This is a genomic window from Marinimicrobium sp. UBA4509 (assembly GCF_002388575.1).
Taxonomy (GTDB): domain Bacteria; phylum Pseudomonadota; class Gammaproteobacteria; order Pseudomonadales; family Cellvibrionaceae; genus Marinimicrobium; species Marinimicrobium koreense.
In genome coordinates, this window is sequence record NZ_DGMV01000027.1 from 1 (window position 1) to 45,927 (window position 45,927).

43 protein-coding genes and 1 pseudogene are annotated in these 45,927 nt (G+C 59.8%); 26 read left to right on the top strand and 18 right to left on the bottom strand.

Annotation, left to right across the window (positions count from 1 at the left end; translation table 11 throughout):
* Positions 1-131: 131 nt before the first annotated feature.
* The 9 genes from B3520_RS03000 (at position 132) to B3520_RS03040 (ending at position 9,788) form a co-directional block, all read left to right on the top strand.
* A complete protein-coding gene (locus tag B3520_RS03000) occupies positions 132-539 on the top strand; it encodes a VOC family protein (RefSeq protein ID WP_286806437.1) in 408 nt (135 codons plus the stop codon).
* An 80-nt stretch (positions 540-619) separates the two neighbouring features.
* Positions 620-1,048, top strand: a complete 429-nt coding sequence (locus B3520_RS03005; RefSeq protein ID WP_286806434.1) for an SRPBCC family protein — start codon at positions 620-622, stop codon at positions 1,046-1,048.
* Positions 1,049-1,187: 139 nt separating this feature from the next.
* Positions 1,188-2,054: a DMT family transporter gene (locus tag B3520_RS03010; protein WP_286806438.1), complete on the top strand. Its 867-nt coding sequence runs from the start codon at positions 1,188-1,190 to the stop codon at positions 2,052-2,054.
* Between the two features lie 184 nt (positions 2,055-2,238).
* Positions 2,239-3,273, top strand: a complete 1,035-nt coding sequence (locus tag B3520_RS03015) for a TRAP transporter substrate-binding protein (RefSeq protein WP_123637020.1) — start codon at positions 2,239-2,241, stop codon at positions 3,271-3,273.
* Positions 3,274-3,276: 3 nt separating this feature from the next.
* Complete coding sequence (locus tag B3520_RS03020; protein ID WP_123637021.1) at positions 3,277-3,786, top strand: TRAP transporter small permease; 510 nt, start codon at positions 3,277-3,279, stop codon at positions 3,784-3,786.
* Positions 3,779-5,074, top strand: a complete 1,296-nt coding sequence (locus B3520_RS03025) for a TRAP transporter large permease (RefSeq protein WP_286806433.1) — start codon at positions 3,779-3,781, stop codon at positions 5,072-5,074. Before B3520_RS03020 ends, B3520_RS03025 begins: the two co-directional genes overlap by 8 nt.
* Before the next feature lie 59 nt (positions 5,075-5,133).
* Positions 5,134-5,433 (top strand): Dabb family protein, encoded by a 300-nt coding sequence (locus B3520_RS03030; RefSeq protein WP_286806432.1) that lies wholly within the window; start codon positions 5,134-5,136, stop codon positions 5,431-5,433.
* A gap of 26 nt (positions 5,434-5,459) precedes the next feature.
* A complete protein-coding gene (locus tag B3520_RS03035) occupies positions 5,460-6,281 on the top strand; it encodes a 3-keto-disaccharide hydrolase (RefSeq protein ID WP_286806431.1) in 822 nt (273 codons plus the stop codon).
* Positions 6,282-6,731: 450 nt separating this feature from the next.
* Positions 6,732-9,788, top strand: a complete 3,057-nt coding sequence (locus B3520_RS03040) for a TonB-dependent receptor (RefSeq protein ID WP_286806430.1) — start codon at positions 6,732-6,734, stop codon at positions 9,786-9,788.
* Positions 9,789-9,866: 78 nt separating this feature from the next.
* Here the strand turns inward: B3520_RS03040 and B3520_RS03045 are convergent, their stop codons facing one another.
* Positions 9,867-11,870, bottom strand: a complete 2,004-nt coding sequence (locus B3520_RS03045; RefSeq protein ID WP_286806429.1) for a VacB/RNase II family 3'-5' exoribonuclease — start codon at positions 11,868-11,870, stop codon at positions 9,867-9,869.
* A 134-nt stretch (positions 11,871-12,004) separates the two neighbouring features.
* Here B3520_RS03045 and B3520_RS03050 point away from each other — a divergent pair, with 134 nt between their 5' ends.
* The 3 genes from B3520_RS03050 to B3520_RS03060 all read left to right on the top strand — a co-directional run bounded on the left by B3520_RS03050 (position 12,005) and on the right by B3520_RS03060 (position 16,151).
* Positions 12,005-13,720 carry a potassium/proton antiporter gene (locus B3520_RS03050; protein WP_265367654.1) on the top strand — a complete coding sequence of 572 codons (1,716 nt, stop codon included), beginning with the start codon at positions 12,005-12,007 and terminating at the stop codon, positions 13,718-13,720.
* A 239-nt stretch (positions 13,721-13,959) separates the two neighbouring features.
* Entirely contained in the window at positions 13,960-15,564 is a 1,605-nt protein-coding gene (locus B3520_RS03055; protein WP_339619688.1) for a methyl-accepting chemotaxis protein, read from the top strand.
* A gap of 92 nt (positions 15,565-15,656) precedes the next feature.
* Entirely contained in the window at positions 15,657-16,151 is a 495-nt protein-coding gene (locus B3520_RS03060) for a shikimate kinase (protein WP_051174294.1), read from the top strand.
* A 27-nt stretch (positions 16,152-16,178) separates the two neighbouring features.
* On the opposite strand, the gene B3520_RS03065 is transcribed toward B3520_RS03060, so the two are convergent.
* From B3520_RS03065 to B3520_RS03075, 3 genes are all read right to left on the bottom strand, one after another.
* Complete coding sequence (locus B3520_RS03065) at positions 16,179-16,664, bottom strand: Lrp/AsnC family transcriptional regulator (protein WP_123637028.1); 486 nt, start codon at positions 16,662-16,664, stop codon at positions 16,179-16,181.
* A gap of 181 nt (positions 16,665-16,845) precedes the next feature.
* Positions 16,846-17,397 carry a hypothetical protein gene (locus tag B3520_RS03070; RefSeq protein WP_265367659.1) on the bottom strand — a complete coding sequence of 184 codons (552 nt, stop codon included), beginning with the start codon at positions 17,395-17,397 and terminating at the stop codon, positions 16,846-16,848.
* An 84-nt stretch (positions 17,398-17,481) separates the two neighbouring features.
* Entirely contained in the window at positions 17,482-17,796 is a 315-nt protein-coding gene (locus tag B3520_RS03075; protein WP_349678473.1) for a type 1 pili tip component, read from the bottom strand.
* A 371-nt stretch (positions 17,797-18,167) separates the two neighbouring features.
* Between B3520_RS03075 and adk the strand changes: the two genes are divergently transcribed.
* The 9 genes from adk to B3520_RS03120 all read left to right on the top strand — a co-directional run bounded on the left by adk (position 18,168) and on the right by B3520_RS03120 (position 26,990).
* Complete coding sequence (gene adk, locus B3520_RS03080) at positions 18,168-18,821, top strand: adenylate kinase (protein ID WP_123637031.1); 654 nt, start codon at positions 18,168-18,170, stop codon at positions 18,819-18,821.
* 302 nt (positions 18,822-19,123) lie between these two features.
* Positions 19,124-19,840 (top strand): hypothetical protein, encoded by a 717-nt coding sequence (locus B3520_RS03085; protein ID WP_286806423.1) that lies wholly within the window; start codon positions 19,124-19,126, stop codon positions 19,838-19,840.
* Positions 19,841-20,064: 224 nt separating this feature from the next.
* Positions 20,065-20,781 (top strand): tRNA (adenosine(37)-N6)-threonylcarbamoyltransferase complex dimerization subunit type 1 TsaB, encoded by a 717-nt coding sequence (gene tsaB / locus B3520_RS03090; protein ID WP_286806422.1) that lies wholly within the window; start codon positions 20,065-20,067, stop codon positions 20,779-20,781.
* Between the two features lie 26 nt (positions 20,782-20,807).
* Entirely contained in the window at positions 20,808-21,608 is an 801-nt protein-coding gene (locus B3520_RS03095; protein ID WP_123637034.1) for an undecaprenyl-diphosphate phosphatase, read from the top strand.
* A gap of 65 nt (positions 21,609-21,673) precedes the next feature.
* On the top strand, positions 21,674-22,993 hold the full coding sequence (locus B3520_RS03100; protein ID WP_286806421.1) for a M18 family aminopeptidase: 1,320 nt from the start codon (positions 21,674-21,676) through the stop codon (positions 22,991-22,993).
* Positions 22,994-23,010: 17 nt separating this feature from the next.
* Positions 23,011-23,715: a hypothetical protein gene (locus tag B3520_RS03105; RefSeq protein ID WP_286875390.1), complete on the top strand. Its 705-nt coding sequence runs from the start codon at positions 23,011-23,013 to the stop codon at positions 23,713-23,715.
* Positions 23,716-23,735: 20 nt separating this feature from the next.
* Positions 23,736-24,764, top strand: coding sequence for a cyclic nucleotide-binding domain-containing protein (locus B3520_RS03110; protein ID WP_123637037.1), 1,029 nt, complete (start codon positions 23,736-23,738; stop codon positions 24,762-24,764).
* Entirely contained in the window at positions 24,764-25,900 is a 1,137-nt protein-coding gene (locus B3520_RS03115; RefSeq protein WP_286806416.1) for a tRNA-queuosine alpha-mannosyltransferase domain-containing protein, read from the top strand. The genes B3520_RS03110 and B3520_RS03115 overlap by 1 nt, the downstream gene beginning before the upstream one ends.
* An 82-nt stretch (positions 25,901-25,982) precedes the next feature.
* Positions 25,983-26,990 (top strand): tryptophan--tRNA ligase, encoded by a 1,008-nt coding sequence (locus tag B3520_RS03120; RefSeq protein ID WP_123637039.1) that lies wholly within the window; start codon positions 25,983-25,985, stop codon positions 26,988-26,990.
* A gap of 126 nt (positions 26,991-27,116) precedes the next feature.
* Here the strand turns inward: B3520_RS03120 and ftsX are convergent, their stop codons facing one another.
* From ftsX to ftsY, 3 genes are read right to left on the bottom strand one after another with little or no spacing between them, the layout of a single operon-like run.
* Positions 27,117-28,124, bottom strand: coding sequence for a permease-like cell division protein FtsX (ftsX, locus tag B3520_RS03125; protein ID WP_286875392.1), 1,008 nt, complete (start codon positions 28,122-28,124; stop codon positions 27,117-27,119).
* Positions 28,121-28,789 (bottom strand): cell division ATP-binding protein FtsE, encoded by a 669-nt coding sequence (gene ftsE / locus B3520_RS03130; RefSeq protein ID WP_024461579.1) that lies wholly within the window; start codon positions 28,787-28,789, stop codon positions 28,121-28,123. Before ftsE ends, ftsX begins: the two co-directional genes overlap by 4 nt.
* A gap of 17 nt (positions 28,790-28,806) precedes the next feature.
* Positions 28,807-29,985: a signal recognition particle-docking protein FtsY gene (ftsY, locus tag B3520_RS03135; RefSeq protein ID WP_286804659.1), complete on the bottom strand. Its 1,179-nt coding sequence runs from the start codon at positions 29,983-29,985 to the stop codon at positions 28,807-28,809.
* Positions 29,986-30,064: 79 nt separating this feature from the next.
* Here ftsY and rsmD point away from each other — a divergent pair, with 79 nt between their 5' ends.
* The 3 genes from rsmD to B3520_RS03150 all read left to right on the top strand — a co-directional run bounded on the left by rsmD (position 30,065) and on the right by B3520_RS03150 (position 32,194).
* On the top strand, positions 30,065-30,679 hold the full coding sequence (gene rsmD / locus B3520_RS03140; RefSeq protein WP_349678195.1) for a 16S rRNA (guanine(966)-N(2))-methyltransferase RsmD: 615 nt from the start codon (positions 30,065-30,067) through the stop codon (positions 30,677-30,679).
* 82 nt (positions 30,680-30,761) lie between these two features.
* Positions 30,762-31,253: a pantetheine-phosphate adenylyltransferase gene (coaD, locus tag B3520_RS03145; RefSeq protein ID WP_024461582.1), complete on the top strand. Its 492-nt coding sequence runs from the start codon at positions 30,762-30,764 to the stop codon at positions 31,251-31,253.
* Positions 31,254-31,255: 2 nt separating this feature from the next.
* Positions 31,256-32,194: a DMT family transporter gene (locus B3520_RS03150; protein ID WP_286804660.1), complete on the top strand. Its 939-nt coding sequence runs from the start codon at positions 31,256-31,258 to the stop codon at positions 32,192-32,194.
* Here B3520_RS03150 and mutM read toward each other — a convergent pair.
* The 5 genes from mutM to B3520_RS03175 form a co-directional block, all read right to left on the bottom strand.
* Positions 32,185-32,997: a bifunctional DNA-formamidopyrimidine glycosylase/DNA-(apurinic or apyrimidinic site) lyase gene (mutM, locus tag B3520_RS03155; protein WP_286804661.1), complete on the bottom strand. Its 813-nt coding sequence runs from the start codon at positions 32,995-32,997 to the stop codon at positions 32,185-32,187. The genes B3520_RS03150 and mutM overlap by 10 nt on opposite strands.
* Before the next feature lie 175 nt (positions 32,998-33,172).
* The gene (gene phoR, locus B3520_RS03160) at positions 33,173-34,462 is read right to left on the bottom strand and encodes a phosphate regulon sensor histidine kinase PhoR (protein ID WP_286804662.1); all 1,290 of its coding nucleotides are present in this window, start codon (positions 34,460-34,462) and stop codon (positions 33,173-33,175) included.
* 61 nt (positions 34,463-34,523) lie between these two features.
* Positions 34,524-35,219: a phosphate regulon transcriptional regulator PhoB gene (phoB, locus tag B3520_RS03165; protein ID WP_286875395.1), complete on the bottom strand. Its 696-nt coding sequence runs from the start codon at positions 35,217-35,219 to the stop codon at positions 34,524-34,526.
* 136 nt (positions 35,220-35,355) lie between these two features.
* Positions 35,356-36,279 carry a 4-hydroxybenzoate octaprenyltransferase gene (gene ubiA / locus B3520_RS03170; RefSeq protein WP_286875397.1) on the bottom strand — a complete coding sequence of 308 codons (924 nt, stop codon included), beginning with the start codon at positions 36,277-36,279 and terminating at the stop codon, positions 35,356-35,358.
* Positions 36,276-36,878: a chorismate--pyruvate lyase family protein gene (locus B3520_RS03175; RefSeq protein ID WP_286805958.1), complete on the bottom strand. Its 603-nt coding sequence runs from the start codon at positions 36,876-36,878 to the stop codon at positions 36,276-36,278. The genes ubiA and B3520_RS03175 overlap by 4 nt, the downstream gene beginning before the upstream one ends.
* Positions 36,879-37,045: 167 nt before the next feature.
* On the opposite strand from B3520_RS03175, the gene B3520_RS03180 reads away from it, so the two are divergent.
* A complete protein-coding gene (locus B3520_RS03180; protein WP_286805960.1) occupies positions 37,046-38,308 on the top strand; it encodes a dicarboxylate/amino acid:cation symporter in 1,263 nt (420 codons plus the stop codon).
* A 14-nt stretch (positions 38,309-38,322) separates the two neighbouring features.
* On the opposite strand, the gene B3520_RS03185 is transcribed toward B3520_RS03180, so the two are convergent.
* The 5 genes from B3520_RS03185 to B3520_RS03205 all read right to left on the bottom strand — a co-directional run bounded on the left by B3520_RS03185 (position 38,323) and on the right by B3520_RS03205 (position 44,258).
* On the bottom strand, positions 38,323-38,736 hold the full coding sequence (locus tag B3520_RS03185; protein WP_286805962.1) for an acyl-CoA thioesterase: 414 nt from the start codon (positions 38,734-38,736) through the stop codon (positions 38,323-38,325).
* 22 nt (positions 38,737-38,758) lie between these two features.
* The gene (locus B3520_RS03190) at positions 38,759-39,535 is read right to left on the bottom strand and encodes a fumarylacetoacetate hydrolase family protein (RefSeq protein WP_286805964.1); all 777 of its coding nucleotides are present in this window, start codon (positions 39,533-39,535) and stop codon (positions 38,759-38,761) included.
* Positions 39,536-39,604: 69 nt separating this feature from the next.
* Positions 39,605-41,005 carry an HDOD domain-containing protein gene (locus tag B3520_RS03195; protein WP_286805966.1) on the bottom strand — a complete coding sequence of 467 codons (1,401 nt, stop codon included), beginning with the start codon at positions 41,003-41,005 and terminating at the stop codon, positions 39,605-39,607.
* Positions 41,006-41,234: 229 nt separating this feature from the next.
* Positions 41,235-43,325 carry an ATP-dependent DNA helicase RecG gene (recG, locus tag B3520_RS03200; protein ID WP_286875399.1) on the bottom strand — a complete coding sequence of 697 codons (2,091 nt, stop codon included), beginning with the start codon at positions 43,323-43,325 and terminating at the stop codon, positions 41,235-41,237.
* Positions 43,326-43,337: 12 nt separating this feature from the next.
* A complete protein-coding gene (locus B3520_RS03205; protein ID WP_024461613.1) occupies positions 43,338-44,258 on the bottom strand; it encodes a hydrogen peroxide-inducible genes activator in 921 nt (306 codons plus the stop codon).
* A 76-nt stretch (positions 44,259-44,334) separates the two neighbouring features.
* Between B3520_RS03205 and B3520_RS03210 the strand changes: the two genes are divergently transcribed.
* Positions 44,335-45,192, top strand: a complete 858-nt coding sequence (locus B3520_RS03210; protein WP_286807513.1) for an SDR family oxidoreductase — start codon at positions 44,335-44,337, stop codon at positions 45,190-45,192.
* 9 nt (positions 45,193-45,201) lie between these two features.
* On the opposite strand, the pseudogene B3520_RS03215 reads toward B3520_RS03210, so the two are convergent.
* A pseudogene (locus B3520_RS03215) lies at positions 45,202-45,927 on the bottom strand (hypothetical protein); the annotation flags it as partial.

Here is a 45,927-nt window from a genome sequence, read left to right on the forward strand (position 1 = left end):
CCTAAAACACTTGACCACTACAAATAGCGCCAAATATGGAAGTACAATTTCTTACAGTTCCGACCTTGTTTCGCAACTTCCATCTGTGCTCTAATCGGCCGATCAGTGTGTTTTTTTGGTGCGGAGGAGATATGAAGTCTATTGCAACATCCCTTATGTTTGTTGGCGATCAGGCTGGAAAAGCCGAAGAGGCAATCAGGCTTTATACAACTGTTTTTTCCAATTCTAAAATCGTTGGTGTTGAGTACTACAAAGCAGGTGAGCATGAGCCGGAAGGCTCTGTAAAGTTGGCTCGGTTTATGCTGAACGGCACGGAGTTCTTGGCACTCGATAGCCACCTCGGTCATAAGTTTACCTTTACACCCTCCATATCACTGTATGTGGAGTGCGAATCGGAAGCGGAGATCGAAGAGGCCTTTCAAACCCTGGTTGACGGAGGCGTTGAACTGATGCCTTTGGGTGATTATGGGTTCAGTGAAAAGTTTGGCTGGCTGAATGATAGATATGGCGTATCCTGGCAGCTTAGCTTGGCGAATTAGAGGTCTGATAATGTCAGTCAGCTTAGAGGAATTTCATTTCCTGCTGGAAGGCGGTAACCCGTTGTTTGAGAGTAGTATTTATGGAAAGTATTGAACATGTTCAGTACGTGAATGCCTCTCTATCCAAGGTCTACGAAGCGTTGACCACTGAGGCTGGATTGACTGAGGTGTGGACCCGAGATCTAAAATTCATAGCCCAAGTTGATGCGACCAATGAATTCCGCTTTGGAGACGAGCACCCAACAAAAATGAAGGTTTTAGAATTGGTGCCCAAAAACAAGATGGTTTGGCTCTGTACTGATTCGGATCCCGAATGGATTGGCACGAAAGTCATTTTTGAGTTAGATCAGCGAGAAAGCAAAACAGCGATCACTCTTAAACACACGGATTGGCGAGAGGTGACCGAGTTTTACCGTTTCTGTAATTACAACTGGGCGATATTTCTGTTGAGTCTCAAACAATACTGCGAAGAGGGGGCGGGAATCTATTATCAGTTGCGTAAGTTTTAGCTGAGTAATTGTCTCCGTTGTACACACCACGGAAACGGGCTGCGCTGACCTGGACCACGGAGGGGGAGCCAAAGAGGATTATGAGGCAATGAAAAAAATTCAGGCTGACAAAACTCTCTAGAGCCCGGTCTTTGTCGCTCTGGCAGCGCTCTGTTGGGGGCTGGCCGGCGGTATTGGCGGTGTGCTTACCAGCGAGGGCTGGGCGCCGCTGGTGGTGTCGTTTTACCGCGGCGCGATCGGGCTGCTGTTTGTGGCCGCCTGGCTGGCTCTTCGGCCGCGCGGCAGTGGGTTGGCCTGCCGCCAACTGTGGTTCTGGTCGGTCATTGCCGGTCTGGGAGTGGCGGGCAATTTCGCATTCTATTTTATCAGCATCGCAGAGGGCAGCGTGGCAGTCGCCGCGACCTTGATGTATTGCGCGCCGGTGTTTGTTTACCTCGTTTCTTTCACGCTGAAGCTCGAGCAACCGACCTTGCCCAAGTGGCTGGCCATTGCCATGGTGGTTGTCGGTATTGTGTTGCTCACCGGTATTTATGAAGTGGGCGCCAGCGAGGTGACGCCGGTTGCGGTCGGGGCGGGGTTGCTCTCCGGGTTGTCCTACGCGGTGTTCATTTTTGGTTTCAAATACGCGGCTCCGCACGGGAGCCCACAGGCGGTGTTACTGGTCGCTTTCGGGGTGCTCAGTGTCATTCTCCTGGTACTCAGCGGCACGGAGCAGGCGCTGGCGGTGCTGAGTGCGCCAATCTGGCTCCTGTTTGTGATTCTGGGCGTACTCGGGGCGGGCCTGTCGTTTGTGATCTACATTCGGGGTCTTAACTATACGGCACCGGCCGTAGCCTCCATTGTGGCCATGGTAGAGCCGGTCACCGCCTCCCTGTTCGGCGTGGTGCTGTTGAATGAACGCCTGGGACTCTTCCAGGTGCTGGGGCTGCTGCTGATTCTGGTGACGGTCACCGCGCTGAGCGTCTACTCGAACGTTCGCCCCGGTTACCGGCATCGCGCTGCATGATGCTCAGGGTGCGCTGCGCTTCCTTCCGATAATTTAGCCTTCACTATATTTCAATCACGCACTTTCTGGGTTACAATTGCCTAAATTTGATCGAAAATGATTTATAATGAAATCAAGTTGGCGCCCGTTTCGTCTGTGAAGGCTCGTATTCTGCCGATGTATTCTTGATGGTAGGAGAATAATAATGACAGCTCGCCCCCCGTTGTCCCGGGCGCTGAAAGCGCTTTGCGTGGGCATTATCGCGCTCTTGGCGGTTGCCGTGATTGCGGCCTCCGGCATTTTCTCCGGCGCAACCCGTGGTACCACCCTGTTTATCGCCTATGCCCAGAACAGCCAGCCGGTGATTGATGCCCTGCACCTGCTCGGTCGGCGGATTGAGGAAAAAACCGGAGGCGAGGTGAAGGTCCGCTTTTTCCCGGACAGCCAGCTCGGCGGTGAGCGTGAGCTGGTGGAATTGCTGCAAGTGGGCGCGGTGGATATCACCAAGGTGTCCGCCGGGCTGATGGAGAGTTTTTCACCCATCTACGGTGTGTTTTCCATGCCTTTCCTGTTCGAGGATACCGGGCACTTTTACCGGGTCATGGACAATCCCGACATCATGCAGCCCATCTATGCCTCCACCCGGCAGAACGGGTTTGTCGGTATGGGTTATTACGACTCCGGCTCACGCAATTTTTACGTGAAAGATGACCCGATTCGTTCCGTGGAGGACCTTGAAGGACGGAAGATACGGGTCATGCAGAGCGAGGCGGCCATCGAGATGATGCGCCTGTTGGGGGCGGTTCCGGTGGCCATGGGTCAGGCCGAGGTGTACACCGCCATGCAGCAGGGCATTCTGGACGGGGCGGAGAATAACGAGTTTGCCCTCACCATTGCCCGACACGCCGAAATCGCCAAGCACTACACCTACACCATGCATACACGGATTCCCGATGTGGTGGTCATCAGCAATATGACGCTGAACAAGCTGAACGATGAGCAGACGGCGGCGGTGTATGAGGCCATGGCGGAATCGATTGCGTTTCAGAAACAGGCCTGGAACGAGGCCGTGGCGGAAACCCGGGAGTTGGCGATTGATGAGTTCGGGGTGAACTTTATTGACGTCAAGCTCGCGCCGTTCCGCGAGGCGGTTGAGCCCATGTATGAGGCCCTGAAACAGTATCCCGAGCAGTATTCGCTTTACCGCGAAATCAGGTCCACAGCAGATGAGACGGAGTAGGGTATGCGCTTGATCAACGGGATTCGAACGGTGATGGACCGTGTGGTTGAGGTGGTGTGCAGTGTCTGGTTGTTGGTGATGGTCGCCATGACCTGTTGGCAGATTATCAGTCGCTATCTGTTGGGGGCTCCCAGCACCTATTCGGAGGAGTTTCTGCGTTTTTCACTGGTCTGGGTGTCCATGCTCTCAATGGCCTATGTGGCCGGTCTGCGCAAGCATGTTGCTTTTACCCTGTTTTCGGACAAGGTATCCATTCACTGGCAACACTACTGGCAGATACTGATCGAGCTGGCCTTTCTGGCGTTCGCCATTTTCATTCTCGTCCAGGGCGGATACAACGCCACCAGCATCACCATGAATCAGGTGTCGCCATCGCTGGGGCTGGCCATGGGGTATGTTTACTCGGCCTTACCGCTGGCCGGGGGAATTCTGGCGGTGTACAGCGTGCTGAATTGCATCGAGCTGTTGGAAAAAGAGTTGCGCTCGGACGAGGAGGCACCACAGGATGTTTGATGCGGCGCTGTTACTGATCGGGTCTTTTGCGTTTTTATTGGTCCTGGGTATTCCCATTGGTATCTGTATTGCGGTGTCCTCCGTGATCACCATCGCCTCGGTGTTGCCCATGGATGTTGCGCTGTTCACCACAGCGCAGAAGATATTTTCCAGCCTGGACAGCTTCTCCCTGCTGGCGGTGCCCTTCTTCATTCTCTCCGGGGTGATCATGAATTCCGGGGGCATCGCGATGCGGTTGGTGAATTTTGCCAAACTGTTCAGTGGGCATATCCCCGGCTCTCTGTCCCACACCAATATTGCCGGCAATATGATGTTCGGGGCCATTTCGGGGTCCGCCATTGCGGCGTCCACCTCGATTGGTGGCGTCATGGTGCCCATGAGCAAGAAAGAGGGCTACAGCAACCCGTTTGCCGCGGCGGTCAATATCGCCTCGGCGCCCACGGGAATGCTCATTCCCCCGACGACGGCGTTCATTCTGTATGCCCTGGCCAGTGGCGGCACCTCGATTGCGGCGCTGTTTGCGGGCGGCCTGGTGGCCGGAGTGCTCTGGGGTGCAGGGTGCATGCTGGTGACCTATGTGATTGCCCGTCGCCGGGGCTATCGCTCCGTGGTACTGGTGGAGAAGGGCGTGGCGTGGCGTGTCACGATGGAGGCGCTGCCCAGCCTGTTGCTGATCATCGTGGTGGTGGTCGGTATCGTCGGCGGTGTGTTTACCGCGATTGAAGCCTCGGCGGTTGCGGTAGCCTACACGGCCTTTCTGACCATGGTGGTTTATCGCACGGTGTCCTTTGGGGACCTGCGCAATATTCTGGTGCAGTCACTGGTGATGACCGGCATCATCATGTTCCTGTTGGGAACCTCATCGGCAATGTCCTTTGCCATGGCGATTACCGGGCTTCCGGATCTGATCAGCAGTGTAATTCTCGGGCTCTCGGAAAACCCGGTGATGGTGTTGTTGATCATTACGCTGTTTCTGTTGATCATTGGCACCTTTATGGATATTGGTCCGGCGATTCTGATTTTTACCCCCATACTGTTGCCCATCGCCCTGAAGATTGGTGTGGACCCGGTGCATTTCGGTATCCTCATGGTCTATAACCTGAGTATCGGTACCATCACGCCTCCGGTGGGGAGCGGTCTGTATGTGGGCGCCAGTGTCGCCAATGAGAAAGTTGAGCGTATATTGCCGTCGCTCATGCCCTTCTATGGAATCATTGTTCTGGTGTTGATCCTGATTGCACTGGTTCCGGAGGTCACCTTGTTCTTGCCACGGCTGATGGACTTATAGAGGTCGCCTGCACTTGAGGTGCAGCGTCTGTCATTGACTTTATTTACACGGGAAAACACATGATCCGACATATTCTTCTGGTCAAATTCAAGCCGGAGGCAACCGCTTCGGAGATCGAGAAAGTCCGCACGCTGTTCGAATCCATGACCAGCCGCGTGGAGGGAGTCGAAGCGGTGGAGTGGGGGCTCAATGACAGCCCCGAAGGGTTGAATCAGGGTTTCACCCACGCTGTTTTGATGACCTTTGCCGATGAGCAGGCGCGGCAGCGCTATCTGCCTCATCCGGAGCATGACGCGCTCAAGGCGGAGTTTGTGCCGCTGGTGGCAGACATTGTTGTGTTTGACTACTCGGTCGCGTAATTGCCACGTAACTTAAGGAGCGTGCCATGGAGTTTTTAAATAACCGCATCAACCTGACTCGTGTACCCGGCCGAGCCGCCGGTGCATTGTTTTTTATCGGGCTGACGGCCTGCAGTGCCACTGAGCAGAACCGGGACTCCGGAGAGTGGCAATCGCTGTTCAACGGAAAGGACCTGGATGGTTGGGTGGTCAAAATCCATCACCATGAAGTCGGGGATAATTACGCCGATACCTTCCGGGTGGCGGATGGCGTGATTCAGGTCAATTATGATGGTTACCAGGACGGTTTTGGCGAGCGCTTTGGTCACCTGTTTTACGAGCAGCCGTTCTCGTCCTATCACCTGAAGTTCGAGTACCGGTTTACGGATCAGTGGCTCGACGATGCACCGGGCTACGCCTACCGGAACAGCGGCATCATGTTCCATGCTCAGGACCCGAACACCATTCTGAAAGAGCAGGATTGGCCCATTTCCGTGGAGTACCAGATGCTGGCGGATCGGGACGATGGCAACCCGCGCCCGACCGGCAATATGTGCTCTCCGGGCACGGATGTGGTGTATGACGGGGAGATTGATGAGCGCCACTGCATCAACTCCACCTCGGCGACCTATCAGCCCGGCGAGTGGGTTGAGGGTGAGCTGATTGTTTACGGCGACTCGCGGGTGGTTCACCGGGTCAATGGTGAGACCGTACTTGAGTACACCCAGCCGCAGATCGGTGGCGGTGTGGTCAGTGGTTTTGACCCGGAACTCAAAGTAGACGGGCAGCCATTGACCCGGGGTTACATTGCCCTGCAATCCGAAGGGCAGGGCGTTGAGTTCAGAAACATAACGATCAAACCCCTGTAATAAAGTTCGGCCTCTGTCTCGCAATTAGCAACGACTTCACTTCTCAGGGCACCCGGCCAAGCACAGTGGCCGGGTGCCGTCTGGCGCTCTCCCCGGGAGCGCCTCTCTCCTTCGCTTCTCACGTCCCACGCCGTTTTGGCGGCTCCAAATACAAAAAAGTGTAAAGCGGTTGCACTCGGGTTTTATTAGTAATATGCTCACTTTCGCCTGTAATCGGTTACAAAAATGGTATTCAGGTAGATTGATAGGGGTCCGAAACACGGCCTATTTCGACCCAAAATGGTTAAAAATCCATCGATTTAAGCCTATAAGATGAATTTTGTGCCATATTTTGGCGCGATTCTAATGAGTATCGATGATCATTTTAGCGTCACCTCTGGGGGTCAGCCCCGACGCTGGCCGGGTATTCGGACCGATATAAAAACCCAAAGCAATTGATAGGAGAGTTCCATGTCATCCAGAACAAAGTCTTTTCAGAAGCGATTCCTGCCGGCGGTTATGGCCGCCTGCGCGGCGGGCAGCCTGACCGCGCCGACGCTGGCGCAGGACGATATGCAGATGCTGGAGGAGGTGATCGTCACCGGTGTCCGCAGCGCCCAGGAAACGGCGGTCAACGTCAAGCGCGATTCCGATTCCATTGTCGATGCCATTTCAGCGGAAGATATTGGCAAGCTGCCGGATGTAACCATCACCGACTCCCTGCAGCGCATCAGCGGTGTTCAGGTTCGCCGCAACGCCGGGGAAGGGGGATCGTTGAACATTCGAGGCCTGGGGCAGGTTTCCACCACCTTGAATGGCGAATCCTATCTGGGTGCCAATTCCATCACCACGGTCCAGCCGGATTATTCGGACATTCCCTCACAGTTGTTTTCCGGCACCCAGGTGATCAAATCCCAGACGGCCGCCAACCATCCGGGCGGCATCAGCGGTGTGGTCAATCTGGAAACCTATCGCCCGCTCGACAGCGGGTTTGATGATGGCTGGACACTCTCCGGTGCGGCGCAAGTCGGGCGGGGCAAGGAAACCGGTGAAACCGACCCTTCCGTGAACTTCCTGGCGAACTGGCGTACCGACACGGTGGGTTTTCTGGTGTCGTTCGCTCATCAGACCTCCAACCTGGCCAATACCTACTCGGGCATGAATGGCGATGCCGGCTGGACCGGTTTTGCGTCGGAGCGCGATGGAGCGGAATACAGTTGGGTCAGCGCCGACACGCAGCTTGGCGGCATGGGTGATCGGGTGACCGCTGATGGTGTGGATGTGAACGATAACGGCGTGGTTGGCGATACGTTCTGGGCCTATCAGGGTCACTCGGCGTTCAACCGAGCCTCCGAGCGTGAGCGCGATGGTTTGAATGCGGCGTTCCAGGCGGATCTGGGGAATGGTTTTGAGCTGGTCGCCGAAGCCTTCTACACCAAAATGGAAGACTACGATCGCCAGATGGGCGTCGCCTTTTCTGATAAGTGGAACCGGTGGGGCTGGGCCTACCCGAGCATCAGTACACCCAAAGGGGTTGAGATGAGCGGCGGGGAGCTGCACACCGTTCAGGAGTTTACCGGCAATGGCATGCGCCTGAAGTCCTACTCGGATGTGGGGGTGACCGAAGCGGAATCCCAGAACTTCAATCTGGAGCTGAATTACGACAACGGTGGCGCCTTTACCGGCAGCGCGCGGTTGGTCAGTGGCAGTGCCGAGCAGGAGCAACTGAACAGCTACATGGATATCGACCTGGCCAATGGCAGCCAGTGGGGTGTGGACTGCCAGCTTTACCCAGCGGGTACCGCCGGGGAGCAGGGTGACTGCGCGGAAGGGCGCCTGCAGACCAATCCGGATGGCTATCAGGGCTGGCCGGTGCTCACCGTGAACTACCAGGGGGATAACCCACACTGGAGCGGTTGGGACAACAACGCCAACCTGAATCGCGATGGTCAACCTCAGGCCGGTATCGCCAGCCGCAGTCTGCAGAGCTATGTGGACGATGTGAACAGCTATTCGCTGGGTGCTTTCGCCTCGGAGAACAACTTCCTGCGCGAAGGGGATGTGGATGTGGTCCGCTTTGACGGAAGCTACGAAATCGCTCGTGGCATGCTCGATAGCGTGGACTTTGGCGTGCGTTACAGCCAGCGCAGCGTGGACAACTTCGAGTTTGATCTGCTCTCGCCGGTGGGTGGTTGCGATGTGAAGTGGAAGGCCACCGACGTGGTGTTGAATGGCGGCGGTATTGAGGGTGCCTGCACCTACGGTGAGGGCGGCGACTATTACACCGCCGGTGTGCCGACCCCCATCTCCGGCCTCGATCCCATTCAGGTCAGCGACTTTGGCAGTGCCACGGGCATACCGCCGGTCTGGACGGTCAATCCGGAGTACATGGACGACGTGGAAGGTGTACACAACCAACTGTATCCGGGCACCCGCCGGGCGATCAATCCGGGGCGTTCCTATGGGGTCGACCTGGATGAGATGAGCACTTACATCAAAGCCAATTTCTCCCGCGGCATCATGAGCGGTAATGTTGGCGTGCGGGTGGTGGAAACCGACCTCACCGTGGATCAGAACCAGGTGGGCAGCCCACAACCCTATGGTGCCGCCAACGAGTTCCTGGGCCAGGTCAGTACCGAGCGTTCTTACAGCGATGTGTTGCCCTCGTTGAACCTGCGCTTTGATCTGACCGACGAGTGGGTATTGCGTGCCGCGGCCACCAAGACCATGGCGCCGCTGGATCTGGCTCAGTGGGGTGCGGGTCTGGCCCCCAACTACGCCATCGACGGTGAGGCGAGTAGCGATACGTACCAGCAGTTTATCGTGATCGGTGGCAACTCCGACGGTAACCCGGAGCTGGATCCCTGGCGCGCGGACAACTACGATCTGTCGCTGGAATACTACCTGGGGCCCGCCAGTGCCTTGAGTGCCGGCCTGTTCTACATCGATGTCGAAAGTTTCATCGAGAGCGGTTCGGTGCAGATGGCATTGCCGGACCAGGACGGTGTGGTGCGTCGGGAAGTGGAAGTGTCCACCAGTGTTCAGGGTAGCGGCGGTGAGCTGAAAGGGCTCGAGTTGAGTGCCAAGCTCGCCTTCGGTGACTTCCTGTATGACAGTGTGCTGGAGGATTTTGGTGCGGACGTAAACTACACCTACTCACCCAGCGAGTCCGGCAATCAGGATCTCAACGGCGGTGACCTGCCGTTCCAGGATAACTCCGAGCATGTGTTCAACCTGGTGGGTTGGTACGAGTCCGGTCCCTTCCAGGCTCGGGTGGCGTACAACTACCGCAGCGAGCGTGTAGCGGGTTACAACCAGACCTGGGGCAATGGCGCCCTGTGGCAGGAGGCGACCGGCTATGTGGACCTGTCAGCCAGTTACGATATCAATGACGCGGTCAATGTGTTCTTCAACGCGTCCAACATCACCGACGAAAAAGAGCAGTACTACCTCGAATTTCAAGATCAGTTCGCCTGGCAGTACGAGTACGAAGCCCGGTACTCCCTGGGCGTGCGCGCGACCTTTTAATCGTCAATAAAAAAACCGGCCGTCAACGCTGTTGGCGGCCGGTTTTTTTGTGTCTAATGCTTCTTGAGGCGGCGTGATTTACTCGTCGGAAGCGGGGGCGTCTGTCCAGGCTTTCAACCGCTCGGCGGTGGCTTCATCGACCACTTCCAATATCACCCGCTGGCGCTCATCGTCCACGCCCTGAATGATCACGTGTACCTGCTGATCCAGTTGGTACTGTTGAGCCTCATGGGTGATTTTCAGGCGCCTTGAATCAAATGCCGGCTTGACGTCATCTTTGGCCAACCGCACAAAACCTTCAATACCCCAGTCGTCCAGACGCACCCCGAAGCCCATGGAGTTCACCAGGGCGATGGTGCCCGTGTGTACGCTGCCAATTTTGTCGCGCACAAAATCACAGGCCAGCCACTGCTCCAACTGACGACAGGCCTGACGGCCTTTCTGAAGCTGACTCTGCAGGCTTTCAAGCAGCGCAGGTTCCGGTGGCTGGGCGGGTTGCTCGCGCAGTATCCGCTTGATGGCCCGGTGATTGTAAAAGTCGTGGTAGCGCCGGATCGGCGAGGTGACTGTGGCGTAATGGGGAAAGCCCAAACCAAAGTGCTCGCTGGCATCGGCGGACAGGGAGGCGGCCTGCAGCATCCGTTGGACAAGAGGCAGCAGGGACTCGAATTCCGGAGTATTGTCCGGGTTGACCCGCAGATCGCGCAGCAGCTTCTGGAAGTGACGCAGCGCGGTCAGGTCGCCGACCTCGTAGTCCGGAACGTCTTCGTTCAGCAGGCTGACGGCATCGTCCAGTCGTTCCGGGCGAAAGCCGACGTGGTTGGAAAAAATGCCGTGCCCGGGGTGCCGGGTGAACAGTTCCCCCGCACAGATGTTGGTGGCAAGCATGGACTCTTCTACAATCCGGTGCGCCTTGGTGCGCTCGCGTTTCTCGATGCGTTCGATTTTCTTCTGATCGTTCAGGACGAAGTAATAGTCCGGACGGTCTTCCATCATCAACGCGTGCTGATGACGGTAGTCGCTGCGTGCGGTGGCGCAGGCGTGCAGGGCTTTGAGCATCTCGACCCGCTCGGCGGGCAGGTCAACGGGGGCATCCCCACCGTCGAGCAACTCGGTGACGCCGGTGTAGCTCAGCTTGTGGTGGGAGCGGATCAGGGCCTCGGAAAACCGGTAGTCGGTAATGGTACCGTCCGGTTGGATGTGCATCTGGCACACCAGGGCCGGGCGGCGCTGATCCGGCACCAGTGAAAAGGTGTCGTGGGACAGCTCCGCCGGCAGCATGGTCACACTCTGGCCCAGCAGGTAGACGGTGCTGGCCCGGCTCGCGGCGGCCTGGTCCAGCGGGGTGCCCGGTTCGATGTAGCGGCTCGGATCGGCGATGGCGACCCAGAGGTCCCAGCCGTCCTCGCGCGCCTCCAGGTAAACCGCATCGTCCATATCCCGCGTGGTTTCGGCGTCGATGGTCACAAAGGGGCGATCGGTCAGGTCTTCCTGGTGATCATCTGCGGTGATGGGCGTCAGGTTGATGGCCTGGGCCTGATCCCGCGCCTTATCGGACCAGTCCGTCGGCAGTTCGAATTTCGCGGTGATGTAGCGGCTTTCCACTCCAGGCTCGCCGGGCTTGCCAATGGCGCTGAGAATGGTGACCTGCGCCTTGCCTTCGTGATGAAATGGATGGCGGCTGAGTTTGCAGTGAATCAGGTCGCCATCGTCGAAGCCTTTGCGCTGATTTGGAGGAATAAACAGCCAGCGGGTAAACTGGGCGACGTCAGGCTCCACAAAATGGGCCTTGCCCTTGACGCGATAGCGACCCACAAAGGTGGTGAATTCGCTGCTCAGCAGTCGCTCCAGTTGCGCTTCCAGTTGATCTTTGCGGTTGGTGGTCAGTTGGACTTCTACCCGATCGCCGGGCATGACCTTCATGGTTTCATCGGGCGGAAGAAAGGCATCCCGCCCATCATCGAGGTGGACGAACGCAAAGCGACGGGTGGTGGTGCGCACGGTTCCTTGAGCCAGGTCCTTCTCCGAGCGAAGGTTGGATTTGAGCTGAGACAGCTGTTGCAGTGCGTTCTGATCAAACATGAGAGACAACTTCAGATTGGCAGGTTCGGTTTCGGGGTCAGGCGCGATCATAACAGGAAACCCGCCCTGACGTTACCGGGGCTGGCACAATTGGCCGGCTCCATTCTCTGGATATGTAGTAGTATTGGCGCCCTATGGATACCTTGAACCAGCTCATTCTGTTTGGCGGAATGCTGTTTGTGATCAGCATTCTCGCCAGCACCCTCTCCCCGCGCATGGGCATGCCTCTGCTGCTGGTGTTCCTTATTATCGGTATGTTGGCGGGGGAAGACGGCCTCGGTGGCATTCGTTATAACGATGTTCAATCGGCGTACTTCCTGGCCACGCTGGCGCTGGCGGTGATCCTGTTCGATGGCGGCTTGCGCACTGATCGGCACAACTTTCGGGTCGGGCTGCGCCCAGCCTTGCTCCTGGCCACCGTCGGGGTGGTGGGCACAGCGGCCCTGACCGGCGCTTTTGCCGCCTGGATTCTGGGAATTGGTTGGGTTGAGGGCTTGCTGATCGGGGCGATTGTGGGCTCCACCGATGCGGCGGCGGTATTCTCGGTATTGAACATGCAGGGGCTGGCGCTCAAGACCCGGGTGGGCGCGACGCTGGAAATCGAATCCGGTCTGAACGACCCGATGGCGATCTTTCTGACCATTATTCTGGTGGAGTTCATGGTCAGCCAGCAGAGCGGTTTTGACGCCCTGATGCTGGGGCAGTTTGTCTGGCAGATGGGGCTGGGGGCTGGCATTGGTCTGCTGGGCGGAAGGATTCTCGCCTATGGTGTCGCCCGTCTGGCCCTGAGCCCGGGGTTGTACCCTCTGTTGGCCCTGTTTGGTGGCATCTCTATTTTTGGCCTGGCAGCGGTCCTGCAGGCCAGTGGGTTCCTCGCGGTGTACCTGGCCGGCCTGGTGGTCGGTAACCGACTCTCCCGAGGGCTTTACAACATCCAGCGCTTCCATGACGGTATCGCCTGGTTGGCCCAGATCAGTCTGTTCCTGATGTTGGGCCTGCTGGTATCGCCCCGCGAACTGATGCTCTATGCACCCAGCGCCGTGCTGGTGGGGCTGTTTCTGATTCTGGTCGGGCGCCCCGTGGCGGTCTGGCTGTGTCTCATGCCGTTTCAGTTCGCCTGGCGGGAAAAGCTGTTCATCAGTTGGGTGGGGCTGCGCGGCGCGGTGCCGATTGTGCTGGCCATGTTTCCCTGGTTGGCAGGCTTTGAGAACTGGCCGTTCTTTTTCAATATCGCCTTCTTTATTGTGCTGGTGTCTCTGGTTATGCAGGGCTGGACCGTGGCGCCCCTGGCCCGCTGGTTGAAGCTCGATGTCCCCACCACTTCCTCACGGGTCCAGCGGGTCGAGTTGGGGGTGCCGGGGCAGGTGGGCTACGAGTTTGTCGGCTACAAGCTGGCCGAAGGCAGCCCGGCGCTGCGCTCGCCCACCGATAAACTGCCCTTGCCGGCGGGCGCCAGCCTGTTGTGCGTCTTGCGGGAGGATCAGCCCCTGTCGCTAAAGGAAAGTCATACCCTGGAGCCGGGAGATCACGTCTACTTGCTGGCCTCCGCCACGGACTTGCCCGCCCTCGACAAGTTGCTGGTGGGGGTGGACGAGCCGGACCGGCTGTCGGCTCAGGCGTTCTTCGGGGAATTTGTGGTCACGCCCCGGGCCAAGCTGGCGGACCTCGGCATGCTCTATGGCTTTGAGGTGCCGGAGGAGATGGCCAACTGGAGTATCGCTCGGTACATCTACAGCCAGTACCGCCAGCCGGTGGTGGGCGACCGGGTTCGCCTGGGTGATGTGGAATTTGTGGTGCTGGATATGCGCGACTCGAAGCTGACTCAGGTCAGTCTGAAACTCCACCGGTAAAATCCCGTCCGATTTTTTCTTCAGAAATGTTGCGCCCGGCCGATGATTATTGGCCAGGCGTGATTTTGTCTTTTCTCGGCTACACTTTAATAACCAATCCCGATGAGGCTCAGCGTTGTACGGTGGGTGGATAGGTATTTCGATACGGTCTGTTAAACGCTGGATGTTCTTATATAGGTCTTGTTGAAGGGTTCGTTATGTTGAGTTGGTACAACAATATAAGCTTTCGATGGAAGCTGATGCTGCCTTTATCGCTTCTGGTTATTATCTTTATTGCGGTGAGCATCTACGCGGTGCGGGCAGCGAACCAGATGGGGAGCTACTCGAACACCATCGGTACCGTGAACCTTCCGGAAATCCAGCTTTTGATGCAGGCCGATCGCGACCTTTATCAGGCGCTGACCGCCGAGCGGGCCATGCTGTTAGCCGACCCGGGTAGCAGCGAAATGGATGCGCTGTATCGCGACCATCAGGATAATGCCCAGCAGACTTACGATCGCGCGATTCAGTCCTTGGACCTCTCCGAGATCGCCACCCGCGAAGAGCGGGAAACCTTCCAACAACTCTACGATCGTTGGTTTAGCCTGAGCGAGTCCATTGTTGAGGATGCTCGCAGTGCCGATCGGATGACACTCGCCTTCCTGGAGGATCGCTCCTTCGGCGAGGTGGCGGAGGCTTTCGACGCGCTTCGAACTCACCTGGACGTAGTATCCGAACGCCGCCTGGAGCAGGTTGACCGGCTCAATCAGCGGGTTGACGCGGAAGAGGCGCAGATGACCTCGATCCTTACTCTGTCGGGTGTGACGGGCACTCTGATTGCCGTGTTGGCCGCCTTGTTATTGCCCCTGGTGGTGACACGCCCTCTGAACGAAATCAGCGGCCGGATTCACGACATCGCCGAGGGCGATGGAGACCTGACGCTGCGCATCAACCTCGATCGGCGCGATGAATTGGGGCAACTGGCCGGGCATGTGAACCGCTTTATGGACCGGTTGCAGCAACTGATTGGGGATATTCGTCACACCACCGAAGACGTTTCCGTTTCCAGCGAGCAGGTGCTGCAGGCCTCCACCAGCAGCCAGAAGGCGGCGGACGATCAGGGTCAGGCCATCAATATGGTGGTGGCGGCCGTCAATGAGCTGACCGCCGCCATTCAGGAAGTGGCGCAGAATACCAACGAGACCGCCGACAGTGCCAAAAACGCATCGGGCACCACCGATGTGGGGCGCGAGCGCATTGAGCGGGCCGTGGCCAGGGTGAACAGCCTCTCGGCCCACATTGGCGAAACGGCGGAGCGCATGCGCCGTCTGGAAGAAGAAGCCAAGAACGTCACCTCCGTCATTGATGTGATTCGCGGCGTTGCGGAGCAGACCAACCTGCTTGCGCTGAATGCTGCCATCGAGGCGGCGAGGGCGGGCGAGCAGGGGCGTGGCTTTGCCGTGGTGGCGGATGAAGTTCGCACCCTGGCCAGCCGCACCCAGCAGTCCACCGAGGATATCCGCACCATGCTGACCCGGCTTCAGTCCGGCGTGCAGGAAGCGGTTGAGGCCATGACCTCCAGCAGCGAAATGACCGAAGAGGCGGTAACCGCCGCCGGGGAGGCCGGGCAATCCCTGGAGGATATCGCCGAGGCGGTACAGCGGATTACCAATATGGCGATTCAGATTGCCAGCGCCGCCGAAGAGCAGAGTACCGTCACCGCCGATATTGACAAAAATATGGTGGAGATCAACGAGCTAGCAGCACGGACACAGGATGATGCCGCGACCACGGCGAGCGCCAGTGGGCGCCTGACCGACCTGGCTTCCAGCCTGAGAGAACTGGTGGTAAGGTTCAAGGTCTGACGTTAACGAGCCGGCCCGAGTTTTCGGGCCAGGCGTGATACGAGGAGACTTCCGTGAGCGAGCCGATTGGCAACAGTCTGATACTGGTCGGTATGCCCGGCGCGGGTAAAAGCACCGTGGGGCTGCTGCTGGCGAAGGAGTTGGTCAAGGCCTTTGTGGATACCGACATTCTCATCCAGACCCAAGAGGGTAAGGCGCTTCAGGACATCATTTACGATCACGGCTACGAGTACCTGCGCAAGGTGGAAGAGCAGGTGTTATTGGAGTCGCAGTATCTCAACCATGTGATCGCCACCGGCGGCAGCGTGGTTTACAGCGACCCCGGTATGCAGCACCTGAAAAAGGCGGGCCGGATTGTGTTCCTGGACGTTCCCTTGGAGGAGCTCGAACGGCGGGTGCACAACTTTTCCACCCGGGGCATCGCCTGTGCGCCGGGACAGACCCTGGCCGACCTGTTTGAGGAGCGCCGGGCCCTGTACCAGCGTTATGCCGATATCACGGTGGACTGTGCGACCAAGCACCAGGATGAAGTGGTGTCGGAAATCATTTACCAGGAAGCGGAGCAGTTCGCTGAAATGGATGCCTGAGGCGTCCCTGCCTCTTTTCCGGCCTGACTACAGTGGCAGCTCGGTGGTGTATTTCACCTGCTTGAGCGCGAAGTTCGAGCGAATCGAGGCAACATGGGGCAGGGGGCGCAGCTTTTCATTCAGCAACTGCTCGTAATGCTCGATGCTGTTGACCACCACCTTCAATAAATAGTCGCTGTCTCCGGTGCTGGCATAGCATTCCAGTACCTCGGGGACGGCCTGTATCCCCGCTTCAAACTCCTCCAGGGCTTCACTCTGATGGCTGGTCAGGCGCACGGCGCTGTGCACCACCACATGCATTCCCACCTTTTTCGGGTCCAGCAGAGTCACTTTCCCCCGGATGATGCCTTCGGCTTCCAGCCGTTTGAGGCGGCGCCAGCAGGGCGTATGCGACAAACCAATCAGGTTGCCCAGATCGGCCATGGAGTAGTCGGCGCTGCCCTGGAGGGCGCGCAGAATTTTTCGGTCGTAGTCATCCAGATCAATGGAATCGGAGGAGGTTGATACTGACATAGTTTTTATCCTGATTATGAATTTCTCTCACTACCTATTGTAGGGGGCGCGGGCGCGGCAATCAATTAGGGCGAGTATGATCAATCAGGGGGCGGACGGCGGGCAGTTGGCGCTTGAGATCAGGCCTCTGCCCGAGGTGAGCAAAAGCCTGATTTGACGAAGGTTTTGGGGCGTTTCCGGATCAGGAAGAGAGGCTGCCACGCCCCCGGCGCCCGGCCGCAATGGGCGTGGCCGGCTCGGTCGTTTCCAGGCTGTCGCTCAAGGGTTCGGAATCCGTCAGGGGCGCTGCTGCTGGTGCGGGCGGCGCCTGTGTCTGAGGGGCCCGGACCTGCTCAAAACGTGCCTTTATACGGGTCAGCTCCTCCAGTGAGGTGCTGAGCTCCGCCAGTTGCACCTGCTTATCATCAATCTGCTTCTGGAGGGCCGCAATATCCTGCTCGATTCCCTGATGCTCACGGCGAATACGCTGCTCTTTCTGATTAGCATCCTGGAGCACATCGTCGGTGCGGATACGCGCCGATTCCAGGGTTTTACAGATGACCTCCATCAGCCGTTCATCCGGATCGTCGGGCAATTGGCGCATCAGCGCCATGGCGTCGTCAATGCTGTATCGGGTTGCGTTGCGGGCTTTGGGCTCATCCACCAGAGGCGCGTGGAAGTCGTCTCGGGTGGGTAGGTCCAGGTCTTCGTCTTCCGGTGCATTGTCCTGCTCGTGTCGGTTGAACAGTCCCATAGTCTTATCCTCTGCTGTTGGCAGGTGTCACAAGACCTAAGCATAGTCTACCGCGGACGATTTTTCCGGTGTCGCCAGCCTGTTTCAGGCTGGCTCTCCCTTGAGTTTCTGGAGGTGCTTCTGGCTCAAAGACAGAAACCGGGGCGTTGGGCCGGAGTCGTTGTAGATCGGATCGCCCAGTTCATCCTCCGCCACAACGGTCCCACCTTTTATATAGGGCATGCCGGATTCCAGCTCGCTCAAGGCGGCGGAGAGCAGGTCAGTGATCAGGCTCTCCGGGGTTTTTTTCGGGTACATCTCGCACAGTGCTTGGATGCGTGCCGCATCTTCCACCGGCAGGTGCACGGCGTAGGCCTGCTTGGTCAGTTCGCCGCGGGCATTTTTTTCCCAATGACTCATGAGTTCGCTGACTTTCATCGATAAAACCTCATTGCTGGTCAGTGTGGGCGGTCGACCGGACCCCCTCAAATTCAGTATAGAGCAGCTTTTTGCGGCCAGCTAACTCCCGATAGGGAAAAGTGGCCACCCGATGTCGGTTCCGCTACGGAACCTGCCGGTAACGGCTCCTCTATATAAGGAATGTGGGTGAAAGTCGACAAATCAAGGGTTTCCGGGGGCTGATTGTCGCCAAACGGGGCTTGTGTGACGGCTGAAAGTTACAGAATTAGCCGCATGGACCAATATTGTGCTCCCGGGGCCGTGCGTGTATCGTATGCGGTTTTTCATTGGCCATCAGTCCGCCAATCCGTACTGCTTTAGAGGAGCAACCCATGAAAGTAATCCTGCTCGGTGCCCCGGGAGCCGGTAAAGGTACCCAGGCTCAGTTGATCATGGATAAGTTCGGTATTCCCCAGATCTCCACCGGTGATATGTTGCGAGCGGCCGTCAAGGCAGGCACACCGTTGGGTTTGCAGGCAAAAGACATCATGTCGGCGGGCGGTCTGGTGCCGGACGACCTGATCATCGCACTGGTAAAAGAACGCATCAAGGCCCCGGATTGCGCCAAGGGCTTTCTGTTCGATGGTTTCCCCCGCACCATCCCCCAGGCGCAAGCGCTGCTGGATGAAGGGATCAAAATCGACCACGTGATTGAAATCGATGTGGATGATGAAGAAATTGTTTCCCGTCTGGCCGGTCGTCGTGTGCATGAGCCCTCTGGTCGGGTCTATCACATCAACCATCAACCGCCCAAAGAAGAAGGGGTGGATGATATTACCGGCGAGCCCCTGATTCAGCGCGAAGACGATCGGGAAGATACCGTGCGTAAGCGTCTGTCGGTGTATCATGAGCAAACCAAACCGCTGGTCAACTTTTACCGCGATCTGGAAAAATCCGGAAACCCGGACGCGCCTCAGTACACTCGCATTGAAGGTGTCGGCAGCATTGCGGATATTCGCGCGCAGCTGGAATCGGTGCTGCAATAAGCGAAGAATCACGTCTCCGTTTTTGCGATTGCATCAGGGCCCGCTTGCGGGCCCTGATGCGTTTTAGAGCAATGAAGAATTACCCGCGTTGCATTCCGGCAACACCTGAAACGGTTCAGTTTTACCAAAAACGTGATAAAAATTAAAAAAAAGCCGAAAAATCATCAAATAATTTGCTAAAAACTCGCAATGTGGCTAATTTTTACATAGTATTTGTGTGCAGACTGGACGCACATAGACTGTGCTCGGTTTATGATTCAACTGATGTGCAAACAACGATACGAAGTTGAGGAGAAACGTTTATGGCCAGAGTAGCAAAAAAGCGTAAGGCAACTGCCAAACGCGCCACCGCAAAACGCACCACTTCAACCACCAAAACCGTTGACGCGGCCGTGGCAAAAGTGGAAGCGAAAATCGAAAAGCTGCAGAAAGATGTTGCTGATCACGCGAAGAAAGTAGAGGCCGCTCGCAAGAAAGCGACGGCGGCAAAGTCGAAAGCCGCTACTTCCAAGCGCGCGGTTGACAAGCGTTCGGCAAAATCTGCCACCGCAGCGGTCAGCAAGGCCAATGAAAAGGCCAAGGCCGCTCGAGCCAAGGTCGCGGAAGCGCGCGTAGAGCTTGCCAAAGCCAAGGCGATGGCAACCGCAAAAGCCGCAGCCGAAGCGGCTGAAGCCAAGATTACCGAGCTGCGCGAAAATCTGGCCAAGCGTGCCGAAACCGATCTCGAAAAAGCCAAGGCTTCCTTCGAGCAGCGCTGGAGAAAGTCCCGCGAGAAGGCGGATGAGCGCAAGGTGAAGGCCGCACGCAAAAAAGCCGCTGCCAAAGCCAAAGCCGCCGAGAAGAAGGCCAAGGTGAAAATGGCGCAGGTCGAGCGTAAAGCCGCCGCCAAAGCCAAGACGAAAACCAAGAAGAAGGCCACCAAAAAGCGGGCTACCGCCAAGCGGACCGCCACCGCACCGGCGAAAACCCGGGCTCGCAAGGCGACCGCCAAGCGTGCCGGTCGTCCGCGTAAGAAGTAAGACGCGAGTCGGCGCCGCTCACTCGTCCAGTACGGGCCGGGCGGTCGCTTAGGCCAGGCGAAGCCCTGTACGGGGTCGCCTTTGGTAAAAACCCGGAACTCCCGGCCGAAATGGGCCGGGAGCCGGGTTTTTTTCGTTGTGGAGGCTTACGTGAGGTAGATCGATGCACGGCGGGGTGAAATCTGGCAGAATGCGGCGTCTTCTCTCTGGACCCACGTGACACTATGACCCGACTTCTTGCCCTCGATACCTCAACCGATGCTTGCTCCGTCGCGCTGCAGGACGGAGAGCGGATCATTTCCCGATTTGAGCTGGCCGCCAAGAGCCACACCCAGCGTTTGCTGCCCATGGTGGACGAGGTGCTCTCGGAGGCTGGGTTGGCATTGGCCGACCTGGATGCGCTGGTGTTCGGTCGCGGTCCGGGTTCATTTACCGGCCTCCGAATCTGTTTGGGGGTGGTTCAAGGGTTGGCGTTTTCACGGAGTTTGCCCGTCGTGGGCGTGTCCACGCTCGAAGCCATGGCGGTCGGTTATTATCGGCGGCATCCTGACCTGGCCAGCGCCTCCACGCCGTTGCTGGTTGCGCTGGATGCGAGAATGCAGGAAGTGTATTGGACTTTGGTCAAACCCCAATCCGGTGCCGGCGGTGTTGAAACCCTGACCGATGAAGCCGTCTCCCCCCCGGAGCAGGTCGTCGAGCTTGCCGCCGGGCACACCGGGGAGGCGGGTTTTTATGGCGTGGGGCCGGGCTGGCACTACCCGGCACTGGAAAAGCTGGCGCCATCGGCGGTGGATATGGACGTGCATCCGGACGCCCGCGATATGCTGCCGTTGGGTGCATTTGCGCTGGCGCAGGGGCAGGCGGTGTCGGCCGAGCAGGCCCGGCCCGTTTACCTGCGCGATGAAATCAGTTGGAAGAAACGCGAGCGGATTCGTTCCTGAGCCTCATCATTGTCACGGAAAGCGCTATGGACCTGTTGCAGATTGTTTTTCTGGCCCTGATCCAGGGCATTACCGAATTTCTGCCGATATCCAGTTCGGGGCACCTGCTGCTGCCGTCGGAGTTGCTGGGTTGGCCGGATCAGGGGCTGGCCTTTGATGTCGCGGTACACGTCGGAACGCTCAGCGCCGTCGTACTGTATTTTCGCCACAGCCTGGGCGCCATGGCACGGGATTGGTTGGGGCAGGTGTTTGCCCGTCGCGACAGCACCGAAGACAGCCAGCTCGCCTGGTATCTGATTTTGGCAACGGTGCCGGCGGCGCTTGCCGGACTGGTGTTTGATGGCGCGATCGAAACCCATCTGCGCTCGGTGTGGGTGGTGGCGATTACCACGATTGTATTCGGCCTGGCGCTGGGTTGGGCGGACTGGCATGGCGGGCGTGCCAAAACCGTCTTCGATATTACCTGGAAAACCGCCTTGATCATCGGCCTTGCCCAGGCACTGGCCCTGATTCCGGGCACCTCCCGCTCCGGCATCACCATAACTGCGGCGCTTTTTCTGGGGCTGACGCGAACGGATGCGGCCCGCTTCTCGTTTCTGTTATCGGTGCCGGTGATTGCGCTCAGCGGTGGCTATAAGGCCTTACAGTTGTGGCTGCAGAGCGAGCCGGCACCCTGGGGGGAACTGGTGGGTGGTGCGGCCATTGCCGGGGTCAGCGCGTTTGTGTGCATCCACTATTTCATGCACTATATTCGGCAAATTGGCATGATGCCGTTCGTCGTGTACCGGTTGCTCTTGGGGGCGGCGCTCATTTGGGTGGCGCTTTGATACCCTCGTAAACATGTCAGCGTCGAGCACGCTGTTGTCTCGATTCACTCGGTTAGAATTCATCTATGGTTGATCATTCGTCCCACGCATTCAATCGGGGCCTGCTGGAGTTTCTGCAGGCATCCCCCACGCCGTTTCACGCGGCGGAGAATATTGCGGCCCAGTTGACCCTGGCCGGCTTCCAGCCCCTTGTCGAGGGTGAGCGCTGGAGTCTCAAACCCGGTGGCAAGTACTGGGTCATGCGTAATGGCTCCTCCGTGATTGGTTTCATCTACGGGCGCGAGCCCATGGAGACCGACGGTATCCGGATGGTCGGTGCCCACACCGACAGCCCCTGCCTGAAAGTGAAACCGCAGCCGGACCTGTCCAGCCAGGGGTATGCTCAGCTTGGCGTGGAAGTGTACGGTGGTGCGCTGTTGGCCCCCTGGTTTGACCGGGACCTGTCCATGGCGGGGCGCGTCAGCTATCGCGATGGTGAGGGCCGAATCCGCAGCGGTCTGGTGGATTTCAAATTGCCGGTCGCGGTGGTGCCCAGCCTGGCCATTCATCTGGACCGGGAAGCCAACCGCCAGCGCAGCATCAACCCGCAGAAAGAATTGCCGCCGCTCCTGCTCAGTGAAATAGATGGCGTGGATCAGCCGTCCTTTCGCGAGCGGCTCAAGGCCCAGTTATTGGCTGAACAACCGTTGCTGACGGTGGATGAGGTGCTGGATTTTGAAATCAGTCTGTACGACACCCAGCCACCGGCACTGATCGGTCTGGCCCAGGATTTTCTCGCCAGTGCCCGGTTGGACAACCTGTTGAGCTGTTATGTGGGCCTGCAGAGCCTGCTGCAGGCCGATGACCGGCACAGCACGCTGTTGGTGTGCAACGATCACGAAGAAGTGGGCAGTGCCTCCGCCTGCGGTGCCAAGGGGCCCATGCTGCAACAGTTTCTGGAGCGCCTGGTGCCCGAGACGGAAACCCGTATGCGGGTGCTGGATGCCTCCCTGATGATTTCCGCGGACAACGCTCATGGCGTGCACCCGAACTTTGCCGATCGCCATGACGACAATCACGGCCCGCGCCTGAACCGGGGGCCGGTGATCAAGGTCAACGCCAACCAGCGATATGCCACCACCAGTGAGAGCAGCGCCCTGTTTCGTGACCTTGCCGAGCGGGCGGACGTGCCGGTCCAGACCTTTGTCTCCCGGACCGACATGGAGTGCGGCAGCACCATTGGGCCGATCACCTCTGCCGAAGTGGGCGTCAAAACCCTGGACGTGGGTGTGCCCACCTTTGCCATGCACTCCATTCGCGAGCTGGCGGGGCGGGACGATGCGGCCTATCTTCATCAGATCCTCAATGAATTCTATCGCTACCCGCATCCGCCGGGGCAATCATGACACCAACTGGAGGGTCTATGTCCGGGAGTTTCTATCGTTCAACGCTGGGGCGAGCGGCCTTGCCACTGATGCTTGCGGCGGCTTCGATACTGATGGCCGTCAAGGCAGGCGCCAATGGTGGCCACTTTCTGGTTGATGACGCGGCCACAACGCCACCACAAACCTGTGCCCTTGAGACCTGGGTTACGAGAATGGATCCCACCACCCGTGCGACGGTGGCGCCAATGTGCAATATTACTGGTGCCAGCGAGTGGAAGCTCCCACTGGAGTACAACCTGTCCAATGACGAGCTGACCACCATCGGGCTTGATTACAAGCGGGTGTTGTGGGCTTCGCGCAGTGGCCCGGCGCTGGCCGGCAGTGCGGGATTTCGCTACAACCGGGTGACCAGCGAAATGGACACCTACTATCTCAATATTCCCCTGAGTTTCCAGCCCATGGACAGCCTCACGCTGCACCTCAACGGTGGGGTGGAGCACGATCGGCCACTGGATGACACCTACGCCACCTGGGGCGCGGCGGCGACGTTCAAACCTGTGACCGGACCGATCTGGATTCTGGAGATGTATGACAATGATCGCCGTCAGGATCCGATCATTGCCGGCGGCGCGCGAATGAATGTCGGCAGCACCCGCTGGACACTGGACCTGGGCCTGGCCCGTGATACTCAACTGGACGAGACTGCCTATACGCTGGGGATCAACATTCCCCGTTTGTTTTGATTGCACGGTAGAAACGTTCTATGAGTCTCCAACGGGACACTTTACGGGTTTTTTCCCCTTTCGATCGCCTGTCTGATGAGTACCTGGACAAGGTGCTGGAAAAGGCCGAGTGGGTAGAGATACCCCGCGGCACACTGATCTTTAAACGGGGCAAAACCCTGGATGTGCAGCACTATCTGGTATCCGGCCGGGTCGACCTGATCGATGCCCAGTTTCAGAGCAGCAGCCTGGAGGCGGGATCGGACAATGCCAGCTTTCCTCTGGCGGATCATTCGCCCACGCAAGTGTCGGCGGTCGCCAAAACGGACGTCGAGCTGATTGTTCTGGAGCGCGACTTTCTGGATCTGGTGATGGCCTGGAGTCAGAGCGGCGATCACCCCGAGGGTGACAGTAGCGGGGCGGATGATCATGACTGGATGTCCTACCTGCTGGAGTCGCCGCTCTTTACTCGCGTACCGCCGGGCCATATTCAGCAACTGTTTGTCCGCTTCGAAGAAATCGACGTCGAAAAAGGCGAATCAATCGTGCGCGAAGGGGAGCCCGGTGATTATTTTTATGTGCTCGAGTCCGGGCGCGCTTCGGTAACCGACAAGGCCGGTCGGGTGTTGGCGGAATTGGGCGCGGGTTCCTATTTTGGTGAGGAAGCGCTGGTCGGTGATACGACCCGCAATGCCAATGTCGACATGCTGACCGCCGGGCGGCTGATGCGCCTGGAAAAAGCGGACTTCAAAACCCTGTTGCAGGAGCCGGTGGTCAAAACAATCCCGGCGTCGGAGTGGGGCGAGCGCTCCGCCTCTTTGGGCGAGTTCGTCGTTCTCGATGTCCGTCTGGTGGTGGAGCGGCGTTTCGGTAAGCTCGAGGGCAGTCGCAATGTCCCGCTCGGGCAGTTGCGCGGTGCTCTGGACGAACTCGACAAGTCCACCGCTTATGTTGTTTCCGATGATGCCGGGCGACGTAGCGATGTCGCCGTGCAGTTGCTGGCCCAGGCCGGTCTTGAGGTCTACCTGCTGACGGATGCGGCACAGCTCCACGGTCAGCCGCTCAACTGATGCGCGTCCTGCTTCTGTCCGGATACGATGCCCCCAGTCATCGTCGATGGCGGGAGCAACTGGCCGCCCGGTACCCGGATTGGCAGTGGACACAGTTGAGTCTGCCCCCGCGTCATTTCAAGTGGCGCATGAGGGGCAGTGGCTTTCTCTGGGCGTTTGAGCAGGCGAACCGCCTGCGTGAACCCTACGACCTCCTGATTGCCACCTCGATGGTGGACCTGTCGGCTCTGCGCGGATTGGTGCCCGAAGTCGCGCGCATTCCCACCCTGGTTTACTTTCACGAGAATCAGTTTGCCTACCCACAGCGCAAGCAACAGCGGGCCAATGTCGAACCTCAACTGATCAACCTGTACACGGCTCTGTGCGCCGATCAGGTGGCGTTCAATTCCAATTACAACCGGCGGACTTTTCTCGCCGGGGTGGCGGACCTGCTATCGCGGTTGCCGGACCGGGTGCCGGATACCGTTCTGGCGCAGCTGCATGCCCGCAGTCGGGTGATGCCCATCCCGATCGAGCACGACTGTTTTGTGCCGGACCGGGCGCCAGAGGACGGCCCTCTGACCCTGATCTGGAACCACCGCTGGGAATACGACAAAGCGCCGGATCGGCTGCTCAATGGTCTGCGCCGTTTTTTCGAACTGTGTCCGGAGGGAAAAGCCGGCGAGCCGCCGATTCGCGTGCACGTGGTTGGGCAGCAGTTCCGCCAGCAACCGCCGGCTTTTGAGGCCCTGAAGTCCCTGCTGGACGCTCACGGCGCTGGGGGCGCCTGGGGTTATGTGGAGAGTCGGGAAGCCTACGGCCGCCTGCTGGCCGAGAGCCATGTGGTGCTGTCCACGGCGTTGCATGACTTTCAGGGCCTGTCGGTACTGGAGGCGGTGGCAGCGGGCTGTCGCCCCCTGGTGCCGGATCGCGAAGCCTACCCGGAGTGGTTTGCGCCCGAATACGGTTACCTGAGCGATCCGGAAAATCCCGAGTTTGAGGCCCAGGCGTTTGCGGAACGGTTGCTGAGTTGGTGTCGGGCGCGGGCCCAGGGCGAATGGCTTGCTGTACCTGATATCGATTTTCTGCATGAGCGGCGCTGGCATCCGGTCTATCGGGATGAGCTGATTGGGCTGTCGCGGACTTCAAAAATCTGAGTGTCGGGTGCAAAACCGGTGTTTCAGCCTGTATCATAGCGGCCTTTCGTTCCCACCACTGAACAGCGATACGATAACGATCATGAGTAAACAGCGGGTTCTAACCGGTATCACCACCACAGGCACGCCTCATCTGGGCAACTACGTCGGCGCCATTCGCCCGGCCATCCGCTCCAGTGAACGGGACGATGCCCAATCCTTCTATTTTCTGGCGGATTACCACGCGCTGATCAAATGTCAGGACCCGGAGCAGGTGCATCAGTCCACTCGCGAGATCGCGGCCACCTGGCTGGCACTGGGTCTGAACACCGACAAAGCGGTGTTCTATCGCCAGTCGGATATCCCGGAAATTCCCGAACTCTGCTGGTTGCTGACCTGCATGGCCGCCAAAGGCCTGATGAACCGCGCCCACGCCTACAAAGCGGCCGTCGCCGCCAATATGGAAGCGGGGGAGGATCCGGACTTCGGTGTCACCATGGGCCTGTACAGCTATCCGGTGCTGATGGCCGCCGACATCCTGATGTTCAACGCCAATGAAGTGCCGGTAGGCAAGGACCAGATCCAGCACGTGGAAATGGCCCGCGATATCGCCGCGCGCTTCAATCACCATTACGGTGATCACTTCGTGTTGCCTGAAGCCAAAGTGGACGACCATGTGGCGGTGTTGCAGGGCCTGGATGGCCGCAAGATGAGCAAGAGCTACAACAACACCATTCCGTTGTTCCTGCCCGAGAAAAAACTCAAAAAGCACATCAACAAAATCAAAACCAACCTGTTGGAACCCGGCGATCCCAAGGACCCGGATGATTCCACCGTATTCCAGATCTGGCAGGCCTTCGCCACCCCGGAGCAGACCGATGAAATGCGCACCGCATTCGCCGAGGGTATCGCCTGGGGCGAAGCCAAGAAGCAGTTGTTTGAATTGGTGAATGGTCAGTTGGGTGAAGCGCGGGAGCGTTACGAAGCCTTGTTGGCCAACCCGACCCACATCGAAGAGGTGTTGCAGGCCGGCGCCGAAAAAGCCCGCAAAGAAAGCCGTGAGTTTATCGGTAAACTCCGCGAAGCAGTGGGTATTCGTCCCATTCGGTAATTATTACGGCGGATGCGGCCTTCGGCCTTATCCGCCCTACGGCCGAGCGCAGCGGTATAAATCCACGTAGGGCGGATAAGTGCGTAAGCACGCATCCGCCGCCACCACGCTATGACACTGAATACGTCAACGCGGCTCTATCTGGATCAAATGCCGCGCCACCGCCAACCAGGCCCCCACCAACCCGAGCAGGCCGGACAGCAGCACCAATTGCAGGCTCTGGGTCAGGTCCAGCCCCCGAAGGCGAAAGTCACTCTGATACAGATCCGCCAACCGGGCCACGGGCCCGGACAGCCACCACAGGCCCAACGCCAACAACCCCAGCGCCAGAACGCCGCCTCCAAGTCCGTACCAGAAGCCGGTGTAAAGAAAGGGGCGACGCACAAACGCATCGGTGCCGCCCACCAGCTTGACCACCAGAATCTCGTCCCGGCGGTTCTCGATGGCCAGGCGGATGGTATTGCCCACCGCCAGCAGCACCCCCAGGGCCAGCAGCGCCGCCAGCGCGAGCACCACCCGCTGGCCTAGCACCATCATTTCTTGCAGGCGCTTGACCCAGGCCATATCCAGGCGCGCTTCGGCCACGATGGCCTGCCCGGACAGGTGATCGCGCAGCTCGGTGAGCGCCTCGGGGTCATTGGTGGCCGGGCGCACCAGCAGCACATCCGGCAGCGGGTTTTCATCCAGCCCTTCCAGCACCCGGCCGAGGCCGGAGTAGGACTTGAACTCCTCCAGTGCCGCACTGGGCGGCACATGCTCCACCTGGTCCACTCGCGCATCCTCGTTCAGGGAGGTGCGCAGCGCTTCAATCGCCTCGGGACGGGAGTCGCGCACCAGAAACACCGACATCTGCCCGGAGTCCTGCCAGCTGTAGCCCAGATTCTGGACGTTGCTCAACACCAGGTACAGCGCGGCGGGCAGGGCCACGGCGACGGCCACCACCAGCCACGTAAGAAGGCTCTGCAGGGGCGTGCGAAACAGCCGCTGCAGACTCTCCACTGCGGTGGTGCTGTGGTGGGCCTGCCAGGAATCCAGTCGGTCGGTCAGGCGGGTACGACTCTGGCTCGCGCCCTGGCTGCGAGGCTTCGCCGCCGGAGCGGCGGTTTTACGGGCGGTGGGTCGACGGGGGCTCACGGCAGGACTCCATCGTGAGCCACCTGACCGCCGGAGAGGCCGAGCACCCGCTTGTTCATACGCTTGAGCAGGGCCAGGTCGTGGCTGGCGATCATCACCGTCACGCCCACTTCGTTGAACTGTTCGAACAGATTCATGATGTCGGCAGACAGTTCCGGGTCGAGGTTACCGGTCGGCTCATCCGCCAGTAGCAGCGGCGGTTTGTTGACCACGGCCCGGGCAATACCCACCCGCTGCTGTTCACCGCCGGAGAGCATGATCGGATTGTGCCGCTCTTTACTGAGCAGCCCCACCTTGTCCAGCGCCGCGCGCACCCGACGGCCCACTTCCGAGGCCTGATAGCCGGCAATCTGCAGGGGCAGGGCGACGTTATCGAACACCGTGCGGTCGAACAGCAACTGGTGGTTCTGAAAGACCACGCCCACCTTGCGGCGGAAGTAGGGAATATGTCGGCGGGACAGCCGGTTGAGGTTGCGATCGTCGATGAACACCTGCCCCTGGGTGGGCCGTTCCATCAGCATGATCAGCTTCATCAGGGTACTTTTACCCGCCCCGGAGTGACCGGTGAGAAACAGCATCTCCCCCCGGGCCACGTCGAAGCTGACCCGGGAAAGGGCATCCTGGCCGCTGCCGTAGCGTTTGCTGACGTTATCGAACCGAATCACGCGGACACTCTCCTCGGTCAGCCGCGCTGCTCGCCAAACAGGGCATTGACGAACGGCTCGGCGGCGAAGGGTTGCAGATCATCCACCCCCTCGCCGACGCCGATAAAGCGCACCGGCAAATTGAACTCCTTGCTGAGCGCGAAGATCACACCGCCCTTGGCGGTGCCATCAAGTTTGGTCAGCACCAGCCCGGTGACGCCGGCGGACTGAATGAATTCCCGCGCCTGACTGACCGCGTTCTGGCCGGTGCCTGCATCGAGCACCAGGAGCACTTCATGGGGGGCGGTCTCGTCAATTTTGGCCATGACCCGTTTGACCTTGGCCAGCTCGTCCATCAGGTGACTTTTGTTGTGCAGTCGACCGGCGGTATCGGCAATCAGCACGTCGGTACCGCGGGCCTTGGCGGCCTGTAGCGCGTCGAACACCACCGAGGCGCTGTCCGCCCCGGTGTGCTGGGCGATCACCGGCACATTATTGCGTTCACCCCAGACCTGGAGCTGCTCGACGGCGGCCGCCCGGAAGGTATCCCCGGCGGCGAGCATGACTTTTTTGTCCTGGTTTTGCAGATGCTTGGCCAGCTTGCCGATGGTGGTGGTTTTACCCACGCCGTTCACACCCACTACCAGAATCACGTAAGGGGTTCTGGATGAGTCAATCACCAGGGGCGACTCCACCGGCGCCAGCAGTTCGGACAACTGCTCGCGCAGGGCCTTGAAGAGGGACTCGGGGTCATTCAACTGCTTGCGGGCGACCCGGTCGGTCAGGTTGTCGATGATGTCGGTGGTGGCCTCATAGCCCACATCCGCCACCAGCAATTGGGATTCGATTTCTTCCAGCAGCTCATCGTCGATGGTCTTGCTGCCCAGAATTAGATTCCCCAGCCCCTCGGAAAAGTGGCTGCTGGTGCGGCTCAGGCCGGCCTTGATACGGGCGAACAGGCCTTTTTTGGGCTTGGGGTCTTCCGGGGTGTCGCGGGCCGGGTCGGACGCAGCCTCTTGGGGCTCTGCCTCTCCAGACTCTGCGGGCTCTCTATACGCTGAGGGCTCCCCAGACGCTGAGGGCTCTTCAGGCGCTGAAGGCTCTCTATACGCTGAGGGCTCTACCGACTCAGGCGCCTCCGGTGACGATGCCTCGGATGAGGGTTTCTGGCCTTCGGACGCCTCGGGCGTAGGCTTCTTGCGTTTGAAAAACAACATAAGCGAACGGGTCTACCTTTAAGGAACGGGCGGAAAGGCGCTATCCTACCACTTCTACCCGGTTCAGAGAGAGGCCCCATTGACCCGCACCCGAAAAGCGCCCCAGCGAAGCGTGACCCAATCCGCAAAACCCACCCCGGGCAGCCAGCCCCTGCGCATTATTGGCGGTCAGTGGCGGGGCCGCAAACTCACCTTTCCGGCGGTGGACGGGCTGCGCCCGACCGGCGATCGGATTCGCGAAACGCTGTTCAACTGGCTGGCCCCCTTCCTGCCCGGCGCCCACTGTCTGGACCTGTTTGCCGGCTCCGGAGCCCTGGGGTTTGAAGCCCTGTCCCGGGGCGCCGATGAAGCCCTGCTCCTGGAGCGAGACCCCAACGCCGCCGCTCAGTTGCGCGAGAATCTCAAGACGCTGAAAACTACCGCCGGCGAGGTGATTCAGGCCGACAGTCTCGAGTGGCTCACCACCGCGCCGGCCACGCCGTTTGATGTGGTCTTTGTCGACCCGCCGTTTCAACACGACCTCTGGCAGATCAGCATCGACCGCCTGTCCGAGGGCGGCTGGCTGACGCCGGATGCCGCGGTCTATATCGAGTCAGAACCGGACACCCCCATCGTCGTCCCAGAACACTGGCACCTGCATCGGGACAAAATCAGCGGACAGGTGCGCTATCGGCTATATTTCGTAGACCGCTGACCGGCACGCACCGGAAACTGGCGCCCCGGGGGCAAATTCATTACCATCACCGCCTTTGATGACCGCAACCAAGAGACTTCCCATGCGCACAGTGGTTTATCCCGGCACTTTCGACCCGATTACCAATGGCCATATCGACCTGGTGGAAAGGGCCTGCCGACTGTTTGATCGGGTGATTATCGGTGTCGCGGAAAGTCCGCGTAAGCGCCCTCTCTTCAGTCTGAACGAGCGCGTCTCCCTGGCCCGGGACACCCTCAGCCACCTGAGCAACGTCGAGGTGTGCGGTTTCGATTCCCTGCTGGTGGACTTTGTCCACGAAAAAAAGGCCCAGGCCGTGCTGCGCGGTTTACGGGCGGTTTCCGATTTCGAATACGAATTCCAGCTGGCCAATATGAATCGCGCCCTGGAACCCAACATGGAAAGCCTGTTTCTGACGCCCGCCGAACACCTGTCTTTTATCTCTTCATCTATTGTACGGGAGATCGCCAGCCTCAACGGCGACGTCAGCAAGTTTGTTCCCCACCAGGTTGAAACGGCACTGGCCCACAAGTTCGGCCACAAACCCCACCACTGAGCATGATCCGCGACTCGCTTTTCGGTCGCCGCCCCTGGGTCATCGCCACGGCGGTGTTCTGCTGTTTTCTCTGGGGTAGCGCCTATCCCGCGATCAAAACCGGCTACCAGTTGATGGCCATGGCGGCCACCGACACCGCCTCCCAGATGCTGTTTGCCGGCTACCGGTTTCTCGGCTCCGGCGTCATTCTGCTGGTATTGGCGGCCCTGATGGGCAAATCCCTGTGGCGCTTCTCCGCCCGCGAGTGGGGTCAGCTCGCTCTGCTAGGGCTGCTGCAGACCACGCTTCAGTATGTGTTCTTTTATATTGGCCTGGCGAACGCCACCGGCGTCAAGGCGGCGGTCATGAACTCCACCGGCACCTTCTTTACGGTGCTGCTCGCGCATTTTATTTACCGCAACGACAAGCTCAGTACCGGCCGCAGCCTCGGATGCCTGATCGGCTTTGCGGGGGTGGTGCTGATCAACCTGGGGCAGGGCCCCCTGGACTTTGATGTCACCCTGCTGGGCGAGGGTTTTATCGCCATCGCTGCCCTGGTGCTATCGATCTCGCTGATCTACGGCAAGCGCTTGTCCCAACACATCGACCCGATGGTCATGACCGCCCAACAGTTGACCATCGGCGGCGTGGTTCTGATTGGTATTGGGTTGAGCGGCGGTGGAGATATTCCCCGGCTTACTGCCACCAGCGGGGTGTTGTTTTTCTATCTGATGGCACTGTCCGCCGCGGCCTTTGCGCTGTGGAGCTTCCTGCTCAAGCACAACCCCGTGGGGCAGGTGATTCCCTTCCAGTTTCTGATTCCGATCTTCGGCGCGGGCCTCTCGGCGCTGTTTCTCGGGGAAACCATCCTGGCCTGGAAAAACCTGCTGGCATTGATATTGGTGTGCGGGGGGATCTGGTTGGTGACGCGGCCCGCATCACCCGTGAGCGTTCAGCGCTGACAGTCGGTGCAATACACCGTCGTCCGGTTGTTCATCCGGATTTCTTTCAGCGCCTTACCGCACTGCTTGCAGGGCTCGGTGCCTCGGCCATAAACCAGCAACTGCTGTTTGAAGTAGCCCGGCTGGCCATCGCCGCCAACGAAGTCCCTCAACGTAGTGCCACCTTGATCAATGGAGCGTTGCAGCACAAATCGAATTTGCGCAACCAACAGTTCGCTCTGCCGCTTGGTCAGCGTTGAGGCTTTCCGGATGGGCTTGATTCCCGCCATATACAGCGCCTCGTTGGCGTAGATGTTTCCCACCCCCACGACGGTTTTGCTGTCCATCAGAAACTGCTTGATGGGAACCCGGCGCTTGCGGCTGCGCTGGAATAAGTAGTCAGGCGTAAAGTCCTCTCCCAGCGGTTCCGGCCCGAGGCTTGCCAGCAGGCTGTGCCCGTAGGGGTCCGATTCTACCCAGAGCAGACAACCAAACCGGCGCGGGTCACAGTAGCGCAGCACACGGTTGCCAAAGGCGATATCGAAGTGATCGTGAAAGCGCGGCGGCTCGTCAGGTTTTACGATGCGCAGACTGCCGGACATACCCAGGTGAATCAGTGCAGTGCCACTGTCGAACCCCAGCAGCAGGTATTTCCCCCGACGTCCGACCTCGCGCAGTCGCTTGCCCTGTATTGCCGCCGCGAGCGGTTCGGATACGGGCCAGCGCAACTTGGGTTGGCGGACCGCGACCTCGGTAACGGTTCGGCCTTCGATGTGGGGGGCGATGCCCCGGCGGGTGGTTTCGACTTCGGGTAGTTCGGGCATAGTGTCCTGGGTACTGCTTTTTTGAGGGGAGCTTACTATAGCACGCTCGGCGGTAGCGTTAATCGACGGTGGTTTTATGCCACGACATGCGTGACCTGCGGTTGGGTAACGGCGGATGCGGCTGCGCCTTATCCGCCCTACGCGGCCCACGGGTGTGGGGCGCCGCATGGGCGCCTTACTCGGTGGGGGGCTGGCTGAAGATGCAGGTGAAGGTGCTGCCCACGCCCACTTCGCTGCTGATCTGCAGCTCGCCGTCGTGGCGCAGCAGGACGTGTTTGACGATGGCCAGGCCCAGGCCGGTGCCACCGGTGCCGCTGTTGCGGCTCTGTTCCACACGGTAAAAGCGCTGGGTCAGGTGCGGAATGTGTTTGCTATCGAAACCCGGGCCGTTGTCCTGCACGGAGAAAAAGATCTGCCGGTGCGCCTGCCACAAGCGCATGGCAATCTTGCCACCGGCCGGAGTGTATTTCACGGCATTGGTAACCAGGTTGGAGAAGGCACTGTGCAGTTCTTTTTCGTTGCCCATAAGCTGCAAGTCGGGCGACTCGCATTTCAGTGAAATTTCATGCCCCCGTTCGCCACTGAGAGCCGTGGCCTCGGAGCGAATCGCTTGCAGTAACGGTTCCAACTTCACCGGCTTGTGGTTGTAACCCGACTCCGTGGTTTCGAGTTTGGACAAGGTAATCAAGTCGTTGATCAACAGCGACATGCGCTTTGATTGCTGCTGCATCTGATCCAGCGCCCGCCGCCATGGCGGCGTCAGATCGGTACCGCTGTCCGACAGGGTTTCCAGGTAGCCACTGATGACGGTCAGCGGGGTGCGCAGCTCGTGGCTGACGTTGGCCACAAAGTCCTGACGCATCTGTTCCAGCTTATGCAGTTGAGTCACATCACGCACCACGATCAGTCGTTCGTTGCGGCCAAAGCGGGTGATCTGAAACTGCAGACGCTTGGAGGTGAAACGTGGCGAGGGAATTTCCAGCGGCTCGCTGTAGCTGCCCTCTTCGAAGTAATTCACAAACTTGGGGTGGCGAATGAAGTTGATGACCGATTTGCCCTGGTCACTGCTGTGAAAACCGAGCAACCGTTGCGCGGAGGGGTTCCACCAATCCAGACAGCCGCGCCAGTCGAGCACAATCACGCCATCGCGCAGCGCCGCGCTGGTTTCCTGAACACGGTTGATGACCGCCTGCAGGCTGTTTTTCTCCTGCACCTGACGGCGTTGCAGGTGATAGATATTGTCGAACAGGTCGCCCCAAATACCGCTCGATTCCGGTGGCGGCTCGTCATTGTTACGCAGCAACCATTTATTCAACCGGCGGATCTGCCACACCATCCAGGAGACGTACAGTAGACTGCCCGCCAGTAGCGCCCACACCACATGGTCGAACCAGAAGCCGACCAGGGCGCACAGGGAAAGGATTATCAGCAGGCGCCGAACTTCGACGCTGTAACCACGCAGCAAAATAACCGGCCTCTTCAGGGAGCCAATGCACAGGCCCCGCGATTCAACGGATGTTCAGGGATCAACCTGCCTGGGTCGAAAACCGGTAGCCGGTGCCGCGTACGGTCTGCACCAGATTCTCGTGGTCGTCTATGGCCAGAGCCTTGCGCAGGCGCCGGATGTGGACATCCACCGTGCGCTCCTCGACATAGACATTGCCACCCCAGACATGATCGAGCAACTGGCTGCGAGTATAAGCTCTTTCCTGGTGCGTCAGGAAGAACTCCAGCAACCGATACTCGGTCGGGCCAATATCCACCGGCCGGTTGTTGATGGTGACCCGGTGGCTGGCGGGGTCTAGGCACAGGCCCTGAACCCGGATGGGATTGCCGTTGACCTGAGGGTCGGCCCGGCGCAATACCGCTTTGAGGCGCGCCACCAACTCCCGGGGAGAGAAGGGCTTGGTGATGTAGTCGTCGGCACCGACCTCCAGCCCCTGGATCTTGTTATCTTCCTCACCCTTGGCGGTGAGCATGATGATCGGAACTTCCGCGGTCACTTCCTCACGCTTGAGCCGGCGGGCCAGCTCAACGCCACTGGTGCCGGGCATCATCCAGTCCAGCAGCACCAGGTCGGGCCGCTCGTCGACGATCAGCTCCAGCGCCTCCTGGGCATTGCTGGCTTCAAGACACTCGTAATCCGCCATCTCCAGGGCCACCCGGAGCATGTCGCGAATTGCGGCTTCGTCGTCAACTATGAGAATCCTGCGCCCTGCCATAATACCTGCCTGTCATCAGTGAACGATCGGGACGGCGGCATAACGCCGGCGCCCCGAGGTTGGAAATCAACCTTCGCGCCAGCGTATTTAATAAACTCAGTGTTACACAATTATGACAAAGCGGAAATGAATAAGGTTATTGTGACACCATGAAGTCAATCACGATGCCCGCAAAAATGACAAAGCCCACCCAATTGTTGTTCAGAAAGGCTCGAAAACAGGGGTCCCGTTCCCGAAAGCGGATCAGGTACTGATGGTAGCCAAAGAGCCCGGCCGCCGCGACCAGCCCCAGATAATAGGGAACACCCAGCTCAAAGCGCCCGCCCACCATCACCAGCGCGTACAGGGTCAGCCCCTGCAGCACCGCCACCATGGCCCGGTCCAGATCGCCAAACAGGACCGCCGTGGACTTTATGCCCACCTTGAGGTCATCGTCCCGATCCACCATGGCATAGAGGGTGTCATACACCACCGTCCAGAGCAGCACGGCGGTGTACAGCAGCCAGACATCCGTGCCCAGACTGCCGCGCTGGGCGGCAAACGCCATCGGAATCGCCCAGGCAAACGCGGCCCCGAGCACCACCTGGGGCAAGTGGGTGTAGCGCTTCATGAAGGGGTAGCAAAAGGCCAGGGCGACCCCGCCCAGGGAGAGCTTCACGGTGAACGCGTCGGTGAACAGCACCAGGACAAAGGCCAGCAGACAGAGCCCCACAAACAGACTGAGCGCTTCCCGCTCCGAGACTTCGCCAGTGGCCATAGGGCGGGCTTTGGTCCGTTTGACATGGCCATCGAAATGCCGATCGGCATAATCGTTGATCACGCAACCAGCCGAGCGCATGACAAACACCCCCAGCACAAAGATGACCAGCAGATCCCAGTCCGGCAGGCCGCCGGCCGCCAGCCAGAGCGCCCAGAGGGTAGGCCAGAGCAACAGAAAACTGCCGATGGGACGGTTCAACCGGGTCAGGCGCAGATAGGCGGACAGCCTCCCGCGCCAATCGATTCGGGACGAACTCGAGCCACCACGACGGCGGGGGCTTTGAGCTGACGGTCGTTTCATAGACTTACACGCTCCAAAAAGGCGGGCAAAAACACTTCACTGACCAGCAGCGGGCGCCCCTCCAGGCGAAAGACGGACCGCCTTCCCCATAGGGTCTCACCCCGCTGCAATGACGGCGGCACATAGCGCTGGCCGGGCTTCAACCGGCTGATTTCCATCGGCTCGCGCTCCAGGTCGGGCTGGCGAAACAGAAAGCCCCCCAGGGGCCGAGTGTTCAAATGACGCAACTGGCGCAACCGCCCCTTGAGGCTGCTCAGGGGCAGGAGGCTGCGGGCAAATACCCAGGGTTCGCCCTTGCCCATCAGGATCACTTCCCGCACCAACACCCAGCGGCCGGGGCCAACCCCCAGACAGCGGCGCTCGGATACATCCGGCCGGGCCAACCCCTGACGCAACACGCGGACCCGGAACTCCCCCTGACTGAACGCCATCAGCTTGGCCGTCAGAGAGCCCCGATCCAACAGCCAGGGCCTGAGGGCCACCGGCCAGCAGCCCTGTCGACCCTGGCGGGCCGGCTGCCAGCGCGGCGCCTGCAGGCCCGGCGCAAATCCTCCGGCCGCCGGGCGACTGGCCGGTAATACTGGAATGTCCTGTGTCAAAAATGCCTCCCACTGGCATGGCGTTCGCCGTAGCTGGCCGGCGCTGCATAAGCTCACATCGGCGGCTATTCTAACAGCTTCCCTCAGCCCTGCAGGCGGCGGGCGACTTTACCCGGCCGGCCGGGATTGCTTTAATGGCCGATTCTTTATACCGATAAGAGTCCGCTATGACCCTGACCAAACGCATTCTGCTCGCCATGATTCTCGGTGTCGGCACGGGGGTGCTGATTCACCTGATCGCACCCTCCGAGGATCATTTTCTGCGCGCCTGGCTGGCCCGGGGTCTGTTCGATGGCGTCGGCCAAGTGTTTATCGCCTCCCTGACCCTGTTGGTGGTTCCGCTGGTATTCGTCTCTCTGGTGTGCGGTAGCGCCGCGCTGGGAGGGCACAGCCGCATGGGAGCCCTAGCGATCAAGACCATTGGCCTCTACCTGGCCACCACGGCGGTGGCCATTACCCTCGCCCTGGGCATTGGGCAACTGGTGAAACCGGGGGAAGGCATTGACATGCCCGGTGAAGTCGAGGAGTTTGAAGTCGCCGACAAGCCGTCCCTGAAAGACACCCTGGTAGGCATCTTCCCCAGTAACCCGGTGGAGGCCATGGCCGAGGGCAACATGCTGCAGATCATCGTCTTTGCCCTGCTGCTCGGCATCGCCATCTCCCGCAGTGAGCACAAAGCCTCCCACTACATGCAGGAATTTTTCGGGCACCTGAACACGGTGGTCCTGAAGCTGGTGATGATTCTGATGCACCTGGCGCCCTACGGTGTCTTCTGTCTGCTCGCCAAACTGTTTGCCGATCTGGGCTGGAGCGCCATCGCCGACCTGGCCCTGTACTTTTTTACCCTGCTGTTTGTGTTGCTCTTACAGGGGCTGGGGGTTTACAGCCTGTTGCTCAAACTGCTCACGGGGCTGAGTCCGGCGATTTTTCTGCGCAAGATGCGCTCGGTGATGGTGTTCGGTTTCAGTACCGCCTCCAGCAATGCGACCATACCCGTTACCCTGCGTACGGTGGAACAGGATCTTGGGGTGGACAACCGGGTGGCCTCATTTTCGGTGCCGCTGGGTGCCACCATCAATATGGATGGCACCGCCATCATGCAGGGCGTCGCCACGGCATTTATCGCCCAGGTGTACGGTATCGATATCGGCCTGATGGGTTACCTGATGGTGGTGCTGACCGCGACCCTGGCGTCGATCGGGACCGCCGGGGTGCCCGGCGTCGGGATGATCACCCTGGCGATGGTGTTGCAGCAGGCCGGCCTGCCGGTGGAGGGCGTCGCGCTGATCATCGGGGTGGACCGGCTGCTGGATATGGTGCGTACCGCGGTCAATGTGACCGGTGATGCGATGGTGTCGACGGTGGTGGCGAACAGCGAAAAGCTGCTCGACCGGAAGCAGTTCGAGCACCCGATCTCCAACGAGGACTGACGCTCACGACTCAATCAGGAGGCAAACCACGCCCGAACGGAGTCGGGCAGGGGTCGGGATTTGCCATCGGCACCGACCCAGACCACCTTGGAGTGGGCTTCGGCGCAGGGCTGTTCGAGGTTGTCGGTGGTATAGAGCCGGTAAGAGGCCACAAAACTGGAGCGGCCCGGCTCCGCCGCGTAGCAGTCGATACGGACGGTCGCCGGGTAAACCACCGGGCGCAGAAAGGTACATCCGACGGTCACCACCACCGGGTAGCTGTCCGCCGCCAGCGTGATGCCAGCTCGGGACAACCATTGGAAACGGGCCTCTTCGCAATAGCGCAGATACAGCGTGTTATTGACGTGCCCAAAGGCATCCATATCCCCCCAGCGCAGGGGAATATCACAGGAAAAGTTGGGTTTTTCGGGTAACTTGTCGGCTTTCATCCGGCGTATCTCCGTCCCTGAATCACGCTTCAATGCGTGCCTTGAATGACACGCTGATTTCCCCCAGCTCACCGAACTGGACCCGCACCGGCTCTTCCATCGGCGCCTCGAGCACACCGGCATAGGAGCCGGTAATGATGATCTCACCGGCTTTCATGCCCTGCCCTCGGCTGCGCAGGAATTCCACCAGCCAATACAGCGGCGCCCGAGGCTGGGTATTGGGATGGCGCCCCTGGTGGTGCTCGGGACCCGCGCTGCGGGTGTGCAGTGTGATGGGCAGCTCGCTCGCTTCCAGCGCCAACTCCGGGTCCACTTCCGGGCCGATGAACAGTCCCTGATTCAGCAGGCCGTCAGCCAGCATCTCGGGAAACGCCGCCTCGGCCGGATCAGCGTAGCGGCTGTGAATCAACTCGAGGACCAGGTGGGTGTGGGCAATGGCCTGATCCACTTCGCTATCGCTGTAGGGGTAATCTCTGGGCGGCAGGCCCCGACCCAGCACAAAAGCCAACTCCGGCTCAATCCGCGCAAAACCCTCCGGCGCCCACACGGAAACCGGGGACCCCCGGTGAATGTCCTCAGCATGAATCGGTGCCACCACCAGGCGGCCCGGCGGTGGCTCGAGGCATTTCCAGCCACCGATCTCCGCCCCCAGATCCCGGGTGACCTCGGCCTGAATGGCGAGGGCAGACTCAAGATCCTCGGGGCGACAATCCTTGGGCAGGCGTTCCGCCTGAACACCACTGCGACGTCGTTCTGCCAGAATACGGGCCGCCTTGGCGATCCCTGACGGGTTCAACATAGCGTCTTCTCTCGACTGAAGGAGCCACCTTGGTGGTTGGCCCCGCGCTAACGATGGTGGCGACGGCGGTTAGCGGGGGCTGAGCTGTAAAGCAATGTGGTCCAGATCGTCCAGGGCCTCCATCACGTTAGTGACGGTCGCCTGAGCCTTGTCCGGATCGAGGTGCAGATCGGCAAACACCGAGGCCGGGATTTCCAGCTTCGGCCCCAGACCCACGCCCTGCTGAAGCAATAACCGTTCGGCGACATAAATCAATTTGGCGTACTGGTGGTGCTCGCCCTGGTAGCGGGGATTGTTCTGGTGACGCAAGGCAACAACCACCTCGTCCGGCATGGACCAGAGCGACATCAGGGTGCTGGCGAGCTGCTCGCGAGTCACGCCCAACAGGTGTCGTTCGATCGGCTGGTGCGTACTGTGCGGATTGGCTTCGGTCATCCGGCAGTACTGACTGAAGTAGGGGGGAAACAGCTCTGCGAGAATCAGGAAGCCGAAGTTATGCAGCAGACCGGACAGGTAAGCCATGCCGAACGTGGGTCGCTGCTCTCGGGGAATCGCGGTCACCAACCCTTCAATGGTGGCCGCCATGTACACCGACTTTTGCCAGTAACCCAGATACCCCTCCGGGCCGTCTTTGGGCATGCTCAGGCTTCGTCCCAGGGCAAGTCCCAGTGCCAGGTTGAGCACCATATCAAAGCCCAGTACCCGGACGATGGCGTCGTGAATGGATTTGATTTTGCCGGGGGCGGAATAGTAGGGCGAAGCCGCCCAGCTCACCACCTGAGCGGCCAGACTCGGGTCGGTTTCCACCACCTGGGCCAGGTCGCTGATGTCGGCGTTGGGGTCCACCCGCAGGTTGATGATCCGCTGCGCCGTTTCGGACAGCGGCGGCAACTCCAGGGTTTCCTCCAGGCGCTGCCGAGTACGCAGCTGCGTAAAGTTACGCACCGCTCCGAGAATCTGTTCCTCATCCCGCTCCGCACTGATATCCACTTCCAGTGGGTCCAGAGGCGTGGCGATATCACAGATGATGGCGTCTTCAAGAACCTGCTGAAAATCATCCCGGTTGATGTGCAACAACTGGGTATCGTCACCGGAGTCGAGCAGCAGGCTTTCCCGGCTCAGCAACTGTTTGTCCACCAGCGTTGGAAGACCGGCCAGCTTGGGCAGCGCGGGCACCGACTGCAGGCTGTAGGTATCACAGAACTGACGCACCGCACCCTGATTGGTCGCCCGAAGCTCCCGATCCATCTGCCGATTGACGGCGTTCAGATCGAGCAGCGTGTCGGCGGAAATCACTGCGAGGATGCGACCTTTTTCATCTTCCAGAAGAACCGCTTTGGCGGCCCCGACATTGCGCAGATGCTGATCGTGCCACAGCGGTTGATTGTTGGCATCCACCGGGGCGGTGGCCAGGTCATAGTGAATATTTTGGCTGTTCAGCAACGATTCGACGCTGGTGGGTAGCGGCACGTTTGACTCCTTTTTGTTCAACAGACGCCCGTTCTTGATCTGGCTTCGGCCAGTGTCGCCGAAAATTACGACTCCAATGTGACGTTCAGTGTGTAAGAAGCCGGGCGCTTGATCAAGCGTTTTATGCACAGGTTCTGTTTATTGAAGCCCGCCAGGCGCGGGCTGTATCTGTTCTTCAGTTTAGTCGATGTCCGCCGGACCGATGTCGACTGGTGCACAGTTTGGCGTCTTATACCTGAAAATATCGTCGGTTATCCCCCAGCCAACGTTCCATGATGGCATTGCACAGCGCCGGGTGCCGACCGAGCAGCTGTTGGGCGCCCGCCTGGACGCGGGGTAACAGATCGGCATCGCGCTGCAGATCCGCGATCCGGAACTGCATCTCCCCGGTCTGCCGGGTGCCCAGCACCTCACCGGGGCCGCGCAATTCCAGATCCCGCTCGGCAATCACAAAACCATCGCTGGAATCGCGCATCACCGCCAGGCGCTCCCGACTCTGGCGCGAGAGCGGCGAGCCGTACAATAAAACGCAGTGACTGGCCTCGGAGCCGCGCCCCACCCGGCCGCGCAACTGGTGCAACTGAGCCAGGCCGAGTCGCTCGGGATTTTCGATGATCATCAAACTGGCGTTGGGCACATCCACGCCCACCTCGATCACCGTGGTGGCCACCAGCAGATCCAGCTCCGCCGCCTTGAACGCCGCCATCACCGCCTCTTTTTCCTTGGCCTTGAGCCGACCGTGCACCAGCCCTACCCGCAGGTGCGGCAGGGCAGCCGCCAGGTTCTCCGCCGTGGCCTCCGCCGCCTGGGCGGCCAGGGTTTCGGATTCCTCAATCAGCGTACAGACCCAGTAGGCCTGACGGCCCTGCTCACAGGCACGGCTGACCCGCTCAATCACTTCCGGACGGCGTTGCTCGCTGATCACCACCGTGGTCACCGGCGTGCGGCCCGGGGGCAACTCATCAATCACCGAGGTATCCAGATCGGCGTAGGCGCTCATCGCCAGGGTCCGGGGGATGGGTGTGGCGGTCATGATCAACTGATGGGGACGCAGCCCGGTGCGACTGCCTTTCTGACGCAACTCGAGGCGCTGGTGCACCCCGAAGCGATGCTGCTCGTCGATAATCACCAGCCCCAGATTGGCAAATTCGACCTCCTCCTGAAACAACGCATGGGTGCCCACCACAACCCTCGCCTCGCCGCTTGCCAGGCGGGCCAATTGCTCCCGGCGCCGGGCGGCGGTCAGCCGTCCGGTCAGCCAGCCCAGCTCAATCCCCAAAGGCTCAAGCCAGCCGCCAAAGTTGTTGCGGTGCTGCTCGGCCAGGATTTCCGTCGGCGCCATGATCGCCGCCTGATAGCCACTGGCCACGGCGGTCAGCGCCGCCAGAGCCGCCACCAGGGTTTTGCCCGAACCGACGTCCCCCTGAACCAGGCGCAACATGGGGATGGGTTTGACCAGATCTTCGGCAATCTCCCGGCTGACCCGCTGCTGCGCCCCCGTCAGTTGAAAGGGCAGCTGGCTGAGAAACTGTTTGTGCAGCGCCGGATCCGGGGCCAGCGAGGGCGCACCCTCCGCCTGGGTCTGCTGACGCAGTACCAACAGGCTCAGGTGATGGGCCAGGAGCTCTTCAAACGCCAGACGCTGCTGATAGGGATGGGTACCGTCCATCAGCCGCGCCACATCCGCCTGCCGGGGCGGCGCGTGCAGGTAGCGCAGGGCATCCGCCAGGGGCACCTGATCCAGCTCACGACGCAGATCGTCGGGCAGGAGCTCGGTCAGCGGGTGTCGATCGAGAAAGGTCAGGGCCTGGCTGGCCAGAGCGCGGATGCGCTGCTGGGTGAGCCCCTCGGTGGCGGGATAAACCGGGGTCAGCCGGTCATCCAGGGCCACGGCCTCGGCGCCGTCGAGAAATTCATACTCCGGGTGATAGAACTCCAGACCCGAGGCGCCCCGACGGCTCTCGCCAAAACAGCGCAGACGGGTACCCGGAGTCAGGCGCTGCTTCTGGGCGCCGGAGAAGTGATAAAACCGCAGGGTGGTGGTGCCCGAGCCGTCCTGCAGTCGGCAGACCAGGCTGCGGCGGCGTCCGTAGACCACATCCACCGCCCGAATCTCACCCTCAATCACGGCATTGACGTTGGGCTGCAGGGCCCCGATGGGGGTCACCCGGGTGCGGTCCAGGTAGCGCAGCGGCAGATGAAACAGCAGATCCTGAAGGGTGTTGATCCCCAGCTTGCCGAGCTTTTCCGCCAACTTGCCACCGACGCCTTTCAGGGCGGTGACGGATACTTGATCCAGGTTGGCCGGGTCCTTGGTCACGCAGCGCTCCGGTTATTTGGCGTCGGCGAGCCGGCACATATTGATGGCTTTGCGCAGTGCCTCAATGGCCTTGTAGCGAGGGAAGCTGGCCCGCCAGGCCAAGGCCACGGTGCGACTCGGTGCCGGCTGGGTAAAGGGACGCGTCACCAACATGTTGTTGGAGTAGTTGGCCGTGACCGCCGCAGACATCGGCAGAATGGTGATCCCCAGCCCGGAGGCCACCATATGGCGCAGGGTTTCCAGAGAGCTGCCCTCGGCGGCGGTGCGGATGCGGCTGTGGGGGTCGTCCATGGACGACTGCAGGTTCGGGCAGGTGGCCAGCACCTGATCCCGGAAGCAGTGTCCCTCGCCGAGCAGGAGGACATTTTCGGCGTCCAGCTCGTCGGGGTGGATCGCCTCCTTTTCGGCCAGCGGATGATCGTGGGGCATCAACACGACAAAGGGCTCGTCGAACAGCGGCTGGGTCACCACGTCCGCCTCGGTAAAGGGCAGGGCCACAATGATCACGTCCAGCTCGCCTTTGCGCAATTTCTGGCGCAGCGTCGCGGTGTAACCCTCTTCCACGTACAGCGGCATTTTGCTGGCAATCTTCTGCAGTTCAGGGATAAAGTGCGGCAACAGGTAGGGACCGATGGTAAATATGGCCCCCACATGCAGGGGGCTGCTCAGTTGGTCCTTGCCGGCGTTGGCGATATCCTTGATGGCGGCGGTCTGCTCCAGCACCAGATTGGCCTGGGCGACGATCTTCTCCCCCAGAGGTGTGGCCTGGACCCGGGACTTGGACCGCTCGAACAGGGCAACCCCCAGTTCTTCCTCCAGTTTCTTGACCGCGATGCTGAGGGTCGGCTGACTGACAAAACAGCGCTCGGCCGCGCGACCGAAATGCTGTTCCTGAGCGAGGGTTACGATATAGCGCAGTTCTGTTAAGGTCATGCTGATCCCGTAGTAGCTCTGACGCCCGGCGGAACCGCCCGGCACTCCGATAATCTGACCACAAGTTTGCCCTGTTATGATCGAAGACGCAAAGGTAAATAGCCAGAAACTATTGATTGTCGGTTGCGGCGATCTGGGCCGTCGCCTGGCGGAGCGCATGGCGCCCCTGGGGTACCGGGTCACCGGTCTGCGCCGCCAGCCGCCCGCCGACACCGAGAGCCTCCATTACCGGGCGGTGGATACCGCCGATGCGGTCGCACTTGAGCAGGTTCTGGCCGAGGGCTTTGACGTGATTGTGGTGACCATGACCCCCTCGGAGCGCGGCGATGAAGGCTACCGCCGGGCCTATGTGCAAACCTGCGAGCATCTGATGGCCGGGCTGAACGCCACCGGAGCCGAGCCCCGACTGATTCTGTATGTGTCCAGCACCGGTGTCTATGGCCAGAGCGACGGTGAGTGGGTGGATGAGCAAAGCCCAACCCAGCCAAGCCGCGCCAGCGGCGAGCGTCTGCTGGAAGCGGAACAGATTATTGCCCGGAGCGGTTTCGAGCACTGCGTTGTGCGCTTCAGCGGTATTTACGGCCCCGGCCGGGACCGCATGCAGACGCTGGTGCGCCAGGGCCGAGCCACCCTGAGCGGCCGCTACACCAACCGCATCCACGCCGATGATTGCGCCGGGGTGATGGCGCACCTGATTGAACGCCATCGCCAGGGACGCCCCATAGAATCACTGTATCTGGCGAGCGACGACGAGCCCGCCCCCATGGCGGAGGTGGTCAACTGGCTGGCCATGCAGATGAAAGTGGATCAGGCGCGCTTTGCTCCGGATGACGGCGGCCTCGGCAAGCGCTGCAACAATCGTAAGCTCAGAGCCAGCGGCTACGAATTCCGGTATCCAAGCTACCGCGAAGGATATGAGGCGTTGCTCAGGTAGGCCACTGGATTACAGGAAAAATAGCCCGGTTACCGTGCCATACATGATAAACGCCGCCAGGGGAATGTATCCGGCGAGCGTCGCGAGCTCCACTCCCTGTGGCAGCGCGGGTCGCCACAGATTGATCAGCAGATAAGCCGGCAAATAGTAGCGCGGGTCCACCATCGGGTGCGCCACCACGGCCAGAGGCGCAATGAGCAACAACCAGTAGCAGCGCCGATCCGGGTAGGGCATGACCGCCAGCGTCAGCGCCATCCAGGCCATGGGCACAAAAAGCAGCCCACGCAGCCACAGATACTCCTCCAGCAGATGCAGCCAGCCGTTGTGCACAAAGAAGGTGTAGTGGGTACGGTTATAACCGTGATCGTTCGAATAGAAGCTCATATAAAGCGCGAACGCCACCAGCAGCAGCCCCCATACCCAGGGGCGCCGCAACAGGCGGACAATGCGGGGCAGCTGCTGAAGGCACAAGGGCAGAAACAGCAACCAGGCACAGAACAGAAAGCCATAGAGGTTGCTGAGGTTGAAGCGCATCATTGGGTGGCTGCCACTGTCCCCGATCGCCACACCACCGTTGATCAGCACAAAACCGATGAACGCTGCAAACAGCGCCAGAAAAACCGCCCCCCGCAGCACCGCATCCCGAAGCACGGCACGCCAAGCAAAAGGACGACTCAGCGTCAGGTGTTCCGTGGCCATATACAGGTAGGCTAGCCCCAGCCAGATGATGGCATC

Bases quoted from the DNA above. Each gene is read 5' to 3' on its own strand.
- mutM (WP_286804661.1), bottom strand. From the start codon at position 32,997: ATGCCCGAACTACCCGAAGTCGAAACCACCCGCCGGGGCATCGCCCCC.
- B3520_RS03025 (WP_286806433.1), top strand. From the start codon at position 3,779: ATGTTTGATGCGGCGCTGTTACTGATCGGGTCTTTTGCGTTTTTATTG.
- tsaB (WP_286806422.1), top strand. From the start codon at position 20,065: ATGACCCGACTTCTTGCCCTCGATACCTCAACCGATGCTTGCTCCGTC.
- B3520_RS03190 (WP_286805964.1), bottom strand. From the start codon at position 39,535: ATGTTGAACCCGTCAGGGATCGCCAAGGCGGCCCGTATTCTGGCAGAA.
- B3520_RS03100 (WP_286806421.1), top strand. From the start codon at position 21,674: ATGGTTGATCATTCGTCCCACGCATTCAATCGGGGCCTGCTGGAGTTT.
- phoB (WP_286875395.1), bottom strand. From the start codon at position 35,219: ATGGCAGGGCGCAGGATTCTCATAGTTGACGACGAAGCCGCAATTCGC.
- B3520_RS03115 (WP_286806416.1), top strand. From the start codon at position 24,764: ATGCGCGTCCTGCTTCTGTCCGGATACGATGCCCCCAGTCATCGTCGA.
- B3520_RS03015 (WP_123637020.1), top strand. From the start codon at position 2,239: ATGACAGCTCGCCCCCCGTTGTCCCGGGCGCTGAAAGCGCTTTGCGTG.
- ubiA (WP_286875397.1), bottom strand. From the start codon at position 36,279: ATGAAACGACCGTCAGCTCAAAGCCCCCGCCGTCGTGGTGGCTCGAGT.
- B3520_RS03050 (WP_265367654.1), top strand. From the start codon at position 12,005: ATGGATACCTTGAACCAGCTCATTCTGTTTGGCGGAATGCTGTTTGTG.
- B3520_RS03065 (WP_123637028.1), bottom strand. From the start codon at position 16,664: ATGTCAGTATCAACCTCCTCCGATTCCATTGATCTGGATGACTACGAC.
- B3520_RS03070 (WP_265367659.1), bottom strand. From the start codon at position 17,397: ATGGGACTGTTCAACCGACACGAGCAGGACAATGCACCGGAAGACGAA.
- B3520_RS03120 (WP_123637039.1), top strand. From the start codon at position 25,983: ATGAGTAAACAGCGGGTTCTAACCGGTATCACCACCACAGGCACGCCT.
- B3520_RS03180 (WP_286805960.1), top strand. From the start codon at position 37,046: ATGACCCTGACCAAACGCATTCTGCTCGCCATGATTCTCGGTGTCGGC.
- B3520_RS03055 (WP_339619688.1), top strand. From the start codon at position 13,960: ATGCTGCCTTTATCGCTTCTGGTTATTATCTTTATTGCGGTGAGCATC.
- B3520_RS03005 (WP_286806434.1), top strand. From the start codon at position 620: ATGGAAAGTATTGAACATGTTCAGTACGTGAATGCCTCTCTATCCAAG.
- B3520_RS03035 (WP_286806431.1), top strand. From the start codon at position 5,460: ATGGAGTTTTTAAATAACCGCATCAACCTGACTCGTGTACCCGGCCGA.
- B3520_RS03075 (WP_349678473.1), bottom strand. From the start codon at position 17,796: ATGAGTCATTGGGAAAAAAATGCCCGCGGCGAACTGACCAAGCAGGCC.
- B3520_RS03105 (WP_286875390.1), top strand. From the start codon at position 23,011: ATGTCCGGGAGTTTCTATCGTTCAACGCTGGGGCGAGCGGCCTTGCCA.
- B3520_RS03085 (WP_286806423.1), top strand. From the start codon at position 19,124: ATGGCCAGAGTAGCAAAAAAGCGTAAGGCAACTGCCAAACGCGCCACC.
- coaD (WP_024461582.1), top strand. From the start codon at position 30,762: ATGCGCACAGTGGTTTATCCCGGCACTTTCGACCCGATTACCAATGGC.
- ftsY (WP_286804659.1), bottom strand. From the start codon at position 29,985: ATGTTGTTTTTCAAACGCAAGAAGCCTACGCCCGAGGCGTCCGAAGGC.
- B3520_RS03060 (WP_051174294.1), top strand. From the start codon at position 15,657: ATGCCCGGCGCGGGTAAAAGCACCGTGGGGCTGCTGCTGGCGAAGGAG.
- B3520_RS03185 (WP_286805962.1), bottom strand. From the start codon at position 38,736: ATGAAAGCCGACAAGTTACCCGAAAAACCCAACTTTTCCTGTGATATT.
- B3520_RS03045 (WP_286806429.1), bottom strand. From the start codon at position 11,870: ATGTTTGATCAGAACGCACTGCAACAGCTGTCTCAGCTCAAATCCAAC.
- B3520_RS03095 (WP_123637034.1), top strand. From the start codon at position 20,808: ATGGACCTGTTGCAGATTGTTTTTCTGGCCCTGATCCAGGGCATTACC.
- B3520_RS03020 (WP_123637021.1), top strand. From the start codon at position 3,277: ATGCGCTTGATCAACGGGATTCGAACGGTGATGGACCGTGTGGTTGAG.
- B3520_RS03210 (WP_286807513.1), top strand. From the start codon at position 44,335: ATGATCGAAGACGCAAAGGTAAATAGCCAGAAACTATTGATTGTCGGT.
- B3520_RS03040 (WP_286806430.1), top strand. From the start codon at position 6,732: ATGTCATCCAGAACAAAGTCTTTTCAGAAGCGATTCCTGCCGGCGGTT.
- B3520_RS03030 (WP_286806432.1), top strand. From the start codon at position 5,134: ATGATCCGACATATTCTTCTGGTCAAATTCAAGCCGGAGGCAACCGCT.
- B3520_RS03150 (WP_286804660.1), top strand. From the start codon at position 31,256: ATGATCCGCGACTCGCTTTTCGGTCGCCGCCCCTGGGTCATCGCCACG.
- B3520_RS03205 (WP_024461613.1), bottom strand. From the start codon at position 44,258: ATGACCTTAACAGAACTGCGCTATATCGTAACCCTCGCTCAGGAACAG.
- adk (WP_123637031.1), top strand. From the start codon at position 18,168: ATGAAAGTAATCCTGCTCGGTGCCCCGGGAGCCGGTAAAGGTACCCAG.
- B3520_RS03110 (WP_123637037.1), top strand. From the start codon at position 23,736: ATGAGTCTCCAACGGGACACTTTACGGGTTTTTTCCCCTTTCGATCGC.
- B3520_RS03000 (WP_286806437.1), top strand. From the start codon at position 132: ATGAAGTCTATTGCAACATCCCTTATGTTTGTTGGCGATCAGGCTGGA.